Raw genomic sequence first — 54,832 nt, forward strand, 5'->3', positions numbered from 1 at the left:
GCGACCCGCTACGACAAGACCGCCGAGTCCTACCAAGCAGCCGTCACCCTCGCATCGCTGCTGATGTGGGCGTGACATTTGAAGACAACTCCTAGGTAGCGGAAAGGGCCCGCCAGTATGTTGGCGGGCCCTCGTACAAGAGCGGGGTCAGGCGTACAGCCTCACCGAGTTCGTCGGGGTGAGGTCCGTCCAAAGACCGCCCGCGCAGTTGTTTGCGTCGAGATCCCACGTCACGCTTCCTGTGCCGTTGTATCCCCTGAATCCCTTGACGCCTGCGCCGCCTGTCTGGCAGTTCAGCACGGTGTAGTCGCCGATGAGATTGTGCACGTTGTACGTGCCGTAGTAGTAGAAGTCGTACACCTTTGCGTGATTGGGGCTGTCGTCCCAGATGTCGCCCTTGTAGATGCAGACATGGCCCGAGTTGCAGGCGGCGGTCTGCACTGACAGGACCGGTGAGGCGGACGCGGCCGTGGATGCGGCGACGGTCACGGGCGCGGTCAGCCCCAGGCAGGCCAGTAGCACGACGAAGGCGCGGCGCATGGTGATCTCCTGACGGGAGCGTAGGTGGGGGGCGGGTGCTTGCTGCGCTGTTCTCACCGGCAGTGCGGTACGTGCGGCTGCCATTGGGAAGGCGATCCGGTCGTCACGTACCAGTCGTTGATGTATCCGCTGTCGCTGTCGAAGTCGAGTGCGAACCAGTAGTGGTCGCCGTGGCCGTCCGCGTCGCCGTCGCCCGTGGTCCAGCAGGCCAGCATCATCGTGTTGCCGTTGTAGTAGCGGTGCCCGGTCGTGCCCGAGCCGTAGGACGGCCCGTTGTGGGAGGCCAGGTAGGACCCGGCCGAGATGCCGGTCACCGACGCACACCACACCGTGTGCCCGTCGTGGTCGCAGGCCCAGCCCGCGGCCGATGCCGGCGAGGCGGACGCGCCCACCGCAACTCCGGCCAGCGCCAGTGCGCCGGCCAACGCAGCGGCGCGACGGCGCATTGGTCCCGCGTGACGGACGTGACTCTCCATGGTGTCCCCCTGTCGTCGATTCCCCGGCGCCTCAACGTAGGTGCGGCCCAGAGGCAGCCGCCAACACTTCGAAGACCGTCGAAAGATGCCGGGCCGGCTTGCTCCTCCACATCGTGGAGCGCAGGCGATCGGACGGGAACCTGAGAGTTCTCAGGGTGACTTGGTGGGCCTCGCGCTCAGCCCCGCTCGCGCAGCACCAGCACCGCCACCGCAGCCGACAGCGCCAGCCCCGCCGACACCAGCAGTGCGATGTTCGCGCCGTGGCCCAGGCCGCCGCTCGAGGACGTGACGGTGGCGATCGTCAGGGCGACTCCGGCGCAGGAGCCGATGTAGCGGAAGGTCTGCTGGGCGCCGGAGCCCATGGCGGCCCGGGCTGCCGGGACCGATTCGACCGAGAGGAGGGGGAGGGCGGCGTTCAGGAGACCGCTGCCGATGCCGCCCAGGATCAGGCCGGGGAGGAGGCGGTGCCAGGAGCCGGAGTCGATCGCGCCGAGCATCGTCAGGACGCCGGCCGCGTGGAGGGCGAAGCCGACGGCCAGTTGGTGGCGGGGCGGGACGCGGCCCGCCAGGCGCTTGGCCTGCAGGGCGACCGCGAAGGACAGGCCCGACCAGAGCAGGAACAGCCACGCCGTGTCCATGGGGGACAGGCCGAGCACCTGCTGGAACAGCACCGGCAGGAAGCTGAAGAGGCCGATCACCGCGAGGCCCGTGAACAGACCGCCCGCGGACGACGCCAGGAAGCCCGGGCGGCGCAGCAGGCTCAGGTCGATCATGGGGGTCGTGGTCCGGTGTTCCAGCAGTGCGAACACGGCCACCAGGACCGCGGCCGCGAGGAAGAGAAGGCCCACCTCCGCGCGCAGCCAGCCGTCCCGGCCGAGGGTGAGCGCGGCGACCAGGGACACCAGCGCCAGGCCGAAGGTCAGAGCGCCCAGGATGTCGGGGCGGCCGCCCCTCGGCGAGCGGGACTCCGTCAACGTACGCGTCCCCAGGACCGCCACGACCAGCGCCGTCGCGCCCAGGACGCCGTACGCCGCCCGCCAGTCGGGCATCGCACCCGCGAGCAGCGGGCCGACCGCGATGCCGCCGCTCACGAACGCTCCCCACACGCCCGTCGCGTGCAGTCGGCCGCGTGGGGTCGGGAAGGCGTGGACCAGCAGGCCCAGGCTGCTCGCCAGGATCGCCGCACTCGCCGCGCCCTGCGCGATGCGGGCCAGCGTGAACTGCAGGGTGGAGGAGGCAAGGGCGCCGAGGGCTGTCGTGATGCCCAAGGTCAGCGTGCCCGCCAGGAAGATGCGCCGGCGGCCGTAGTCGTCGGCCAGACTGCCGGCGACCAGGAGCAGGGCGGCGAGGCCCAGTGGGGTGCCGTTGATGAGCCAGGCCTGTGCGGAGAGCGGGGTGTGCAGGGCGGCCGCGGTGTCCCGGAGCGTGACCACCGGGGCGGTGTAGGTCATCAACGTCACGGCCGTCGCCGCGCTGGTCAGGGCGAGGGTGGCACGGGGATGCGGAGGTGCCTCCGCAAGGGGCGGTGTCTTTGTACTCGACGTACCCGTCGTGCTCGGCGCGTCGACCTCGGTGAGGGTTCGTTCATTGAACCTAGTCATGTCGTGAACCGTAACACCATAGGTTCGGTCATTGAACCAACTCCTCGAAAAATGGTTACAGTGGACGTCATGGCACTGGGCAAGGACTACGCGACACAGGAGTGCTCCATCGCCCGCGCGCTGGAGATCATCGGCGAGCGGTGGACGCTGCTCGTCGTGCGCGACGCGCTCTACGGCGTCCGGCGGTACAACGACTTCCTCGTCCACCTCGGCATCCCGCGCGCGGTCCTCGCCGCGCGCCTGCAGTCGCTGACCGCGGAGGGGATCCTCGAGAAGCGGCGGTACCAGGAGTCGCCGCCGCGCGACGAGTACGTCATCACCGAGCGCGGCATCGCGCTGTGGCCCACCCTGCGCTCGCTGGGCCGGTGGGGCCGCGAGCACTTCGACGAGAGCCAGCTGCGCTACTTCCGGCACGCCGACTGCGGCACCGAACTCGGGCCGTACGGCGAATGCGCCGCGTGCGGAACCGTCGTACCGGTCGAGGACGTTCTCATGGAGCCGGGGCCCGGGCTGAGTCCGGACCCGGCGGATCCGGTCAGCCGGGCGCTGCTGAAGCCGAAGCGGTTGCTGGAGCCCATCGTGCTGCCTGCCGAGGCCGGTCAGGTATAACGAACACGGACGAACACAGCGGTCGGCGTACGTACGAGAGGGGGCGCAGAGCATGATCCGTGACCGGGCGACCATGCGCCCCGCCGTCGTACTCCTCCTCCTGCTCGTCCAGGTCGCCCTGCTCGACACCGGCACCCTCACCGCCACCGTCGCGCTCGCCGCGACCGCCGCGGCCGGGTCCGCGCTCGCCGCCTGCGCCCTGGTCGCCGCGCGCTGCGCGCCCGCGGTGCCGCCGACGCGGGTGCGGACGGCGATCCGGGACCGCGCCCGCCGTACGGCCTTCCTGCCGCAACGCGACCCCGACGCCAAGGGGCGCACCCGCCCCCGAGCGCCCGGACTCGCCCTTCCGGCGACCGTCGCGTAGGGCACACACCACCGACCGCCCTCGCGAGGGTCGTCATGCCGTCACGACCACATTCCGGCATGACCCTCGGAGGGCTCACCCATGTCCGTTTTCTCAGTGTTCGCCGATCTCGTAGAGCAACTCGCCCATCTCGTCCAGCCGTTGTTCGGCGCCACCGCCGCGGCCGCCGCGATCGTCCTGTTCACGGCTCTCGTACGACTGCTCGTGCATCCCCTGTCCCGGGCCGCCGCGCGTGGCCAGAAGGCGCGCACCGCGCTGCAGCCGAAGATCACCGAGCTGCGCACCCGGCACAAGGACGACCCCAAGAAACTCCAGCAGGCCGTGCTGGAGCTGCACGCCGAGGAGAAGGTGTCGCCGGTCTCCGGGTGCCTGCCCGGGCTGCTGCAACTGCCGGCGTTCTTCCTGCTGTACCACCTGTTCTCGAGCGCGAGCATCGGCGGGGAAAGCAATGGTCTGCTCGCTCACCAGCTGTTCGCCGCGCCGCTGGGCGGGCGGTGGATGGACGCGCTCGGAGACGGTGGGGTGTTCGGGGGTGCGGGACTGGTGTACCTCGGGCTGTTCGTCGTGGTCGCGGTGGTTGCCGCCTTCAACTACCGGCGTACCAGGCGGATGATGGCCGACAACGCCGTCCCGGAACAGCCCAGTGGGGTGGGCGCGGTCAGCAAGGTCATGCCGTTCATGTCCTTCTTCACGCTCTTCACCGTGGCGGTGGTGCCGCTGGCCGCCGCGCTGTACGTGGTGACGAGCACCACCTGGAGTGCGGTCGAGCGAGCGGTGCTCTACTCCTGACCGGTCCAGTCCGTGAACCGGGTATTGCGGACTGGACGCCCAGCTTGGAGGATCGACCAGTCCTCCGATGGCTGCACCCGTCGGCGGGCACCCGCGATCGAGGGAGACTGTGATCATGAAGCTGCTGCGAGTCGGTACGCCGGGAGCGGAGGCGCCCGCGCTGCTCGACGCCGACGGGGTGCTGCGGGACCTCTCCGGGGTCGTCCCGGACATCGACGGGGCGCTGCTCGCCGACGACGCCGCGCTCGGCCGGGTCCGGGCCGCCGCGGACGCCGGAGAGCTGCCCGCGCTGGACGCCGCCGGGCTGCGGGTCGGGCCGCCCCTCGCGCGGATCGGCAAGATCGTGTGCATCGGGCTGAACTACCACGACCACGCGCGCGAGACCGGGGCCGAGCCGCCCGCCGAGCCGGTCATCTTCTTCAAGGCCGCGGACACGGTCGTCGGGCCGAACGACACGGTGCTGGTGCCTCGGGGGTCGGTGAAGACCGACTGGGAGGTCGAGCTGGCGGTCGTCATCGGGCGTACGGCTCGGTATGTGGAGTCGGCTCAGGCCGCGCTCGGGCATGTCGCGGGGTATGCGGTGGCGCACGACGTGTCCGAGCGGGAGTTCCAGATCGAGCGGGGCGGGACCTGGGACAAGGGGAAGAACTGCGAGACGTTCAATCCGCTGGGGCCGTGGCTGGTGACGGCCGATGAGGTCGCCGATCCGCAGGATCTGTCGCTGAAGCTCTGGGTCAACGGGGAGCTGAAGCAGGACGGGACGACTGCCGAGCAGATCTTTCCGGTGGGTGAAGTCGTGCGGTACGTCAGTCAGTTCATGACGCTGTATCCGGGTGATGTGATCAATACCGGTACGCCGGCGGGGGTTGCTCTTGGGCGGCCTGAGCCGAAGCCGTTTCTTCGGGCCGGGGACGTTGTGGAGCTGGAGATTTCTGGGCTTGGTCGGCAGCGGCAGGAGTTGAAGGACGCGTAGACGCTCCGCTGGGAGAGCCGGGGAACTGCGGTCGTTCGTCGGCTGCGGGCCGTCCGTGGCTGATCGCGCAGTTCCCCGCGCCCCTAAAAGCAAACGCCAGAGCCGAAGGGTCACGCCAGCAGAGCGGCCAGTCTGTGCCATGCCTCCCTCGGGAGGGTGTCGCGGGAGCCGTTGTCCAGTACCTGTAGGGCTACGTGGTCTGCGCCCGCTGTCAGGAAGTCCTCGATGCGGGAGCGGATCGTGGAGTCGTCGCCCCATGCGAACACCGCGTCCACCAGGCGGTCGCTGCCACCGTCCTTCAGGTCCTCCTCGGTGAAGCCGTTGCGGAGGAAGTTGTTGGTGTAGTTCGGGAGGGCGAGGTACATGGCCAGGGTGCCGCGGGCCACGGCGCGGGCGCGGGTCGGGTCCGTTTCCAGGATGACCTTCAACTCCGGTGCCAGAAGCGGGGATTCGCCCAGGATCTCGCGGGCCCTGGCCGTCTGTTCGGCGGTGACCAGATACGGGACCGAGCCTGCCGAGCGGTCGCGGGCCAGCTCCAGGCTCCTGGGGCCGAGCGCGGCCAGGACGCGGCGGTCGGCGGGGACGCCTGCCTCGTCGAGGGCGTCGAGGTAGGCGACCAGGGCCGAGTACGGGCGGCGGTACTGGTCCGCGATCTTGGCATGGCTGACGCCGAGGCCGAGGACGAAGCGGCCGGGGTGGGACGCCTCCAGGTCCGCGAAGCCCGCCGCGCTCTCGGCGGCCTCGTACTGCCAGATCGACTGGATGCTCGTGCCGACGGTGAGCCTCGAGGTCGCCTCGACCAGGGGGACGGCATGGCGGGCGGCGCTGCTGCCGCCCAGCCACACGGCCCCGAAGCCCAACTCCTCCAACTCGGCCGCCGAGTCGGCCAGTTCGCTGCGGAGGGACGGGTCCTCCGAGCGCAGGCCGACGCTCCAGATGCCGTAGCGGCCGACGGATTGCTTCAAGGCGTCACTCACGGATGCGGTCCCTCCGGTCGGTGTGCTCTACAGCGGTGCCAACCGGAGGGTGCCTCGCGTTAATCCCCGTTCGGCGATCCCGTCAGCGCTTGAGGAACTCCTCCAGCGCCTCCACCACGAACCGGTGGTCCTGCAGCTGCGGCAGCCCGCTCACCGTCACCGAGCCGATCACGCCCACGCCCAGGACGTTGATCGGGAAGGAGCCGCCGTGTGCCGCGTACTCGTCGGGGTCCAGGCGGGAGGAGTCCTCGAAGGTCGAGCCCTTGGCGCGGAAGCGGGCGCCGACCAGGTAGGAGGCCGAGCCGTAGCGCTCCACCACCCGGCGCTTGCGGGCGATCCAGGCGTCGTTGTCGGGGGTCGAGCCCGGCAGCGCGGCGTGGAAGAGCTGCTGGCCTCCGCGGTGGATGTCGATCGCGACCGGCGCCTGGCGCTCCCGGGCCAGCTCCACCAGCAGCGAACCCAGCGCCCACGCGTCCTCGTAGGTGAACTGGCTGAAGACCAGGCGGCGTTCCTGGGCCTCCAGTTCCTCCAGGGGCGGAGTGATCTCCGGGTGGAACTTCGGCGTGATCTCGGTGTTGTGCGTCACAGCGTCACCGCCACTCCGTCGCGGGCCGAACGGCGGGCCGCCTCGAGCACGTCGAGTGCGGCGGCCGCCTCCAGAGCGGTCACCGGGTTGGGACCGTCGTCGTTGAGGGCCCTGGTCACGGCCGCATAGTACGACGGGTAGTCGCCGGGGAGGGTGGATACGGGAGTGCCGCCGCCGGTCAGCGGGGACTCGCCCGCGCCGAGGCGGCCGTACAGGGACTCGGGCTCCCTGCCCCACTCCGGCCCGGGGCGGTCGCCCGCGCGCAGGGCCGCCTCCTGCGGGTCGAGGCCGTACTTGACGTAACCGGCCTGCGAGCCCAGCACCCGGAAGCGCGGGCCGAGTTGGGCCGTCGTCGCGGTGGCGTAGAGGTGGGAGCGGACGCCGTTCGCGTGCGTGAGCGCGATGAACGTGTCGTCGTCCGCCTCGGCGCCCGGGCGGCGGATGTCCGACTCGGCGTAGACGGTGGTGACCGGGCCGAAGAGGACCAGGGCCTGGTCGACGAGGTGGCTGCCCAGGTCGTAGAGCAGACCTCCGATCTCTGCCGGGTCGCCGGACTCGCGCCAGCCGCCCTTGGGCTGCGGACGCCACCGCTCGAAGCGGGACTCGAAGCGCCATACGTCACCCAACTCGCCCTCGGCCAGCAGCTGCTGGAGGGTCAGGAAGTCGTTGTCCCACCGGCGGTTCTGGAAGACGGAGAGGAGCAGGCCGCGCTCCTCGGCGAGGGCGGAGAGCTCGCGGGCCTCGGCGGCGGTACCGGCGATCGGCTTGTCGACGACCACGGGGAGGCCGGCCTTGAGGGCGGTGGTCGCGAGCGGGACGTGCGTCTTGTTCGGGGACGCCACGACGACCAGGTCCAGCTCGGCGGCGCGGTCGAACAGCTCGTCGGGGGTCGCCGCGACGCGCACGTCCGGGAACCCGGCGCGGGCCTGCTCCTGCCGCTCCGGGTTCGAGGTGACCACGGTGTCGAGGACGAGGCCCTCGGTGGCGGCGATCAGCGGGGCGTGGAAGACGGAGCCCGCGAGGCCGTAGCCGACGAGGCCCACGCGGAGAGGAGTACGAGTCATGCCTCCCACTTTGGCAACGCTGTTGCCAAAGTGCAAGCGCGGGGGAGAATGGCGGGCGTGGACAGGACGAACATGAGGACTGCGGGTGGGACGGGCGGCGGTGTGAACCTGCTCGCGCTGCGCAGCCACAACACGGCGCTGGTGCTCGACCTGCTGCGCACGGCGGGGGCGGAGGGCATCAGCCGGCTCGAGCTCGCCGAGCGGACCGGGCTGACCCCGCAGGCGGTCAGCAAGATCACTGGGCGGCTGCGGGAGGAGGGGCTCGCGGCGGAGGCGGGACGGCGGGCGTCCACGGGGGGCAAGCCGCGCACGGTGCTGCGGCTCGTGCCGGAGGCGGGGCAGGCGGTGGGGCTGCACCTGGACCGGGACGAGCTGACGTCGGTGCTCTGCGATCTGACGGGTGCCGTGGTGGCGCGGCGCGAGGCCGAGTTGGACCTGGGCGCGGGGTCGGAGGCGGTCGTCGGGCGGGCGGTCCGGGAGGTCGGGGAACTGCTGGAGGCGGTCTCCGGAGGGGGCGCGCTCGGTGTCGGGGTCGCGCTGCCCGGGCCGCTCGACCATGAGCGCGGGGTGCTGCACCGGGTGACCGGGCTGCCCGAGTGGGACGGCTTCCCGCTGCGGGACGTGCTCGCCGGGCGGCTGGGGCTGCCGGTCGTGGTCGACAAGGACACCAACGCCGCCGCGCTGGGCCTTGCGGTGCGGGGCGAGGCCGGGTCCTTCGCGTATCTGCACTTCGGGGCGGGGCTGGGCGGCGGGCTGGTGATCGGGGGAGCGGTGCACCGGGGGGCCAGGACCGGCGCCGGCGAGTTCGGCCATCAGGTCATCCAGCTCGACGGGCCGCCCTGCGAGTGCGGCAACCGCGGCTGCGTCGAGGCACTGTGCCTGGCGGCGGCGGCCCGGGGCGACACCCGGGAAGCGGCCCGCGTACTCGGCACCGGCGCGGGCAACCTGGTCGCCCTCCTCGACGTGGACCTGGTACTGCTCGGCGGCCGCACGATCGCCACCGACCCGGACACCTACGTACGAGGCGTCTCCACCGCCCTCGACAACCGCGCCCACCGCGCCGGCGAGCCCCCGATCCCGGCCCGCCTGGCCTCCGGCGGGGTGGCGGAGGGGGCGGCACAGCTGGTGCTGGCGCCGTTGTTCGGGCGGGGGGACGGGTGATCGGCGGCAAGGGCGGTTGTGCGGGTGGCCCGGGCGGGAGGGCGGCCGCGCGGCGCTGCCGGCGTGCGAGTGTGTGAGTGTGCGGGAGGGCCGGACGGCGACGGCGGGAAGCCATGTCCCGTCGCGACGGGCGCAGCCCCGTCGGTACGGCCGCCGCGGCACCCGGCACCCGGCGCCCATGTCCCCTTGCCCCGATCCGCGGTGCCCGCTCCACCGCCACGACCGGCCGGCAGGTGCTGTGGTGCGGGTGCGCCCGACGGGTCCGATCGGGCGGCATCATGCGGCCGTTCGAGCCCGTGCTCGGAATGGCGGCAGCCGATCCGTACTGCCGCCGGGCACAGTCACCTGTTCATGCGACTCTGCACGCCCTTGTCCCTCTGCCTCGCAGCAGCCGCGCTTCTGCCCGCGGCGGCCCCGGCTCACGCGACCTCCCGTCCCACCTGCGCGGCACCGGACGGCCGCGCCTTCCCCCTCACCACCCGCATCCACGGCGGCCCCGACGCCTACGAGGCCGGTGGCGGATTCGGCACCTGGTATCTGGACCTCACCAACACCACCGCCCGGACCTGCGCAGACATTCACCCCGTCGTCGTACTCGTCGACGACAAGCGCGCACTGAAGCCGTCCCAGCCGCGGCTGGAGTTCTACGACGGCTCCCGTCCCCGCGCCGTCCGCTTCGAGAAGACCGACGAGGACGAACTCGTGGGCGCCTTCGACGGGTTCCCCGGCTTCACCGTCGCCCCCAAGAAGACCGTCACGGTCAAACTCCGCCTCGCGCTCACCTCGGACGCCGTACCCAACCAGGTCACCGTCGACGCGGCCGTCGTCCAGCGGGAGAACCAGGACGGCGACTGGGTCGGCCAGTCCAACGACTACTCCTTCCGCATCCAGGACGACCCCACCCCGGAACCCACCACCGGCAACGGCAACGGCACCGGCACCACCCCGCCCAGCCGTGCCCCGCGCCTCCCGTTCGCCGACGAACTCGCCCGCACCGGCCTCGGCACCCCCGGCGGCGCCGTCGCCACCGCCGCCGTCCTCGTCACCGGCGGCGCGCTGCTGCTGGCCCGAAGGCAGCGCAGACGCCGCTGAGACGCCCATTCCGCAAGATCCGGCCAGTGTTTACCCTGGGGGCGCACGCAGCACCGCGTACATGCGTACGGCAGGAGATCCCGCACATGGCAGACCGCAGGCCCATCGAGTCGTGGCTCACCGACATGGACGGTGTGCTCATCCACGAGGGCGTACCGATCCCCGGCGCCGACGCCTTCCTGAAGAAGCTGCGCGAGTCCGGCAAGCCCTTCCTCGTGCTCACCAACAACTCGATCTACACCCCGCGCGACCTGCACGCCCGGCTGCGCCGCATGGGCCTGGACGTGCCCGTCGAGTCCATCTGGACCTCGGCGCTGGCCACCGCCCAGTTCCTGGACGACCAGCGGCCGGGCGGCAGCGCCTATGTCATCGGCGAGGCGGGGCTCACGACCGCGCTGCACGACATCGGCTACATCCTCACCGACCACGAGCCCGACTACGTCGTCCTCGGCGAGACCCGGACGTACTCCTTCGAGGCCATGACCAAGGCCGTACGGCTCATCCAGGGCGGCGCCCGTTTCATCGCCACCAACCCCGACGAGACCGGCCCCTCCACCGAGGGGCCGCTGCCCGCGACCGGTGCCGTCGCCGCGCTGATCACCAAGGCGACGGGCAAGAAGCCGTACTTCGCGGGCAAGCCGAACCCGCTGATGATGCGGACCGGTCTCAACGCGATCGGCGCCCACTCCGAGACCAGCGCGATGATCGGCGACCGCATGGACACCGACGTGCTGGCCGGCATGGAGGCCGGGATGCAGACGTTCCTGGTGCTCACGGGGCTGACCCGGCCCGAGCAGGTCGAGGACTTCCCGTACCGGCCGTCCAAGGTCGTCGACTCGATCGCGGACCTCGTCGACCGGGTCTGAGGCGGCGGCTCGTGGATGACCCGTTCGGAGTAGTGGGCCGCCGCTGAGGATGCGGGGCGCGGGCCCGAGGAGGAGCCTCCAGTGTGTCTGGAGGTTTTCACGATGGGCTCACTACGTCTCACTCTCTGTACGGGTCTCCTGGCCGCCTGTGCGCTCACCCCGGTGGCGCACGCGGCGGACGGGGACGGACGCGACGTCTCGGTGACCCCGTCCACGCCAACCGCCGGCGCCGACGTCGCCCTCAGCGTGAGCGGCTGCTCCGGGAGGACGGCCACCGCGGTGTCGGCGGCGTTCGTCGCGGACGCGCGTCTCGCGGGCGCCGACGGGGCCCTCGCCGGGGAGACCCGCATCCGCACCTCGGTCGAGCCCGGCCCCTACGACGTGAAGATCACCTGCGCCGACTTCGTGATCAAGGGCAGGATCACCGTCGTATCGCAGTCGCAGTCGCAGTCGCCGTCCCACTCCAAGCCGCGCTCCCACTCCCAGGCGGAGCCCGAGCCGCAGTCGGCGGTCCCGTCCACTGTCCACGCCTCGCCCGTCGCCCCCGTCGACGCGGGCGGCGGTGGTGCCGCGCACTTCGCCACCGTGGACGCCCGCGCGACCGGGCCCAACACATGGCACGCGGTGACCGGGCTGGTTCTCGCGGGCGTCGCCGCGGCGGCCGTGGGGCTGCTGAGGGCCCGCCGGAGTCGCGGAACGGGCTGACCCGATGTCCGACGACCATGAGCATTTCTCCGGCACCGGACGTCTCCTGACGGGCGTGGCCTGGGCCGTGCTGCTGCTCGGGCTGTGGCTGTGGGGCCGGCAGGTGACCGACGTACGGCAGGGCATGGCCGCCCCGACCACCGGCGACATGGCCGCGGTCGGACGGCCTCCCGATGCGGAACTGCCGCCCGCGGCACGCCCGTTGAGGGACGCGCTGCCGCAGCGCATCGACATCCCCGGCCTGGGCGTCCAGGCACCCGTGGTGACCCGCGGCCTGGACGCGCAGGGGGCGGTCGATCCGCCGCCCTTCGACCAGGCGGGCGTCGTCGGCTGGTACGGGGCCGGGGTGAAACCGGGGGCCGCCGGAGCCGCGCTCATGGTCGGGCACGTCGACACCGAGACCCGGCCCGCCGTCTTCTACAAGCTCAGCGTCCTGCGCCCCGGCGAGACGATCCGGGTGGCCCGCGACGACGGCAAGGTCGCCGACTTCACCGTGGACGACGTCCAGGTCCTCACCCGCGACCGCTTCGACGCCCGCCGGGCCTACGCCCAGCGCGAGTCGGGCCGCGCCGAGCTGCGGCTGATCACCTGCGGTGGCACCTTCGACCGGGCGAGCCGCACCTACACGGCGAACGTGATCGTCTCGGCGTACCTCACCGGAACCGGAACCGGTCTGTGAGCGCACCCGACCCCTACCTGGCCCGGTCGGCGGCCCGCTCCCCCCGAGGCCGCCGACCGGGCTGGTCCTCAACCGCGCGCGCACGGGCTGCGGGAGTAACCCGGCGACCGGCGCGGGAGGTTCAGGGGCCACAGTGGCTGTTCTGGCCGGGGACTGGGGCCATCTGAGAAGACTCTAGAACGGATGAGCGTCAGAGCCTAGGGGGTGATTAACGCCAGGTTCCGCTACGGTGGCTCTCCGTCATTCACGCTGGTGATTCAGGGTTCTACGACCGGCTTCCGGCCCCTTCCGCCCCGTGGGACGCAACTCGGCGTCGTACGCCACCCGTTGGGCACGACCCCCGGTGCTGTAACAGCTCGCCGACAAGGCCCGGGCGATCTCGTGGGCGCGGCGAGGCGTATGTCAGGATTGAGACTTCGACCAGTGCACCCAAGGGGGAGTTGGATGTACGGCATGAGGGGGGCCGGAATGCGGGCTTCCGCGGCGGTGCTGGGGGCGGCACTGCTCGCCGCGGGGTGTTCCTCCGGAGGCGACGGCGACGAGGACGCCGGCGCGAAGATCACCCAACAGCCCAAGAGCAGCGATCCGTTCTGGGTCAACCCGGACGGCAACGCGGCGAAGCAGGTCGCCGCCTACGAGAAGTCCGGCAAGGACGACGCCGCCGAGCAGATCCGCAAGATCGCCGAGCAGCCGACCGGCGAGTGGATCGGCCCGGAGAACCCCGAGCAGGAGGCCAAGGGCTTCACGGAGGCCGCCGAGAAGGCCGACCGCACGGCCCTGCTCGTCCTCTACAACATCCCGCACCGCGACTGCGGCCAGTACTCGCAGGGCGGCGCGGCCGACGGCAACGCCTACCGCACCTGGATCGACGGCGTCGCGGCGGGCATCGGCGACCGCCCCGCCACGGTCATCCTCGAACCGGACGCCGTACTGCACCTGGTGGACGGCTGCACCCCGGACGAGTTCCACGAGGAGCGCTACGACCTCCTCAAGGGCGCGATCACCAAGCTCAAGTCCCTGAAGAACACCAAGGTCTACCTGGACGCGGGCAATGCCGGCTGGGGTCACCCCGACCAGATCTTCGAGCCCCTCCAGTGGGCCGGCATCGCCCAGGCCGACGGCTTCGCGGTCAACGTCTCCAACTTCTACTCGACGAAGGATTCCATCGCCTACGGCAAGCAGCTCTCCGCCAAGGTGGGCAACAAGCACTTCGTCATCGACACCAGCCGCAACGGCAACGGCCCGTACACGGCCGGAAAGGCCGACGAGAACTGGTGCAACCCCCCGGGCCGCAAACTGGGCGAGTCCCCGACGACGAAGACGTCGGACCCGCTGGTGGACGCCTATGTGTGGGTCAAGCGCCCCGGGGAGTCGGACGGCACGTGCAAGGGCGGGCCCAAGGCGGGCCAGTGGTGGGCGAGTTATGCACTCGCCCTTGCCAAGGCCAGTCAGTAGCCGCCGAAGCTACTGACCGGCTACGGGACCTTGACCCACTGCGCCTTGCTCGGTGTTCCCTGGTCGTCGTCGACGAACAGCATGTACCACCCGGACTGCACCAGGTTCTTGTTCTTCGGCACGGTCACCGTGATCTTGTTGCCGGACGTCTTGAAGTCCAGTGCGATCGACCGCTGATCGACATCCGTGACGTGGGTCGACGCACTGGGCCGGATCAGCCGCACCTTCTTGATGGCGGAGGCCTGTGGTGAGGTGAACGTCCCCGTCCCGCCCCGGGCGATCGTCTGCGGACCGCCCGAGAGTGACGGCCGGGAATCCCGGTACAGATACGGCGGCGTGTAGATCTCGATCCGCTGCTCGAACTTCCCCGGCTTCGTGTTCGCCTTGTCGCCGTACAGCGAGTCCGACCCGAAGAACATCACCCGCCCGTCGGGCAGCAGGATCGACCCGGAGTGGTAGTTCCGACCCACCAGCGGATCAGCCACCCGCTCGAAGGAATTGGTGTCCGTGTTGTACAGCCGCGCCTGCAGGATGTTGGAGTCGCCGCGACCCCGGTAGTCCTCCGAACCGCCCGAGACCAGCACCGAGTCGTCCGGCAGGATCGAGGACTGCGGATACCGCGTGCCCTTCTCCAGCGTCGGCCCGTCCGTGAACTTCGGGTTCTTGTCCTTCAGATCGATCAGCCGCGTCCTGTTGCTGGACTTCGCGGACTCGCCGACGCCACCGCCGCCGATCACCATGTACTTCTCGTCCTGCGCCGGAGGCAGCAGCACCGTCCCGGACGTCTCCATCTCGTTCGCGTCGCTGAGCCCGGGCAGTTTCGTGAACTTGTTGGTGTCGACATCCCAAATACCCGGAATGCGACCGACGTTGTCCGGCCCGTACCCCGCATTCGACCCCGAGTAGAAGATCTTGCCGTTCTGCAGGAGGAACAGCGCCGGGTACGTCGGGAACTGCCGGATCTTCTTCGTGTACGTCCACTTCTTGGTCGCCGGGTCGAAGATCTCGTTCTTGCCCGGCACCAACTGCCCGATGTCGTCGAGCCCGGAGACGCTGAGGATCTTGCCGTCGCTCAGCGTCGTGAGCGTCGGGTACCAGCGGGCCTCGTTCATCGGGTCGACCTTGATGTACTTCTCGGCGACCGGATCGAACTCGAAGGCGTCCCGGATCCCCTGGAAGTCCTTCTTGTCGAGCGCGAGCTTCTGCGCGATGCCGTACGTGTTGCGCGCCTCGGTGCCGGTCAGGCCCTGGATGCGGTAGTTGTCCTGGGTACCCGTCTCGTACTTGGTGCCGCTCTTCTTCGCCTCGACGTAAATCCGCCCCAGACCGGGGTCGTTGCGCAGGAACTTCCCGGTCGCCTTGTCGAAGACCTTCTTCGCGCGCGGCACGAGCACCGGGTCCTTGGACACGAAGGTCTTGCCGTTCTCCTTGCCCGTGAACTTCGTTCCCGCGGGCAGGGTGATCGGCTTGTCCGGGTTCTCGTTGTGCACCACCATCAGGCCGCCGGCCTTGGTGACATCGCCCTTCAGCTTCTCGTACCGCTTGGTGCCGCCCGCGATCAGCAGATTGCCGTTCGCCAACTGCGTGTGGCCGGTGCAGAAGAGGTCCTTCGGCGTCGGGATCTTCTTGATCGTGCCCTTGACCGGGTCCCAGATCCGGGTGTCGAACTTCTTCGCGTCGAAGTTGTCCTGGTTGTTGCCCGAACCCGCGATCAGCAGCACCTTTCCGGTGCGCAGAAGCGCCGCGTGGATGGTGTCCTGGCGGTACTCGGGCGGGAACTCGACGATGTCCCAGTGCCCGTTGTCCGCCTTGTACTCGGGTCTGTTGATCTTGTACTCGTGGTACTTCTCGGTCCCGACGCGGTAGAGCCAAGGCCCGTTCATCCCGGCCAGCGCGAGCACCACCGCCGTGCCGATCGCGAGCCGACGGGCGCGGCGGCGGCCTGCTCGGTCGTTCATTCCTTACGTCCCCCAAATCCACCAAGGGCGATCTGCATCGTCTGGTCGTTGCCCGCGTCCGAGCCTGTGCCGGAGGCGGCCCAGGTGGGCTTGTGCCCGGAGCCGTGCGGCGGCTGCCGGGCCGGCAGCGGCTGCGGCTGGTAGGCCGTCGCGGGCGGCGCCGCCGGGTCCTGCGCCGGCGGCTGGACCGGTGCGGGCGGCTGTTTCTTCGCCTGCCGCAGTCCGTACCGCCAGGCGAAGATCGGCGACGCGGTGATCAGCAGGGCGAAGGTCGCCCAGATGATCATCGCCGGGTGCGAGTGCCCCAGCGTGAAGCCGGCGCCGATGGAGGCGCCGAAGACCAGGATGAAGAACAGGTGGATCCGGAAGGTCCCGAACAGGGTGTCCGGGCTCGCCGAGTCGCCCTTGGGCGTCACCACGAACTTGCTCTTGCGGCGCAGCACGGCGTCCATCAGCGAGCGGGCGTAGATCGGCGCGGAGAGCGCCGACATCACCATGCCCGCCACACCGCCGGAGCCCTCGGGCTCGTGCGGGGAGACGTTGTGCCGGCGGTTCCAGATGTAGAGGCCGATCTGCAGCGCGGATGCGTTGCCGTACAGCATCAGCCAGACCGTCGGGTCGATGTTCACACCCGAGGCGCCCAGGCCCAGGAACAGCGCACAACTCAGCGCCGCCAGGATCCAGTTGAGGGCCGACATCGGGTAGAAGATGATCATCATCGTGTAGTTGAAGAGCTTGCCCGGAGGCAGCGAGAACCAGCCCTTCCAGTACTGCTTCAGGATCGTCTCGTACGTCCCCCGGGACCACCGCAGCTGCTGTGTGAAGAAGTCCGTCCAGGCACCCGGGCCCTCACCGACCGCCAGCACGTCCGGCGTGTACACCGACCGCCACTTCCTGCCCGTCGCCGGGTTCTTGTGCCGGTGGATCTCGAAGCCGGTCGCCATGTCCTCGGTGATCGAGTCGTACAGACCGCCGATCTGCTTGAGCGCCTTGATCCGTACGGCGTTCGACGTGCCCACGAACATCGGGGCGCCGTAGAAATTACCCGCGCGCTGGATGAGCGCGTGGAAGAGGAACTGCTGAGACTCGGCGGCCTTGGTGATCGGGTTGTCGTAGTTGCCGTACACCTGCGGGCCGATGACGAAGCCGACGTCCGGGTCGCGGAAGAAGCCGAGCATCCGCTCCAGGTAGTTGGGCAGCGGGACGTGGTCGGTGTCGACCGAGGCGAAGTAGTCGTACTCGTCGCCGTGCGCCTGCAGCCAGGAGTTGTAGTTGCCGTGCTTGGTCTTGGCGCGGAACGGGCCCTTCTTCTGGTTCCACTGCTCAACTCCCTTGCGGGAGAAGTGGTGTACGCCGAGCCGCGCGCAGACCGCCTTGACCTCGTCGTCGTCGCCCTCGTCGAGGAGCCATACATGCAGAAGGCCCCGGTGCCGCAGCCGCACGGCCGCTTCCAGGGTCTTCGTGACCATCTCCAGGGGTTCCTTGCCGGGCACGTACGTCGTGATGAAGGCGACTCTGGTGCCGGTCTCCGGCACCACCGGGACCGGGTCGCGGGCGACCAGCGTGGCGTGCGCGTTCGACAGCACGTTCATGCAGCGGAAGAACTCGATCAGACCGATCGAGACGAGCATCACGACGTCGAGCGCCGGCAGGAAGTCGAAGGCGGGGTAGTCGCGTTCGGTCCAGTGCTCCGGCTGCAGCAGCCAGCCGAGCAGGACCAGCGACAGCAGCGGCGCGGCGCCCAGCATCAGCGCGGCGCGCAGCCGGTGCGGCTCCTGCGAGAGCAGCGAGCGGTACTGCACCTTGTACGGCTTGTCCGGGTCGGGCTGGGTGAGGGGACCGGCCAGCCGGCTGTAGTGCTCGTAGTCGTATCTCGGCAGGTTCTTCTTGATCCTGCGGAACTGGCCCGTCGTGCTGTTCCGGTGCGAAGGCACCCTGAGCTGGGTGGTTTCAGACGGGTCGAAGTCTTGCCGGGCGCCCGTCGGCGTCGACGTCATGAGTCATCCCCCCACACGCAGGTCACCGCGTGTTGTGTCGGTTCCTTCCGTCCGCTGTCGAGTCCCCCTCGACTCTTCACAGACGTATCAGTGACCGGCCGCAGTCACCACACTTTCCACACCCATAGACATGGAACCGCGACCTTCCGGTTGCATGATGCCCCCCTCGGCATCCGTTCGTGAACGGGGCCCCCTATCCCCGCGAACCCGGCAACCGCTTACTTGCCCCCCAACTGCCGCGTATCCGCAGCATCTTGAAAAACAGGGTTCTACGGCGTTCATCATGATCGCAAGATGCGAAACGCGGTGTTTACCGGTCATACGCGTTCATTGTGGCGCCTGTGGGGGTCTTGTGGACCAGTTGTGGACAGTCGGGCACGGATGTTGCCGAAGTGCTCTCTTATGGCCTCCTCCGCCCGGACGGAATCGCCGGACCGCACCGCGTCCAGGATGTCCCGGTGCTGGCTGCAGGTCACTTTCGGATCCTGCGGCGCACCCCCGAGGTCGGTCTGCACCCGGTGGAAGGCGTCCCAGAACGCCTCCAGGACCTCACCCAGCAGCACGTTGTCCAGCCCCCGGTAGAGGGTGGCGTGAAAGGCCCGGTCGGTCTCGGCGAGGCCGGCGCCTCCTTGCGCGGCCTGTTGTTCCATACGTCCCACGAGCCCGTCGAGTTCAAGGAGGTCCCGTTCGGGAATCCGTCCTGCGAGCCGCGAGACGAGGCCCGTCTCCACCGCCTCGCGCAGCTCCAGCAGCTGGAGCAGGGAGTCCTCTCCCCTGTAGTGCCCGGCGACCGTGCGGAAGGCGAGGCCCTCGATCATCGGAGCCAGGGACATGGGCCCGACGTAGGTCCCGAAGCCGTGCCGGATCTCGACGATGCCCATCGCCTGCAGCGCCTTCAGCGCCTCGCGCACCGAGTTCCGGCTCGCCCCCAGGAACTCCATCAGCTCGGGCTCGGTCGGCAGCGGCGCCCCGGAGGGAAGCCTGCGGTCGATGATGAGCTTCTTGATCCGCTCTTGAAGGTCACGGGCTGCCATGGCCAGAGAGTATCCGGCCAATCAAGGGGCGTTCCCCGTTCCGGACAGTCTCCGTTCCGGGCATGCGGAAGGCCCCTCGCTCTCGCGAGGGGCCTTCCGGTCGGTGCGCCGCCAGGGACTCGAACCCCGGACCCGCTGATTAAGAGTCAGCTGCTCTAACCAACTGAGCTAGCGGCGCCTGCTGACGTGGCAACTCTACCGGACGCCCGGGGGTGCTCCGGACCACCGGGCGCCCGGGCGGACCCGGCCGCTGCGGGGCGCCGTACATCATTCGGACCGTCAACATGCGCGTCGGGAAGAGCGTTGGGAAACTGATCACCGTGCACAGAGGCGGTCATTTCCATCTGGAGTGTGAGGGGAATCGCATGGCGAGTCCGGTATTCGAGGAATTCGATCCGGCAGGCGACTGCGATTGCCCCGGATGCGCGCACTGGCGTCGCGTCCTTCCCTATTCGCGGTCGGGCCGGCACCCGGCCGCCCACCGGACCGTGATCGTGGCGGCCGCCGCGTCCGCGATGCTCGGTGCGGGGCACGTGGCACCGGCGATCGCGGCCCCGTACGCACCCCTCGGACCAGGCGTTCCCGCAGGTGACGAGGTAGAGAACCCGCAGGGCCCCAGGGCTCCGCTGTACGGCCCGGCCGGCAAGCCGGCCAAGCCCAAGGGTGCGGTCAAGGCGCCCCTGACCACCCGCGCGGAGATCATCGACCGGGCCAAGAAATGGGTCGCCGCACAGGTGCCGTACGACATGGCCGCGTACTGGTCCGACGGTTACCGGCAGGACTGCTCGGGCTACGTCTCGATGGCCTGGAGCCTGCCGCAGAACGAATGGACCGGCAGCCTCGACCAGTTCGCGGAGCGCATTTCCAAGGAGGAACTCCAGCCGGGCGACATTCTGCTGTTCCACAATCCGGCGAACCCACAGAAGGGCTCGCACGTCGTCATTTTCGGCGGCTGGACGGACTACACGCACACCTACTACACCGCCTACGAACAGACGCCGCCGCACGCCCGTCGGCAGGCCACCCCGTACGGCTACTGGAGCCACTCGGAGAGTTATCTCCCCTACCGGTACAAGGGGCTCTCGGCCGACGCGTCGGGGCCGAAGCCGAATCCGCCGGCCACCGCCCCGACGCCGTACCCGGGAGCCGCGTATTTCGGTCCCGGCGCGAACAACAAGTACGTCACCCAGCTCGGTCAGATGCTCGTCAAGCGCGGTGGCAAGCGCTTCTACACCTCGGGCCCGGGCCCGCGCTGGTCCGGCGCGGACCGCAAGGCCACCCAGGCCTTCCAGACGGCCCAGGGCTGGAAGGGCACGGCCGCCGACGGGCTGCCGGGTCCGAAGACCTGGGAGCTGCTGGTGTCCGGGAAGGGCAAGGACATCCCGGCGACCGGGGACGCCGGTCAGGGGGTGCCCGCTCCGGCGACGGGGGAAGCGGGCCAGGGGGTGCCCGCTCCGGCGACGGGGGAAGCGGGTCAGGCGGTGCCCGCTCCGGCGACCGGGGAGGCGGGTCAGGGGGTGCCCGCTCCGGCGACGGGGGAAGCGGGCCAGGTGGTGCCCGCCCCGGCGGCCGGGGCGGCGGGGCGGGCGGTGCCGGCCTCGCACGGGGTGCAGGGCTATCCGGGGCGGGCGTTGTTCCGGCCCGGTGCGGACAACGAGTACATCACCCGGCTGGGGGCGCAGCTGGTGAAGAAAGGGTTCGGCAAGTACTACACGACCGGGCCGGGACCGCGCTGGAGCGAGGCGGACCGGCGCAACGTCGAGGCCTTCCAGCGCGCCCAGGGCTGGCGGGGCGGTGCGGCGGACGGCCATCCGGGGCCGGAGACGTGGCGGCGGCTGTTCTCCTGAGCGGTCGGTTCCCCGTCCAGCGGTTCTTTTCTCACCCATCTGTTGTGACGCATCTGGCGCGGAGGCTGGAGGCACGCATGAGTACGACGACCACTTCACACACGCCCGAGTCCGAGGGGCCGGGCGGCAGGCCCGGTCGCCTCATTCAGAACGAGGCGACCACCGAGATCCCCGTCCACCTGCTGTTCCGCGACGACCCGGACCCGGTGTCGGTGCCGCTCAGGCCCGCGGTCGTGGCCCGTCGCCAGGGGACCGGGGAGCAGCCGCGGTTCCGGCGCCCGCTCCCGGCGAAGTCGCGGCCCGTGCCCGAGGTCGACCCCGAACTGGCCGAACGCCCGGCCCGGGTGCTGCCCGGCACGGCGGGCGTGCTCGCCGGTGCCTGCGGAGCGGCCGGGTGCGTGGCCGCCTCGTGGTGGGCCGGCGTCCTGCCGCCGCTCGCGACGGCGGCACTGCGGCTGCCGGCGTACGCGGGGGCCGGACTCGGTCCCGCGCAGTGGGCGGCGTACGCGGGTGCCGGGGCCCTCGGGCTGTTCGGCTTCGGCGGGCTGGCCCGCGGGCGGACCGGGCGGGCCTGGGTGCTCGGGCTGTTCGGCGGCTACCGGGGGACCGTCCGGCGCACCGGCCTGATGTGGGTCAACCCGCTGCTGCTGCGCCGCCGGGTCGACGTACGGCTGCGGCACTGGCGCAGCGAGCCGATGCCGGCGGCCGACGGCAACGGGGTCGCGCTCCGGGCCGTCGTCCTGGTGGTGTGGCGGGTGCGGGACACCGCACGGGCGACGCTCGGCGTCGAGGACCACGAGGCGTATCTGCGCGAGTGTGTCGAGGCGGCCCTCGCGCGGGTGCCGGTGGAGATGCCCGGCGGGACGCGAAGTTCGGTGGAGGCGACCGTCGACGCACTGACCCGCCTGGTCGTGGCGGACACGGCACCGGTCGGCCTCGAGGTGTTCTCCGTCCGGCCGGTCCGGGTCGAGTACGCGCCCGAGGTGGCCGCCGCGATGCACCGCCGCCGTATCGCCGCGCTGGACGCGCAGCAGCGGGCGAGCGTGCTCACGTCGGTCGTGGACTCGGTGGAGGACACGGTGACGCGGCTGACCATGCGGGGTCTGGTGGAGCTGGACGACTACGAACGCAAGGCGTTGGTGAAGGACTTGACGGTGGCGTTCTGCGCGGGGCGCGGCGAGCAAGGTCCCTGAGCCGGCCGGGAATTGACCCCCGCGATTGGTATGGACATGTTCAACGAACGGCAATAATCTGAAGCTTGGTCTAGACCTGCACGCCTCAGGAACCTCCCCCACGTTCTCCAGGGAGCGGCAGCATGCGCAAAAAGACCAAGTGGTACGCCGCCGTGGTGGGTCTCGCCACCACCGGAGCCTTCGTGCTCTCGGCCGGCGGTGCGAGCAGCCACGGCTACACCGACCTCCCCATCAGCAGGCAGAAGCTCTGTCAGAACGGCACCGTGACGAACTGCGGCGACATCCAGTGGGAGCCGCAGAGCGTCGAGGGCCCCAAGGGCTTCCCCGCCGCCGGACCGGCCGACGGTCAGATATGCAACGGCGGTGTCAGCAGGTTCAGTCAGCTCAGCTCGCCGAAGACGCCGTCCGGCGGTGCCTGGCCCACCATCAAGGTGACGGGCGGTCAGAGCTACACGTTCCGCTGGCAGTTCACCGCCATGCACGCCACGACCGACTTCAAGTACTACGTCACCAAGCCGGGCTGGAACCAGAACCACAACCTGGCCCGCTCCGACCTCAACACCACACCGTTCCTCACGGTGCCGTACAACGGTCAGCGTCCCCCGGCCACCCTCTCCCACAGCGGCACCCTGCCGTCCGGGCTGAGCGGCCACCACGTGATCCTCGCGGTGTGGACGATCGCGGACACGGGCAACGCGTTCTACGCCTGCTCCGATGTGACCTTCTGAGCATTGCTTGAGGCAAACGGGCTTTCCCCGGGGGTAGGTTCACCGCACCAAGCAGTACCTGACCTCGGGGGAAGCCATGGATGTGCTGTTCTACCTCGTGCCCAGCCTGATGCTGGCCGCGGCACTCTTCATGATCTACCGCGTGGTGCGCCGCGGTCTGCAGGTGCGAGCGGCCTGGAACAGCGGGCTCACCGCGCAGGGCCGCTGTCTGCGGATGTTCACCACGACCCATGGCGGCGGCGAGCACAGCCGGGTCCGGACCACTCTCCACCACGTCTACGAGTTCACGACCCACGGCGGCCGCCTGATCCGTTTCGAGGAGGAGGACGGCCCCGCGACCCGCCTCGAGGGCGACCTCGTCACGGTCTACTACACGGACGGCAAGGGGGACGTGGTCGCCACGGCCCACGCGCCGGCCCGCGTCAAGCAGGCGGCGTCGACCCTCGGGATCCTGGCCTTCCTCGGGGTGTTCGTGGCGTTCTGCATCGGCTTCATGGTCACGTTCCACACGGAGAATTCCGGCTCGGACGGCTCCGGGTACTCGTCGACGATGCCGTAGCAATCTGACGGTACGTCAACTACCGTGCGCCCCCATGGAGTCCAGGGAGGCCAAGCGGCGCACGGTCGCGGAACTCGTGGCGGAGCGGTGGGGCGACCACCGTGCGGGGCTGTGGTGCGGGGAGCGTGTGTTCACCCACCACGAGGTGGCCGCGGGCGCCGCGGCCCGGGCGGCACTGCTGGCCGACCTCCTGCCGCCCGGCGCCGAGCCCCACGTGGGGGTGCTGCTCGACAACACCCCTGAATATCCACTGTGGTTGGGCGCGGCAGCCCTGGCCGGAGCAGCCGTCGCCGGTATCAACCCCACCCGCCGCGGCGCCGAACTCGCCCGCGACATCCTGCACACCGAGTGCCGCATCGTCATCACCGAGCGCGCCCACCTCCCGCTCCTCGCCGGCCTCGAACTCCCCGGCGTACGGCTGCTGTTGACCGACGGCGAGGGGTACGAGGACCTCCTCGCGCCGTATACGACCGCCGAGCCGGACGCCTCCCGTGCCGCTCCCGGGGACCGGTTCCTGCTGTACTTCACCTCGGGCTCGACCGGCGCCCCCAAGGCCGCGATCTGCACCCAGGGCCGGCTCGCGGCCGCCGGTGCCTCGCTGGTCGGGCAGTTCGGGGTGCGGCGCGAGGACGTGCACTACGTCTGCATGCCGATGTTCCACGGCAACGCGGTGATCGCCGACTGGGCGCCCGCGCTGGCGGCCGGGGCGGGCGTGGCGCTCAGGCGGCGCTTCTCGGCCTCCGGATTCCTGACGGACGTACGGAAGTTCGGGGCGACGTACTTCACCTATGTCGGGCGGGCCGTGCAGTACATCCTCGCCACCGAGGAGCGCGACGACGACCGCGACAACCCCCTCCGGCTCGGCTTCGGGACCGAGGCGGGGGCGGTGGACGCGGCGGCCTTCGAGCGGCGGTTCGGGGTACGGCTGGTGGAGGGGTACGGGTCCTCGGAGGGCGGGGCGGCCGTGCAGTGGTCGCCGGGGACGCCGGCCGGGGCGGTGGGGCGGGCGGCGCCCGGTCTCGTCGTACTCGATCCGGAGACCCGCGCAGAGTGCCCGACCGCCCGCTTCGATGCGGCCGGGCGGCTGCTCAACGGGGAAGCGGCCATAGGGGAGTTGGTGAACCAGGGGCCCAACCCCTTCGAGGGGTACTGGCGCAACCCGGAGGCGGAGGCCGAGCGGCGGCACGGGGGCTGGTACTGGACCGGCGACCTGTTCTGCCGCGACGCCGACGGCTACCTCTACTTCGCCGGCCGCACCGACGACCGCATCCGCGTCGACGGCGAGAACCTGGCCGCCGCGATGATCGAGAACATCCTCGCGCGGTACGAGGGTGCCGACGCCGTCGCCGTGTACGCGGTGCCGGATCCGGTCACCGGGGACCAGGTGATGGCGACGGTCGCGGGGAGCTTCGAGCCGGTGGCCTTCGCCGGGTTCCTGGCCGCCCAGCCCGATCTCGGGACGAAGATGGCGCCCCGGTTCGTACGGGTCGTGGAGCGGATGCCGGTCACGGCGACGAACAAGATCCACCGGGGGCGGCTCAGGCGCGAGGGGGTGCGCTGCGCGGATCCGGTGTGGTGGCGGCCGCCGGGGGAGCGGGCGTACCGGAGGCTGGCCCGCGCTGAAGACGCCGAAGGGCCTCTCGCTCCCACGAGAGGCCCTTCACCGGTGCGCCGCCAGGGACTCGACCCCCGGACCCGCTGATGCTGCATTCCCCGGGGGCTGTGTTGATGTGCGGCTCCGCCGCGCGGCCCCCGGACCCCCAGCCGCTCGTGCAGGACCCGGGAAATATCTGTCCCAATGGCGAAGGCCTCTCGCTCCCACGAGAGGCCTTCACTGTCGGTGCGCCGCCAGGGACTCGAACCCCGGACCCGCTGATTAAGAGTCAGCTGCTCTAACCAACTGAGCTAGCGGCGCATGACTCGCGCCGACCGCTTGATCTGTGTCTCGCGGACGGCGACGAAGAAAATAGTACCTGGTCCGAAGGGGTGCTTCCGACCACCGGCCGGGGCGGTCGGAACGTCTAGATCGCCAGGGACAGCAGCACCGGCGCCGCGTTCCGGTTCAGGGCGTCCGCGGCCTGGCGCAGACGGTGGGCGTCCTCCACCGGGAGGGACAGGGCCAGGCAGCCGACCGAGGAGCCGGCGCTGATCGGGACGGCCGCGCAGACCGTGCCGACCGCGTACTCCTGGAGGTCGAGGTGGGGCACGGTCGGCGGCTGGGACTCCAGGCGGGAGAGCAGGAGCCGGTCGCTGGTGATCGTGCGCGAGGTGAGACGCGCCAGCTTGTGGCGGGAGAGATGGTCGCGGCGGCTGTTGTGGTCGAGCTGGCCGAGGAGGCTCTTGCCTATCGCGGTGGCGTGGGCCGAGTAGCGGAAGTCCACCCACTCGTTGACCACCGGGGTGGTGGGTCCGTCGGCGTACTGGGCGACCCTGACCTCGCCGTCGACGTACGAGCTCAGGTACACGGCCGCGCCCACGGAGTCGCGCAGCCGGTCCAGGGTGCGCTGGAGCTTCTCGCGCAGCGCCTGTTCCCTGCCCTGGGCGGAGCCGAGGCGGGTGAGCGCGTCCCCGGTGACATACGCGCCGTCGGTGATCTGCTCGACGTAGCCCTCGCGGCGCAGCATCCTCAGGAGGGTGGTCAGCCGCTCCGGTGTGAGGCCGGTGAGCCGGGCGAGCTCGGTGTCGGTGATTCCGGCGGTGTGCCGCGCCACGGTCTCCAGGACGCGCAGGGCGTCCTGGGCCGAGTGGTACGGCGCGGTCGGCTCGTGCTTCAGCGCCACGGTGTTCCCCCTGCGCTCGCTCACTACTGGGCCGTAATCCGGACAGCGAATCTCTTCCACGATAACGGTCAAGAGGCTTGTTGTGAGCGGCTGTTGACGAGATTCCGACCCCGCCGTACCGCTCTCAACAGGGACTCAGGCACTCTGGCATATGCCGATGACATGACCCGGCGTCGGGACCTCGGAGGTTGAACCACGTTCAACCTCTGAAGCCTTCCCGACGTCAGAGCACCGCGCTGAGAAATTCCCGGGTCCGGTCGTTCTCGGGCTCGCTGAAGATCTTCTCCGGCGGCCCCGACTCGATGACCCGGCCCGAGTCGAACATCAGCACCTGGTCCGAGATGTCCCGCGCGAAGTTCATCTCGTGGGTCACGCAGAGCATCGTGATGTCGGTGGTGCGGGCGATGTCGCGCAGGACGTCCAGGACACCCGCGACCAGCTCCGGGTCGAGCGCCGAGGTCACCTCGTCCAGCAGCAGCACCTGCGGCCGCATCGCCAGCGCCCGGGCGATCGCCACCCGCTGCTGCTGGCCGCCGGACAGCTGGGTCGGGCGGGCGTCGCACTTGTCGGCGAGACCCACCAGCTCCAGCAGCTCACGGGCGCGCGCCTCCGCCTCGTCCTTGGACAGGCCGAGGACGGTGACCGGGGCCTCGGTGATGTTGCGCAGCACCGACATGTTCGGGAACAGGTTGAACTGCTGGAACACCATCCCGATCTTCTTGCGGACCTCGCGGATCTGCTTCTCCGGGGCCGGGAAGAGCTGGTCCCCGGCGACCGTGATCGTGCCCTCCTCCGGCTTGGTGAGGGTCATCAGCAGCCGCAGGATCGTCGTCTTGCCGGAGCCGGACGGGCCGATCAGCGTGACGTGCTTGCCGGACTCGACGGAGAAGTCGAGCCGGTCCAGCACCGTGTTGGACCCGAAGCGCTTGGTGACGTTCTCGAAGCGGATCAGTTCGCTGCCGTCCACCGGCGGGTTGGCGCTCGCGTCGGGATCTTTCATCAGAGGGGTGTCAGCGGACAAGGCGTCGCTCCAGGGCTCGTACGAGAAGGGAAGCCGGGTAGGCGATGACGATGAAGGCCACACCGATGACCGTCAGGGGCTCGGTGAACTGGAAGTGCTCCTGGGAGAACAGCCGTGCCTGGCCGAGCATCTCCAGAACGGTGATCGTCATCAGGATCGGTGTGTCCTTGAGCATCGCGATGACGTAGTTGCCGAGGGCCGGGACGACCCGGCGGATCGCCTGCGGCAGGATCACCACGGTCCAGGTGCGGCGCACCGGCAGGTTCAGCGCGGTCGCGGCCTCCCACTGGCCGGCCGGGACCGCCTCGATGCCGGCCCGGTAGACCTGCATCGTGTACGTCGAGTAGTGCAGGCCGATCGCGCAGATGCCCGTGGTCAGCGCGGACCACGTCAGACCCCACTCGGGCAGCACGTAGAAGAAGAAGAAAAGCTGCACCAGCAGCGGGGTGTCGCGGATGAACTCCGTGACCACCCCGACCGGCCAGCGCACCCAGCGCGTCGGCGTCCGCATCAGCAGTGCCCACACCAGGCCCAGCGCGAAGGAGATCAGCGAGCCGAGGGCGAGGATCTGCAGGGTGACCAGCAGTCCGTCCCAGAACTTCGGCATGAAGTCGGAGACCGCGCTCCAGTCCCAGGTCATCCGAGAGCACCTCCCGCGCCCACGCCGGTCGTCTCAGGACGGCGCAGCTCCTGTTCGGGCGTGCGCCCGACCTGCTTGCCGAGCCCTGCCTTGAGCTTGCGTTCCAGTCCGCGCATCCCCCGTGTGAGCAGGAAGGCGATGACGAAGTAGATCAGCAGGACGTACGTGTAGATCTCCGCGCTCTCCTGCAGTGCCAGGCGCACCAGGTTGGCGCTGAAGGCCAGGTCGCCCATGCCCATGACGGACACCAGCGCGGTGCCCTTCAGCAGTTCGATGAGCAGGTTGGAGAAGGAGGGGATCATCTCCGGCACCGCCTGTGGCAGCAGGACCAGCCGCATCCGCTGCCAGGGCGTGAAGCTGAGGGCGATCCCGCCCTCGCGCTGCGCCGGGTCGACGGAGTTCAGCGCGCCGCGCACGATCTCGGCGCCGTACGCCCCGTAGGTCAGGCCGAGCGCGAGCGTGCCGGCCCACAGGGGCACCAGCTGCCAGCCGAAGGCGACCGGCAGCACGAAGAACACCCAGAAGATCATGATCAGGGCGGAGGTCCCGCGGAACACCTCGGTGTAGACGCCCGCGAGGAAGCGGACGATCCACAGCCGGTGGGTGCGGGCCATGCCGACGCCGAAGGCGACCGCCGCGGCCACCAGTCCGCTGAGGACCAGCAGCTGGACGGTGACCCAGATTCCGTGGAGTACGAGGTCCCAGAGTCCCGAGGTCATCCGCTCTTCCCTCCGCACAGCTCCTTGGCCGTGAGATCGGTCATCTCGGCCTTGGTGAAGCCGAAGGGCTGCAGAATCCGGAACAGCTCGCCGCTCTCCTTCAGCTTGTGCAGCTCGACGTTGAAGGCGTCCCGCAGCTTCGTCTCGGTCGGCCGGAAGGCGAAGGCGCCCCCGTCGACATGGGGCTTGCCCTTGACGAGCGGTGCGAAGGCCTTGGTCGCCTCGGTCTTGGAGGACTTCTTGACGACCTCCCGGGTGGTGAGCGCCGTACCGGCGAAGACGTCGACGCGCCCCGCCTCCACGGCGTTCATCCCGGCGACCTGGTCCGGCACGATCAGGATGTCGCTCTCCTTGTACCCCGCCTCGACGGCGTACTGGATCTCCGCATAGCCGGTGCCGGTCGCGAACTTGGCCTTCTTCGCGACGACGTCCTTGTAGTCGTGCAGGCCCTTCGGGTTCCCCTTGCGCACGATGAAGGAGTCGAGCATCTGGTAATCGGGGTCGGCGAATATGACCTGCTGGCAGCGCTCGGGATTGACGTACATCCCGGCCGCGACGACGTCGAACTGCTGCGAGTTCAGGCCCGGAATCAGCGAGCCGAACTCCGTCGGCACGGCCTGCACCTTGTCGACGCCGAGCCGTTTGAAGACGACCTTGGCCAATTCCGGCGCCTCGCCGGTCAGTTCGCCGTTCTTGTCGATGTACCCGAAGGGGATCTCACCCGCTATTCCCAGCCGTACGACACCTGCCGCCTTCAGCCGGTCGAGCAGTTCACCGCCTTCCGTCGTCGACGCGGTCGCCACGCGACTGCAACCCGCGGCGCCCAGCGCACCGAGCGCCGCCACCCCCGCGAGCAGCGACCGGCGTGTGGGTCCGGGTGTGTATCTGTCGTTCCCAAAAGGTGGAGCCATGGCGGCGCGGCTACCCGAGAGCATGCGATGTATGCACCATGGGATGCATGGCTGACCGCTACATCGAAGTCTCGCTGGTCAAGCGTGGAATCACCTGCACGGCAAAACTGCTGGACGACCGCGCCCCGCTCACCTGCGCGGCCGTGTGGGACGCCCTTCCACTGGGCAGCGACGTCTATCATGCGAAATACGCCCGTAACGAGATCTACGCCCTTTTCCCGCCGTTCGCGGCATCGGAACCACCCCTGGAAAATCCGACAGTTACCCCGATTCCCGGAGATCTCTGCTATTTCTCCTTCGCGGGAACGGAGCTGGGAACGAAGGCGTACGGCTACGACCGAGAGGTCCGCGCCGGTACGACGGTGGTGGACCTGGCCCTGTTCTACGAACGCAACAACCTGCTGCTGAACGCCGACGTCGGCTGGGTGCCGGGCATCGTCTGGGGCCAGGTCGTCGAGGGCCTGGCGGAGATGGCCGAGGGCTGCAACGACCTTTGGCGGTCGGGGGCGGCGGGGGAGACGCTGAGGTTCCGGCGCGCGGGATAGAAACAGCCTGCCCTCGTGCAGACTTGGGCCATGTCGAACACGATCGCCGGGTTGCTCGGTGGTGTCATCGGAGCGCTGATCTCGGCCCTCGCCATGTTCCTCGGACCGTTGGCCCATCAGCGACAGGCGGCTCGGCACGAGAGGGACCGGGCCGGTCGTGAGGAGATCCGGATCCAGCTGCAGCGGATTGCCCGGGTGCGTACGGCGATGCGCGACTGGCACGACTTCCTCAACAACGTCCTCGCCGACCTCGAAGCCGGCCGCTCCGTGGACCCGGAGCGGTTCGTCTCGGAGTCCAGAGCCTTGAAGAAGGAGGCGAGGGCGGCTTCCGACGAGCTGCTCGGCGGCGGACTCTGGGTCGGATCACAGCAGTTCGGCGCCTTCGACCAGGTGACGGGGGTACTGCACACGCTCGCCGGCGGGATCGTCGGCAGGGACGGTCGCACGCTGCGTGCCGACGAGATGCCGCGTGATCGGGTGCGCCGTTGGCGGGAGGACCTGTACGGCTCGAGGGCGGAGCTGAACGAAAGACTCCTGGCCTATGTCGACCGGCTGCAGGGCACGCCGGTCGACATGATCGACACGGGAGGGCCGGTCAGGCGATCGGGGGTGTGATCCCGGCCTCGTACAGGGCGTGCGCCGCCCGCAGCACCAGATCGTCGCGGTGCCGGGCGGCCACCAGTTGCAGGCCGATCGGCAGGCCGTCCCCGTCGGTGCCGACCGGGACGGTCGCCGCCGGCTGCTGCGTCATGTTGAACGGGTACGTGAACGGGGTCCATCCCGTCCAGCGCCGGTGCCCCGAGCCCTTCGGCACCTCGGCGCCCGCCTCGAAGGCGGTGATCGGCAGCGTCGGCGTGACCAGGAGGTCGTGGGACTCGTGGAAGTGGCCCATGCGGCGGCCGAGTTCCATGCGGACGTCCACCGCCGCGAGGTAGTCCAGTGCGGAGAGGCGGGCACCGGCAGCGCAGATCTCCCGCAGCCCGGGGTCGAGCAACTCCCGCTGGTGCGGCCCGAGTTGCTGGGTCACCCGGGCCGCCCCCGAGAACCACAGGGCGTGGAAGGCGTCCACCGGGTCGGTGAAGTCGGGGTCGGTCTCGCTGACGTACGCGCCGAGTTCCGCCAGCCGCTCCACCGCCCGCCGCACCGCCGCCGCGACCGCGGGCTGCACCGCCACCTGGCCGCCGAGCGAGGGCGAGTACGCGACCCGCAGGCCCTTCACCCCGCCCGGCAGTGCGGCGACGAAGGAGCCGGGCGCGGCGGACAGCGCCGACCAGTCGCGGTTGTCCGGCACTCCGATCACGTCGAGGAGCAGCGCCGCGTCCGCCGCGTCCCGGGTCATCGGGCCCACATGGGCAAGCGTGCCGAAGGCGCTCGCCGGGTAGAGCGCAACCCTGCCGTACGTCGGCTTCAGGGCGAAGACGCCGCAGAAGGCCGCCGGGATACGGACACTGCCCCCGCCGTCCGTGCCCAGCGCCAGCGGTCCCGCGCCGAGCGCCACGGCCGCCGCCGCGCCGCCGCTCGAACCGCCGGCGGTGCGGGTCGGGTCGTACGGATTGCGGGTGATCCCGGACTGCGGCGAGTCCGTCACGCCCTTCCAGCCGAACTCGGGTGTCGTCGTCTTGCCGATGAACACCGCGCCCTGCTCCCGCAGTCGGGCGACGGAAGGGGCGTCCTCGTCCCAACTGCCCTGCTCCGAGATGGTGTTGGAACCCTTCAGGGTCGGGGCGCCGCGCAGCAGCAGGATGTCCTTCACGGTCGTCGGGACCCCGTCCACCAGCCCCTTCGGCTCACCGCGCCGCCAGCGCTCCGTCGACTCCCGGGCCTGTGCGAGCGCCTCGTCGGCCAGCAGCCGTACGAACGCGTTCACCTCCGGCTGGATCCGCTCGGCCCGTTCCAGCGCGGCCCTCGTGGCCTCCTGCGGACTGAACTCCCCTTTGCGATACCCCTCGACGAGTCGTGCGGCGGTCAGCTCGGTGAGCTCGGGGTCCGTCATCTGCCCTCCATCGCTAGGACCTGTCCGGCGGTTCAGCGTCCTGGTACGTACCCGCGTTTCTTGTCGACCACGTTCAGCAGCGGCCTGCCCGCTTCCCAGCGCTCGTACAACTCCACGAACTGCGAGCCGAGTTCGTCCCGCCAGCCGACCGTGTCACCGCTCATGTGCGGGGACACGATCAGGCCCGGGACCTCCCACAACGGGCTGTCGGGGGTGAGGGGTTCGTGCTCGAAGACGTCCAGCGCCGCACCCGCGATCCACCGCTTGGCGAGCGCCTCCGCGAGCGCGTCCTCCACGACCAGACCGCCCCGCCCGATGTTGATGAACCGGGCTCCGGGCTGCATCACGCCGAAGCGGCGCGCGTCGAACATGCCGTACGTCTGCTCGGTGAGCGGCGCGGCCGCGATCACCCAGTCGGCGCGGGCGATCAGCCGGTCGAGATCGTCGGGGCCGTGGATGCCGGTGTGCGGGGTGCGCCCGACGAGCGCGGTGGTGATGTCCAGCGCCTTGAGCGTGCGGGCGATCGTACGGCCGATGGGCCCGGACCCGACCACGCACGCGCGCGTGCCGGCCACTCGCTGTGTCTCCCGGTGCCGCCAGGTCCGCTCCCGCTGCAGCTCCCAGGTCCGCGGCAGATCCTTGGCCATGGTCAGGACCAGGGCCGCGACATACTCGGCGATCGGCTGGTCGAAGACGCCGCGCGCGTTGGTCACCACCGTGTCGGACGCGGCGAGTTCCGGACACATCAGGTGGTCCACGCCCGCGCTCGCCGTGTGCACCCAGCGCGGCCGCGGGCCCCCGCCCGGCCAGGCGGTGCGCACGGCCCGGGACGCGAAGTCCCAGACCAGGAGCACGTCGGCGTGCGGCAGCCGCTCGGCGAGGGTCGACTCGTCGGCGTGCTCGATACGGGCGCGACCGGTGAGTCTGCCGAGGCGGGGAAGGGGTTCGGCGTCCAGGACGAGCAGGGTGGGGGTGGTCATGCGAGAGCCGTTTCTCGGGGCGGTTGCGGCCGTCTGACATGCGAGGTTTGACCACGCTCGCACCCGAACCTACCTTCGTCAACACGGGCGCTTTGGGGGGTCCGTTGCTCCGCTGTTTCTCACGGTGAGGCGGTGCGTGCCATGGGCATCATGGACGTTTCATTTCTCGGTGGACCCCGCCCGCAGCGCGGTGTTGGCGTGGTCGCCCCTTTTGACTTCGCGCTGGACCGCGAGCTGTGGCGCTGGGTCCCGGACGACGTCTCGCTGCATCTGACACGGACACCGTATGTGCCGGTCGAGGTGAGCCTCGACCTCGCGCGGCTGGTCAGCGAGCACGAGACGCTCGACGACGCGGTCCGCACCCTGACCGCGATCACACCCGAGGTCGTCGCCTACGCCTGCACCTCGGGCAGCTTCGTCGGCGGGATCGCCGGTGAGCGCGCGATGTGCGCGGCGATGACCCGGGCCGGCGCGGTCCCCTCGATCACCACCTCGGGCGCGCTCCTGGAGGCACTGGCGGCGCTCGGTGCGCGCCGGGTTGCGCTCGTGACTCCGTACACCGTGTCGGTCACACGCGCGCTGGAGGAGTACGTCGCCGAGGCGGGCGTCAAGGTCACCGGCTGTGTGTACATGGGCCTGACCAGGCACATCTGGAAGGTCCCGTACCGCGATGTGGTCGCCATGGCCCACAAGGCGGTACGGCGCTCCGCCGACGTCCTGTTCATCAGCTGTACCAACCTGCCGACCTACGACGTCATCCCGCAGCTGGAGGCCGAACTGCGCATCCCGGTGATCTCGGCCAACCAGGTGACGATGTGGGCTGCGCTGTCCCGGCTGGGTACCCGGGCGGTGGGGCCGTACCAGGCGCTGATCGATCCGGCGGCGCGTTCCGGTCCCGTACTGCCGGAACTCCCGGACGGTGAACAGCAGCAGGAAGGCAGGTCATGACGGCACTCGGATTCCTCTATCCCGGCCATTCCGCCGAGGACGACTACCCGCGCATCGAGCAGCTGCTCGGCAGCGACATCCGCCTCGACGTCGTCCACACCGACATCGGCGAGGACGCACACCGGGTCGACGCGCTGCTCAACATGGGCTCGGCCGAGCGGCTCGCGGCGGGAGTCGAGGAACTGCGCATGGCGGGCGCGGAGTCGGTCGTCTGGGCATGCACCAGCGGAAGCTTCGTCTACGGCTGGGAGGGCGCCCACGACCAGGTGCGCGCCCTCGCCCGTACGGCCGGAATGCCCGCCTCCTCGACGTCCTTCGCCTTCGTCCACGCGCTGCAGGAGGTCGGGGCACGGCGGGTGGCGATCGGCGCGACGTATCCCGAGGACGTGGCGGCGCTCTTCGCGGAGTTCCTGCGGGCGGCCGACGTGGAGGTGACATCGGTCCGCGGTGCCGGAATCATCACCGCGGCGGAGGTCGGCACCTGGGGCGAGGCGGAGGTGTTCCTGCTGGCGCGCGACGCCGACCGGGACGACGCGGACGCCCTCCTCCTCCCGGACACGGCCCTGCACACGGCGGCCCACATCCCGGCCCTGGAGAAGGAACTGGGCAAACCGGTCCTCACGGCGAACCAGGTCACGGTGTGGGAGGCGCTACGGCTTGCGGACCGCCGGGTGAACGCGCCGACGCTGGGTTCGCTGTTCACGCGGGAGCCGATCGTCCAGGTGTGACCTTGGCTCTCAAAAGCCGGAGGGGCTGATCTTCCAGCGCCGGTCGGCGCAGGTCAGCCCGTCCGGCGTTTGAGGACGAGGCCCCTTCAGGGCCGACGGGAGTCTGGGGGGCGGAGCCCCAAGGGAATAAAGCGGAGAGTGCCTCCTGTTAGCGCCGGACGACAGCACACGGCGACACCGACGGAGGCAGAACGTGGCGGCAGAAGACGAGATCCGGGGTACGACACACGGCACCGCCCCCGTACCGCTCTCCGTACTGGACCTGGTCACCGTCGGAGCCGGCCGTACCGCCACCGACGCCCTGCGCACCAGCGTCGCCCTGTCCCGCCTCGCGGAGAGCCGCGGGTTCCACCGGTACTGGGTCGCCGAGCACCACTCCATGCCCGGCGTGGCCTCCTCCTCGCCCGCCGTGATCCTGGCCCACCTCGCCGCCCACACCGACCGCATCCGGCTCGGCTCCGGCGGCGTCATGCTGCCCAACCACGCACCCCTCGTCATCGCCGAGCAGTTCGGCACACTCGAGGCCATGGCCCCCGGCCGCGTCGACCTCGGGCTCGGCCGCGCCCCGGGCACCGACGGCGCCACCGCAGCCGCCCTGCGCCGCACCGACCGGCTCAACGAGGGCGCCGACGACTTCCCCGAGCAGCTGGCCGAGCTCACCCGCTTCCTGGACGACGACTTCCCGGACGGCCACCCCTACCGCCGTATCCACGCCGTCCCCGGCCCGGTCCAGGCGACCTCCCCCGGCGGCGTCCAGTCCCCGCACCGCCCGCCGATCTGGCTGCTCGGCTCCTCCGGCTTCAGCGCCCGCCTGGCCGGCGTCCTGGGCCTGCCCTTCGCCTTCGCGCACCACTTCTCCGCGCAGAACACCATCCCGGCCCTGGACCTCTACCGCGAGTCCTTCCGGCCGAGCGAGGTGCTGGCCGCCCCGTACGCCCTCATCGGCGTCTCCGCCCTCGCCACGGACGACGAGCGGGAGGCCCGCCGCCAGGTCCTGGCCGCCGCGCTCAACATGGTCCGCCTGCGCACCGGCCGCCCCGGGCTCGTCCCCACCCCGGAGGAGGCCGAGGCCTACGAATTCAGCCCGATGGAGCGGGAGTTCGTCGACTCCTGGAACTCCAACGTCATCCACGGCACCGCGGACGAGGTCCGCTCCGGCCTGGACGACCTCCAGAAGCGCACCGGCGCCGACGAGTTGATGATCACGGGCAACGCCCACAGCGGGGACGTACGCCTGCGCTCGTACGAACTCATCGCCGACGCCTACGGGTTGCCGACCACCTGATCACCGACGTGCGCGGCGGGCTCGACGGGCGCGAGCAGCTCGGAGATACGATCCGGCGACACCGGCCGTGAGTACAGCCACCCCTGGCCGGTGTCGCAGCCGATCCGCCGCAGCCGGGTCGCCTGCGCCGACGTCTCCACGCACTCCGCGGTGACCGTCAGACCGAGCCGGTGGGCGAGCTGGATCATCGCCTCCACGACGACCTCGTCGGCCGGGTTCGGCGGTACGGCCCCGTCCTTGTCGCTCTCGTACTGGAAGCCCCGTACGAACGAGCCGTCCAGCTTCAGCACCGACACCGGCAGCCGGCTGAGGTAGGCCAGGTTCGAGTAGCCCGTGCCGAAGTCGTCGATCGCGATGCGCACCCCCATGTCGCTGAGTGCCTGCAGCGCCTGCAGGGGGCGGCCCGCCGAGCCCATCACCGCCGATTCGGTGAGCTCCAGCTGGAGCAGGTGCGGAGCGAGGCCCGTCTCCGCCAGGGTCTCCGCGACGTCCGCGACCAGATCCGAGTCCCAGACCTGACGCACCGCCACATTGACGCTCACGAACAGCGGCGGCTCGTCCGGGTGGTCCAACTGCCACTGCCGCGCCTGGCGGCAGGCCGTGACGAGGACCCAGCGGCCCAGCGGCACGATCGAGCCGTCTTCCTCCGCCAGTCCGATGAACCGATTCGGCGTCAGCACACCGAACTGCGGATGGTTCCAGCGCACCAGCGCCTCGACGCCGTTCAGCCGGCCGTCCTCCATGCCCACCAACGGCTGGTATTCGAGGACGAATTCACCGCGCTCGATGGCGGGACGCAGCGTGGAGGCCAGCGCCTGGCGGGTCATGCGGTGGGCGTTGCGCTCCGGGTCGAACAGCGTCCAGCGGGCCTTTCCGTCGGCCTTCGCCCAGTAGAGGGTGGTGTCGGCCGCCTGCATCAGGGCAGTTGGGGTCGTCCCGACCGCACGGCGCTCCACGACGCCGATCGACGCCGACACCGACAGCCGCCGGCCGTCGAGGTCGAAGGGTGCCTGCACCGCCTCCAGCACCGACTCCGCCAGCTCGGCCAGTTGGTCCGTGCCCGTCGAGTCCTCCACCAGCAGCGCGAACTCGTCGCCGCCGAGTCTGGCCACCAGCGGCACGCTCGCTCTGGCGTAACCCGCCTCGTCCGCACAGCGCGTGAGGCGTTCGGCGACGGCGGCCAGCAGCCGGTCGCCGACGCGGTGGCCGAGTGTGTCGTTGATGGCCTTGAACCCGTCGAGGTCCAGATAGCACAGCCCGATCCGGCCGGTGCCGCTCTCCGCGTACGACTCCGCCTCCAGTGCGGCCGTCAGCCGCTCGAAGAACAGCGTGCGGTTGGGCAGCCGGGTCACCGGGTCGTGCATCTCCAAGTGCCGCAGCCGGCCCTGGAGTTCACGGTGCGCGCTGATGTCGCTGAGAGACATCAGCAGGCAGCCGTCCTGACCGAGGGGGGTGACGGTGACCTGCACCCACACCGACTGTCCGTCGGGATGCTTCAGCCGGCGCGTGCAGCGCAGCAGGGCCTCGCGGCCGCGCAGCATCTCGCGGTAGGCGTGCCAGTTCCGCGCGTCGGACGCCAGGTCCACCAGGTCGGCGGCGATGCGGCCGGTCAACGCGTCGGTGGCGCTGCCGAACAGGGCACCGAAGCCGTCGTTGGCGCCGACCACCAGACCCTCGCGGTCGACGACCGCCATGGCCAGGGGCGCAGCCCTGAAGACCGAGTGGTACGCCGACGGCTCCGTACGAGTCGCCTGCGGCTCGGTACGAGGAGACGCGTAGGTGTCACTCTCTGTAACGGCGGACCGGTCGAGGTCTGCCGCGGGCGCCGGCCCTTCGGACGTTCCGCTCACCGCTCGCTCCCGCAGTGCACTCGATCTCTGTCCGTGCAGGAAAGTGTGCCGATCATAGAGGCAGACCCAAGGGCCTTCCAGCCACACTCCAGTGTCCCGGATCGAGCGGCACTTCTGACAGATCGTTTCTGCCCGCAGCTGGACGGGTTCTTGGGGCCCCCGACCACTTGTGACGTTCCGTGAGCGATTCGGGGGTGTCGGACCTGACGGTTTCCCGGCCGGCTCACTCGTCTGGGGCAGACAAACAGGGCGCAGTACGACAAATAAACACAAGCTGGGTGCGGTGTCCCGTGTACCGCTCCCGGAGGTCCCTGTGCCGCGTCAGTTCCCCCTCAAGGGATTCAGGGGCCCCCGACTGCGCAGCACCGCCGCCGTGTTCACCACTCTGTCCGCCCTCGCGGCGACCTCGCTGGTGACCGGGCCGTCGGTCGCCGAGCCGTTCTCGGCGGTGCCGTGCGCCCTGCAGCGCACGGACGCCCACCACTCCGAGGGTCTCGACACCTGGAACGCCGCCTATCCGCGCCCGACCCGCGCCCTGGACGCGGTGATGGTCTTCCTGTCCTTCCCGGACTCGGTCCCGCGGACCACGCCCGCCGAGCTGACCGCCGACCACTTCCCGGCCACCAGCCGCTTCTTCGAGCAGGCCTCCTACGGCAGGTTCACCCTCCGCCCGCATCCGCTGAACCACTGGATCCGGATGCCGCGGGCGTCGACGTCGTACGCCATACAGCGCGACTGGAACGCCGAGCACCGTGACGCCTACCTGCGCGACGCGCTGGCCGCCGCCGATCCCCAGGTCGACTTCTCCCGCTACGACATCGTGTACTTCGTCGCCGACCCGGACGCGCCCGGCGTGGACTCGGACGCCACGAAGGTCGTCAACCTCGACAGTCCGCTGCATGCCGACGGCAAGGACATCCGGCGGGTCGTGACGGTCTTCGAGCGGCATCCGCCCGACCGGCTCGTCCTCGCGCACGAGACCGGGCACGTCTTTGATCTGCCGGACCTGTACCACCGGCCGGACGACGGCAAGGGCGACTGGGACACGTATGTCGGCGACTGGGACCTGATGGGCAGCCAGTTCGGCCTGGCTCCCGATCTGTTCGGCTGGCACAAGTGGAAGCTGGGATGGCTGGATCCGCGACAGGTGGTGTGTGTGCGGGAGGCCGGTGTCACACGGCTGACCCTGGAGCCGCTGGGTGCGGGGCCGGGCGTCCCGGCGACGGGTGCGGCGGGACCGCCGGCCTTCGGGGTCGGGCACGGCACCAAGCTCGCGGTGGTGCGGACGGGGCCCGACAGTGTGCTCGCCTTCGAGGCGCGCGGCCCGGTCGGCAACGACACGGCGGTCTGCCGGGCGGGCATCCTCGTCTACCGGGTGCGCAGCGGCATCGAGTCCGGCACGGGCCCGATCGAGGTCGTCGACGCCCATCCGCACACCGAGGCCTGCTGGGAGAACTCCGTCTACCCACCCCTCGCGGACGCCCCGGTCGGCCTGGGCGAGAGCTTCACCGTGCCGGGCACGCGTGTGCGGGTGGAGGTGGAGGGGCGGACGGTTTCGGGGGCGTGGACGGTGAAGATCACGTCCGGGTGATGCGGGTACGCAAAAGGCCCCTCGCTTCCGCGAGGGGCCTTGCTGTCTGTGCGCCGCCAGGGACTCGAACCCCGGACCCGCTGATTAAGAGTCAGCTGCTCTAACCAACTGAGCTAGCGGCGCCTGCTGACGTCGTAGACCTTAGCATCCTGATCGGCGGGAGGAAAAATCGATATCCGCACCGCCGCGCGGGCCGCCCGCACGGCCGCCCAGAGCAGGATCTCCGGGCCCGGCAGCCAGGGGTGACGCGTGTCCGGGGCGACGAGCCAGCGGGAGTCGCCCGAGGTCGGGGCGGCGGGTGCCCGCAGGGCCGGGACGGTCACCGCGTCGCCGTTGCCGTGGCACAGCAGCGGCGGGATCGCTCCGGTACGGCCGATCTCCTCCCAGCCGAGCAGCGAGGGCAGCCGCTGGGCGGTGCCGGGGGCGGCGAACAGCAGCATGCGGCCCCGTAAGGCCGCCACCGGTCCCGAGCCCGGCCCCTCCTCCCACAGCCGGTCGACCATCCGGCGCCCGAAGACCGCGGGCGCGCTGACGACGTCGAAGGCGGAGCCGCACGGCAGCACGACCGGGGCGGTGGGCCGTTCCTCCCACAGGGCGAGCGTGCTGCGCGGATACGTTCCGGCCGAGGCGAGCCAGGCGGCGCCGTCCGAGGTGACCCCGCAGACGTCGAAGCGGTCGGGGAACGGATCGTTGCGTTCACTGCTCATGGCATCTACATCTACCGGCCGTGAGCGCGCGGTTCCTGAGGGTTGCCGGAAACCGGGACAGGAAGGGGTGGTGAGGAGTATCTTGCCCGCCTGGCATATGCCAGTCCGAAGTGAGCCGTGTTCACACCGCTCACACGGGGTCCGCGGAGCCCCGTCCCTCGGCGCCGCGCATCAGGTCCCGGCCGAACTCGACCATCTTCTTGGCATAGTCCTCGGTCCACTCGGCGCGTTCCGCGATGTCCGCCGGCGTCAGCCGGTCGAATCGCCGTGGGTCCGCGAGTTGCGCGGCCGCCATCGCCTGGTACTCCACCGCCCGGTCCGCGGCCGCGCGAAACGCCTGGGCCAGCTCCGTCGAGCGGGCCAGCAGCGCCCGCGGGTCGTCGATCGACTCCAGGTCGAAGAAGTGCTCAGGGTCGGAGGCCGCCTCCGCGGGCTCGAAGAGCAGGGGCGCGGGGCGTAGCCGCGGTTCGTTCCGACGCGGCGTGGGCTCCGCCATGTCTTCTCCTCCTCGTACGTCGCGGACGACCCGTGCGTGGGCGGGCCACCGTCCATTGTCCCGCTTCCGCACAAGAGGGCCGAGTGCCTCCGGCGGTATCAAGCTGTGTGGGTCGCGTGATGTTCCCGGCAACGAATGCGCCGACCGTCACGCTGCGGCCAGCACCGCGTGGTTCGCCTCCCAGCCATCGGGGCTGTGTTTGATGGCCGCCTCCGGCGGTGTGCGGGATTGCGTCCCGTGGATTGGTCGGCATGGTGCTCGGTGTCGACGGTTCGGCCGTTCGAGGCGCGGTCACGGTTTCCAGGTGACCCGGTGCTCCGCCAGCCGCGCGAGCACCGCGTGGTTCGCCTCCCAGCCATCGGGAAACTTGATCAGCGTGCCCAGCTGGACCGGCTCCGTCGACGGGTAGTCGTCCAGCAGTTCGCTCACCCCCGCGCGGCAGACCACGATGCAGGCGTGGCGGTGGCGGGAGGCGAGGACGCACAGGCGGCCCGTCTCCAGGTGGAAGGCGGTGGCGTCGGGGCGGCCGGAGAGGGGGTGGAGGACGACCGTGACGTCGTACTCGCGGCCCTGGAGGCGGTTCGCCGTGTCGACGGTGACCTCCGTGACGCCCAGCTCCGCCAGTGCCGCCCGTACCGCCGCCGCCTGGTCGCGGTGGGCCGTGCCGACGGCGATCCGGGCGGGGGTCAGCGGCGCGGGCTCCTCGGGTGCGCGCTCCGACGTCGCAGCGCCGCCCCGGTCCAGCAGCCGCCGTACGACCGTCGCCACGGCCCGCACCGCCTCGGGGTCGGTGCGCGGCGTGTGCCGGGCGGGCAGCTCCAGCAGGCCCCAGCCGGACTCCGCGGCCTCGTCGATCACCTCGTCGGGGCCGGAGCCGTCCGAGGGGACGGCGAAGGTCAGGCTGCGGTCGCCGTGGTCCGTGCCGCTGCGGAACGGGGTGTACGGGTAGAAGGCGTCGGAGACCAGCGGTGCGGCCGACGCGGGGAGGCGCCAGGAGACGGGCAGGCGGTGCTGCGGCAGCTCGGGGTTGTGGGCCAGCAGGGTGGTCACCGCGGAGGCCGAGGGGTCGTACGACAGGCCCGCCCACTGCTCGCTGCCGACGATGGAGAAGGGGTCCAGCTGGCCCGGGTCGCCCACGAACAGCGCCCGCTCGAACAGGCCGGCCACGGCCAGCAGCGAGTCCGAGCGCATCTGGTAGGCCTCGTCGACGATCGCGTGCCGCCACGGCTCGTCGACCTTCACATGCGCCCACTTGGCCGCCGTGGAGATCACGACCGCGAGCCCGGTCAGCTCGCCCGCCTTCGCCGACTTGCGTACGTTCGGCAGGTCGTCGAGCGCCTTGTCGTACGGGTCGGAGTCACTGCTGTGCAGCCGGCCGACCGGCAGCTCCGGGCTCTTCTCCGCGAGGCGCAGCACCAGGTCGTCCACCTGCGCGTTCGTCTGGGCGACGATCATCAACGGGCGCCCGGCGTCGGCCAGTTCGAGCGCCGCGCGCACGACCAGCGTGGACTTGCCGGCGCCGGGCGGGGAGTCGACGACCACGCCCCGGTCGGTGCCGTGCAGGGTGTCGTGGAGGATGTCGGCGGTGGCGCGGGCGGCCTCGGCGCCGGGGTCGAAGGCGGCGTCGGGGGTCACAGGACGTCCTCCTGGGTCACGGGATCGGCGGCCTCACCGGGCGGGCCGCCGTGCGTCCACGGGGTCTCCTCCGGGTCGGGCAGCTTCGGGCCGCCCCGCTGCTCGTGCTCGAAGAGCGTGAAGCAGAGCCGGTCGCCCTTCTCCGGCACGGACCCGGCCTCGGGCTCCTTGCCGCGGCCCATCTTGTCGAGGATGCGGAGGACCAGCACCGATTCCCCGTCGGCGAGGTCGTCGGGGGATTCGTACCCGACGAACTCCGCCGTCTGCGGCTTGCCGCCCAGGGAGCGGTACGCCTTGGCGCGCTCGCCCAGGTGCGGCCGGTCGTCCGTACGGACGGTGACCAGCGGTCGCGGGCTGGGGCGCTTGCTCTCGCTGTACGCCATCACGACGTCCGTGACCTCGCCCGCGAACGCCTCCCCGGACAGCCGCCGCCCCGCCATCACCAGCGGGTCGTCGAGCGCCTCCTGGGCCTCGAGGCGGGCCTGTTCGCGCTCGCGCGAGGCCAGCTTGTTCGCGGCGGTGACGGCGTCGTCGCGGCGCGGCTGCGGGGGCTCGCCCGCGGTGACGCGGTCGCGGTGGGCGGTGAACGACCAGCGGTCGCGGGTCCACCGCTCCTCCACATGCGCGCCGACGGGCAGTGTCCGCACCAGGTCGAGGCCCTGCCAGACCTTCTCCCAGGTGGGCAGCGTGCGGCTGAGCACCAGGTCGCGGATCTCCCGCTCGGCGGCGGTGAGTTCACCGAGCCGGTCGTCGGCCTCCAGACCGTCCTCGGCGGCGGCGAGGGCGGTACGCGCGCGGTCGTAGCGCTCGATGGCCGGGGCGAGGAGCTTGTTGTCGAACGCCGGGTCGGTGGCCGGTCCGGCGGGCGGGCACAGCAGCTGGTCCTTGGGGCCGCGGGCGAGTTCGGCCTGCAGCGCCGCCTCCGCGCCCGTGCTGCCCTCCGGCGGGGCGATCCAGGCGAGCAGCGCACCCAGGTGCTGGTCCTCCAGGGTGGACTGGCCGGTCGCCCAGTGCCGGGCCAGGCCGTCCGTCGTCGCGAGCAGGAGCGAGGAGCCGGGGACCCGGGCGCGCTCCCCGAAGTGGGTCAGCCAGCGGCCGAGCAGCGGCACGCGCGGGGGCGCGGGATGCGGGGTCTCCGGGTCCTGTTCCGCCGTACGCCTGAAGCGCATGGAGCGGCCGAGCAGCCGTACGAAGTCGACACCGGCGCGGCTCGGGACGATCAACTGGGGCGCGTCCGCGCACAGTTCGACCTCGACCTTGACCCGCTTGCCGGTCTCCGGATCGGTCTCGTTGCGCTCGGCGGCCTCCACGGCCTCGGCGTACGAGTCGATGTACGGCAGGACGACGTCCGCCAGCTCGGCGAGGAACGCGAACCTCAGGTCGCGGTCGCGCGGCTGCGGTACGACGAGCAGGCGCGGTGCGTCCCGGTCGGTGCCGACGAGTGCGCCGAGCGGGGCCCCGGCCTCACCGGCGGTGGTGAGCGGCACGAAGACCAGCGGCCGCTCGGACAGGTGCCGGTGCCGGACCGTGGCGGCGGGCTGTGCGCGGCCGGTGCGGACGGCCTCGAGGCGGGCGAGAGTGGAGATCAGCGACACGGGGTGACCTCCTGACCGAGGGCTTCGGCACGCAGCTGCGCCGCCCTCCGCAGCGCGGCCACCGTCGGGTCGTCCGGGTCGCCGGACTCGCCGCGGGCCGCGGACAGCACGTCGTCGACGGTCGTCAGGCCGCCGAGTTCGGCGCGGACCGAGCGGCCCAGCGAGGTCACCGCGCCGGCCGCGCGCGAGCGGTCGCGGCAGTGGAAGGCGAGCTCGCAGGAGGACAGGCACTCGGGCGCGTACGTCGCCGGGACCGACTCCACGGCGGTCGTCAGCTCGTCGGCGGACAGCTCGGGGGAGAAGCAGGTGCCCTCGGGCAGCGTGTCGGCGATGTCCTCGATGCGGGTGAGGCGGGCCAGCTGGCGGCGGGTGACCGCACGCTGCTTGCGGATGTCGACGGCCGAGGCGGTGGGGAGGTTGGAGAAGTCCTTCGGGCAGACGAGGAGGACCCGGTGCCGCACCTCGGGGGCCGGATCGAGGCGGGCGGCGACCTCCTCCAGTGCCAGCACGTACACCGCCGCCTGGCGAGCCGCCGCGCCCACCTTCGCGGCGTCGGCCGAACCGTCCAGCATCGGGAAGGACTTGATCTCCACGACCGTCCAGCTGCCGTCCGGGTGCACCACCACCGCGTCCGGCTCCAGGAACGCGGGGGAGCCCGCCACGTCGAGCGCCAGCATCGGGTGGTCCAGGAGCGTCCAGGTGCCGGGGGTGTCGGAGGCCTCGCGGAGTGCGAGTGCCGTACGGGCCGTGCGCCCCTCGGGGCCGACTGCCGCGAGGTCGGGCACGCGCGCGTCGGCCGGCGGCTGCGCGTGCCGGTCCAGCTTCTCGTGCACCAGCCGCAGCAGCTCGGCGCCGCCGTCCGCCTTGACCTTCGCCTCGAACGCGTTGCCCCGCGTGAACGCGAACTGCGACTGCCCGAAGACCGACGGGGAGCCCAGAGAGCTCGCCAGCGTCGCCTTGTTCACCCCGGCGCCGTCGAGGATCGCGCGCCGCTTGCAGCCGGGGTTGGCGGCGAGGGCGGCCAGGGCGCGCGCGTCCAGCGCCTTGGCGGGTACGTCGGGACCGCGCAGCTCAGCGAGCCGCTGCCGCAGCGCCTTCCCCGGCGTCCGTGGGAGAGGCACCGGGCTCGGCTCCGGATCCGATCCGGGAATCGCGCTGCCGTGGAATTCGCTCACCCGCGGAAGTCTGGCATCCGGCACTGACAATTGAGGAACCCGCGACCTGAGAGGTGCCTGCGCCGAGGGGCAGCAGCTCCTTGATCCGGTCGGCGCCCTGCATGACGAACGGAGTCAGGAACAGCCCGACGCCCATCACGGCCGCGCCCGCGACCGCGTCGAGGAAGTAGTGGTTCGCGGTGCCCATGACCACGATCGTGGTCAGCAGCGGGTAGGCGACGGCGGCGACCTTCGTCGCGGGCGTCCTGCCGTAGCGCCACAGCATGACGCCGCACCACAGCGCCCAGCCCACGTGCAGGCTCGGCATGGCCGCGTACTGGTTCGTCATGCCCCCGAGGCCGCGCGGGGCGCTGGCCTCGCCACCCCACCAGCCGTACGAGCTGTACTGGGCCATCGTGTCGACGAAGCCGTGGCCCGCCGACAGGAGACGGGGCGGGCAGGTCGGCAGCAGGGTGAAGCCGATCAGGCCGAAGAAGGTCGACGTCATCAGCCAGGTGCGGGCCGCGCGGTAGTGCACGGCGCGCGATCGGAACAGCCAGACCAGGATCGCGGGCGTGACCAGGTAGTGCAGCGACGCATACCAGAAGTCGGCCGGGACGCCGAGCCAGGCCTCGCGCGTGAAGAGCCGGTTGAGCGGGTGCTCGGCGTTGATGTGCAGGAACTTCTCGATGCGCAGGATGTCCAGGCCGTGGTCGACGGCACCGGAGGTGTTGCCGCGGGCGAGGAGGCGGCCGGCCGAGTAGCAGGCGTACACCAGCAGGATCAGCGGGAGCTCCGTCCACCAGCGCAGGCGCGTGCGCGGGGCAGCCGCCTCGATGCCCGGTGTCTCGGTCTGCGGCATCCGATCGCCTCCCCCTTCGTTCTCGCCCGGCGTCCGGTGGTCCGGTCGTGCCACTTTACGGCGTATGTGCGCGCCCTCGTCGGGCGCCCCCGGCCCTCAAAGACGCGAGGATCGCCCACCGGGTTGCCCTCACACAGCGTGCGCGATGATGGAGGTGTTCCGCCTGTGGTTTCTTTCGAAAGGGTCCCTCTCCTCATGGCACCGCGCATCCTGCTGGCCCGGCACGGACAGACCGAGTGGTCGCTGTCCGGCAAGCACACCGGGAGGACCGACGTGCCGCTTCTGGAGGAGGGCCGACGCGGGGCCAAGCTGCTCGGGGAGCGGCTGCACCGGGCGCCGTTCGAGGGGCTGCCCGGGGTCGAGGTGCGCACCAGCCCGCTGGCACGCGCGCGTGAGACGTGCGAGCTCGCCGGGTTCGGGGAGCGGGCGGTCGTCTGGGACAAGCTGATGGAATGGGACTACGGCGCCTACGAAGGCATGACACCGGACGACATACAGGCCGTGCGGCCCGGCTGGCTCATTTGGCGTGACGGCGTCCCGGAGGGCGAGTCGCTTGCCGAGGTGACCGCGCGGGCCGACGAGGTGGTGGCGTGGGCGCGGGAGGCCGACCGGGACGTGCTGGTCTTCGCGCACGGGCACATCCTGCGGTCGATCGGTGCGCGGTGGTTGGGGCTGCCGATCGATTTCGCGGCCCGGATCAGGCTGAACCCGACGTCGCTCTCGGTGCTGGGGTGGGCTTACGGGGAGCCGGCCATCGAGAGCTGGAACGACCTGGGGCACCTGGTCTAGGACCCCTCTGACCGCCGCCACGCACGCGTGGCGCACGCCGTCACGTACGCGTGCGTGCCTCAAACCGTGCGCGGCACCGATGCGTGGCGTTCCAGGAAGTCCGAGACGCCCGACGCCCGACGGTGTGGCAGCAGCACCCTCGCCGTGCCCGCCAGCATCGTCTGGATGCGGGACGACTGGACCTGGTCCAGGAGGTCCAGTACGCGCATCCCAGCCGCCGCGGCCTCGTCCGGGCGGCCGCCCCTGGCGAGGTCGTCCGCCAGTTCCGCCGTGTACAGGGCGATGTTGCGGGTGAAGTGCGGGTTCTGCAGATGGGCCGCACGGCGCGCGTGGCGGGCGGCGCGGGGCCAGTCGCCCAGCATGGACCAGCACTGCGCCTCCAGGCCCTCCAGTTCGGCCTCCCCGTAGAAGCTCATCCACTCGGGGTCGGCCTCCGTGGGGCCCCGCTCGTAGAGGGCCTGCGCGCGGGCGAGTGCCTGTTCGCAGCCGGTGCGGTCGGCGAGCCCCGCCCAGCCGCCCGCCTCGCGCAGCGCGAGCAGCGACATCAGGCGGGGCGAGCCCAGCGGGCGCGCGACGCGTTGCGCGGCCTGCGCGGCCCGGACCGCCTCGCGCGGGCGCCCGGCGTCGCGGGCGAGGAACGCCGTGTTGCAGAAGGCGTGCGCCTCCAGGGCGTCGTCGCCGGTCATCCGGGCGGTCGCGAGCGCCTCCGCGTAGTGCGAGCGCGCGTCGTCGAACCGCCCCGAGTCGTGCGCCAACCAGCCCACGGAAATGGCGAGTTCACCCGCGCCCGAGTGCAGCCGGTCGGCGGTCGTCTGCCGGGTCGCCCCGGCGTCCAGCAGCGCATAGGCGGCGCGCAACGGTTCCGACGCGCGCCGGTAGAGCCCGTCCGCGCCGTGCCGGTCGTCGAGCAGCCGGATTCTGCGTACGGCCTCCTCGAGCGCGAAGGCGTCGCCTGTCCCGGCGCGGCGCACGGGGCGTCCCGCCGCCGCGGCGTCGAAGGCGAGCCCGATCTGGCCCAGCGAGGCGGCGGCCACGGTGGCGCCCCCGCCGGTCATGAATGCGCGACGCAGCACGTCGCTCTCCTCGTCGTTCTCGGCGTGGTTCTCGTGCAGCGCATGGCCGTCGTGCTGCCCATGCGGATCGTGCGGGTCTTGCTGGTCGTACGGGTTCAGCGGGTTGTGCGCGTGCTGAACGTCCTGTGTGTCATACGGCTCGTACGCCCCTGCCGTCTCACCGGAGGCGTGCGCCCGGCGTCCGCGGACGGACGAGCGGGGCGCGAAGCCCAGGTCGGTGAGCGTGCGGCCGGGGAACATGTGCAGGAACACCCGTTCATAGGCGTAGTTGGGGCAGCGGATCTCGCCCGCCTCGACCCGGCCGACGTAACGCGCGTCGCAGCTGACCCGCTCCCCGATCTCGCGCGCGGCCCGCCGCACCGCCGCGGCGAACTCGGCCGGCGAGCGCTGGCCGCGCAACTGCCGGAAGACGAGGTTCGGCCGCGGTGGCCGGGTGGGCTGGGGCTGAGACGAGGTCACCCTTGACGACGTCATGGCCGGGTCCTCTCGTGCGAACCGTCGAACCATGCCGGATTCGGGGGGAGTTGTCCGTGAAGCACCCGTGTCCGGCGGGCAAGAACGTACCTGCTGTGTCCGACCCGCCACGCAGTGTTTGGCTACAAACCGGATATCTCATCCAGGATCTGCCATGAACTGCCATCCTTTGCGGCGGACTTCCGCCGTAGCCGTTGACGCGGTGAAGCGTTTACCCCAGTGGACCGGGAGCCACCCGACTCCCGAGCCGCTTCGTTCAAGGAGGGGTTCCGTGGTGGAGGCCGGGATGGAGACCAGCCAGAGCGTTGTTCCTCGCCGTCCGTCGACGGCGGCGGGGCACGCACCGACCCCGGAGCACAGCGAGCCACCCCTCCCCGCGGGCGCGTGCGACCTGGTCACCGTGCCGTCGCGCCAGGGACTGGAGGCGGTGGACATCCTGCGGCGCGGAGCCTGCGAAGCGGTCGGTCCCGTCCTGCACGACGACGGCGGCCGCACCCTCGGTTTCGTGGTGCCGCCCGGCACGGCCGCCGCCTGGGACGTCCCCGGCAGCACCTGTACGGAGACCAATGGCCGAGGCCTCAGCCTGAACCCCCGGCCGCCCGTCGAGGGCTCCGACTGGCTGCTCCCGCCCGGCGACGCCGACCTCGCCACCGACCCGGCGGTGCTGCGCGCCGCACTGGGCGAGGCCGCACGGATCATCGCGGCGGCCGACAACTGCCGCTGACGCCCGGATCCGGTCGGACCCTGCGCAGGCGTGGCCCCACGCGGCTGCCGATAATGGCGCAATGGGGAAGTCCAGGAACGCCCGGCGGGCGAGCGGGTCCGCCGAGGCCGTCGTCGAGCCCGTCGACGGCGGGCTCGCCGAGCTGATACCCGACCGGGACCGGTCGCGGGCCTGGACACTGCTGATCGACGGGGCACCGCAGTCGTACGTCGATCTCGACGACCCCTCCCACCTCTCCTTCGAGTACCAGCGGCGGCTCGGGCACGTCATCGACCTCGTCGCGCCGGCCGGGAAACCGGTCCACGCCGTGCACCTCGGCGGCGGTGCCTTCACCCTTGCCCGCTATGTCGCCGCCACCCGCCCCCGCTCCACCCAGCAGGTCGTGGAGCGCGACGCGGCGCTGGTCCAACTGGTGCGCCGGGAGCTGCCGTTGGAGGCGAACACGCGGATCCGGGTGCGGTCCCTCGACGCCCGCGAAGGGCTCGCCAAGGTGCACGACGGCTGGGCCGACCTCGTCATCGCCGACGTCTTCAGCGGCGCCCGCACCCCCGCCCACCTCACCTCGACCGAGTTCCTCGACGAGGTCCGCCGGGCCCTGAAGCCGGGCGGCTGCTACGCCGCCAACCTCGCCGACGGCCCGCCGCTCGCCCACCTACGCGGCCAGATCGCCACCGCGGCCGCCCGGTTCCCCGAACTCGCCCTGGTCGCCGACCCCACGGTGCTGCGCGGCAAGCGCTTCGGCAACGCGGTCCTCGTCGCCTCCGACACCCCGCTGCCGACCGCGGAACTCACCCGCCGCGCCGCCTCCGACCCGCACCCCGGCCGCGTCGAACACGGCCGCGCACTCCTGGACTTCACCGGCGGGGCGCAGCCGGTCACGGACGAGGCGGCGGTCGCCTCGCCCGCGCCGCCGCCCTCGGTGTTCCGCTGACGGAGAGCCCCGAACTAGTAGTTCCCGATCTCCACATGCGGCGGACCGTCGTGCCAGGTGCAGATCACCGACACCTTGTCCGTGCCCGAGGTGAACTCCACGCGGATCCAGGTGTCCGTCTTCCACGTCTGCATCGCCCAGCCGGTGGCCGGGGTCGCCATCACCAGCGACGCCGAGGCCTTGCCCAGGTCGAAGACCGCGCGCCCGCCGTCGGTGTCGTAGCTCTTGACCTGGCCGGATGCCGAGGGGGAAGTGGACGGGGTGGGGCTCTTCGACGCGTCCCTCGACGGGGTGGGGGTCGGCGTCGGGGACGGCTTGACCGACGGGCTCTTCGACGCGGAGGGCCGTGCGGTCGACGACGCCAGAGGCTTCGACTCCTGCGTGGTCGCGTCCGCCGCCGTGATCGGCAGGGCGCGGGGCGGGTCGTAAGCCGTGCCCGCCATCACCGTGTGGACACCCCACCACGACAGCGTGACCGCCGCGCCCGTGGCGAGCGACCAAGCCAGTACGTGTACGAGTCCTCTGCGCATCGCGGGCCATACTGCCTCACGCGTCCCACGAGCCGCACACGGTCGGAGTTATCCACAGGCCCCGATGAGGGCCGCCCGCATGGCGTACGGTGCCGCGCATGGCAAGTGTGCTCGTGGTCGAGGACGACCAGTTCGTACGCTCTGCGCTGATCCGGCACCTGACCGATGCCGCGCACACCGTGCGCAGTGTCGGGACGGCGCTGGAGGCGCTGCGCGAGGTCGCCCATTTCCGTTTCGACGTGGTGATCCTGGACCTCGGTCTGCCCGATCTGGACGGGTCCGAGGCCCTGAAGATGCTGCGCGGGATCACCGACGTGCCTGTGATCATCGCCACCGCACGGGACGACGAGACGGAGATCGTCCGGCTGCTGAACGCCGGCGCGGACGACTACCTGACCAAGCCGTTCTCGGTGGAGCATCTGTCGGCGAGGATGGCGGCCGTGCTGCGCCGGGCCCGTGCCGCCCTCGGGGACGCCCCGCCCTCCAGCGTCATCCGCGTCGGCGGCCTCACCGTCGACCCGCTGCGCCGCCAGGCCGAGTTGGACGGCGTACGGCTCGACCTCACCCGCCGCGAGTTCGACCTGCTGGCCTTCCTCGCCGGCCGGCCCGGCGTCGTCGTACCCCGCAAGGAACTGCTGGCAGAGGTGTGGCAGCAGTCGTACGGCGACGACCAGACCATCGACGTCCATCTCTCCTGGCTGCGGCGGAAGTTGGGCGAGACGGCGGCGCAGCCGCGCTATCTGCACACCCTGCGGGGCGTCGGCGTGAAGCTGGAGCCACCCGGTGGATCGGAGCCGCCGCGATGAGATGGGCACTGGTCAAGGTCTGTCTGGCGGTCACCGCCATGGTCGTGGTCGCCTTCGCGGTGCCGCTCGGGCTCGTCATCAAGGAGATGGCCCGGGACCGCGCGTTCTCCAACGCCGAGCGGGAGGCCGCCGCGGTCGCGCCCGCGCTGTCCATCACCACCGAGCGCGATCAGCTGGAGCGGGTCGTCGCCTCGGCGGGCTCGGACTCCGGGATGGCCGTGCACATACCGGCGGCCGGCGACCAGGCGGCCCTCGACATCGGCCGGCAGCGCGCCGCCGACGGGGACATCGCGACCGTACGGAAGCTGGGCCGTGCCTCCACCACCGAGGTCTCCGGCGGCTCCACGCTGCTCTCACCGGTCGCGCTGAGCTCCGGCGCGATCGCCGTCGTCGAGGTGTACGTCCCCGAGGCCGAGGTCAGCAATGGCGTGAGCACGGCGTGGGCGGTGCTCGCCGGTGTCGGTGTCGCGCTGATCGTCGGGTCCGTCGCGGTCGCCGACCGGCTGGGTGTGCGGATGGTGCAGCCCGCCCAGCGGCTGGTCGAGGCGGCGCATGAGCTGGGGGAGGGGAAGCTGGGGTCGAGGGTGCCGGAGGACGGGCCGACCGAACTGCGGCTGGCCGCGGTCGCGTTCAACTCCATGGCCGACCAGGTCGTACAACTCCTCGCGAACGAGCGGGAGCTGGCGGCCGATCTGTCCCACCGGCTGCGGACGCCGCTGACCGTGCTGCGGCTGAACGCGGCCTCGCTCGGGGACGGGCCCGCCGCCGAGCAGACCCGGGCCGCCGTCGCCCAGCTGGAGCGAGAGGTCGACACCATCATCCGCACGGCCAGGGACGCCAAGCCGCAGACCGCGGCGGCCGGGCCCGGCGCCGGGTGCGACGCGGCCGAGGTCGTCCGGGAGCGGATGGGGTTCTGGTCGGCGCTCGCCGAGGACGAGGGCCGCAAGTGGCGGGTGGCCGGCGCCGACCGGCCGGTGCGCATACCCGTGGCCCGGGCCGACCTCGCGGCCGCGCTGGACGCCCTGCTCGGCAACGTCTTCCGGCACACCGCCGAGGGCACTGCCTTCGCGGTCGACCTGCACAACGGCGAGGACGCGGTGATCGTGCTCGTGTCCGACGCGGGCCCGGGCATCACCGACCCCGAGGCGGCGATGGCCCGCGGGCGCGGGTCTGGCAGCGACGGCTCGACCGGGCTCGGCCTGGACATCGTGCGACGGCTCGCGGAGGCGACCGGCGGTGACGTCCGGATCGGCTCGTCGGTTCTCGGCGGCACCGAGGTGCGGATCTGGATCCAGCTGGACGGGCGGGAGCGGACGCCGGGCGGGCGGGGGCACCGGTCGGTGCGGCGCCGTAGGAAGGCGGTCGCGAAGTGACGGCGGGAGCCGGGGGGCCGAGTGACCACGAGGGCCAAATTGGTCTCTACCTTTAACCGTCCCCGATCCCTTCCTTAAGCGCACCCTAAGATCCCCAACCCTCGTCCGGATCAGGCGCTTTGCCCGATTCCGGATCGCTAGCGTGCTGCCGCACCCGACCCCCGAACAGTGAAGGCAGACACGTGATGAGCACGCACCGGCGCAAGGTGAGCGGGAGAAACAAGGTGATCGGCGGGGCGGTCGCCGCGGCCGTGATCGGTGGCGGTGCGATTCTGCTCACCGGCACCGCGCAGGCGGCCGGCATCGGTGCCGCGTACACCAAGACCAGTGACTGGTCGACGGGCTACACCGCGCAGTACGTCGTCACGAACAACAGCGGACAGACGGAGAAGGCCTGGAAGCTGGAGTTCGACCTGCCCTCCGGCTCGAAGCTCAGCTCGCTGTGGAACGCGGAGTCCAGTGTCAGCGGTCAGCACGTCACCGTGACGCCGGCCAAGTGGGACACCGACGGTCTCGCGCCCGGCAAGTCCGTCACCGTCGGCTTCGTCGTCAACGGCACCGCCGATCCGAAGAGTTGTCTCATCGACGGCGCCAAGTGTTCCGCGGACGACGGCCCGACGCCGGAGCCGAGCGGCCGCCCGACGCAGTCCGCGACGCCGACCCCGACCTCCACTCCCACGGCCACGCCGACGAAGACCGCGACCCCCACCCCGACGCCGACCCCGTCCCAGAGCTCCGGCTCCGGCACCACCGCGGGCGCCGGCTTCGCCCCCTACGTCGACACCTCCCTCTACCCGGCCTTCGACCTGCTCGCGAGCGCCGAGGCGACCGGCGTCAAGAACTACAACCTCGCCTTCATCACCGACGGCGGCGGCTGCACACCCAAGTGGGGCGGGGTGAGCGACCTCGGCAGCGACGGCGTGGCCTCGCAGATCGGCGCGCTGCGTACCAAGGGCGGTGACGTCCGTGTCTCCTTCGGCGGCGCGTCCGGCTCCGAACTGGCGACGACGTGCTCCTCGGCGGACGCGCTGGCGACGGCGTACGGCAAGGTCGTGGACGCGTACAAGCTGACCAAGGTCGACTTCGACGTGGAGGGCGGCGCGCTGCCCAACACGGCCGCGAACACCCGGCGGGCGCAGGCGATAGCGAAGCTCCAGGCCCAACACCCCGGTCTGGACGTCTCGTTCACCCTTCCGGTCATGCCGGAGGGCCTCACCCAGGACGGTGTGAACCTCCTGTCCAACGCCAAGTCCAACGGCGTGAAGATCGACGCCGTCAACATCATGGCGATGGACTACGGCGCCTCGTACAGCGGCGACATGGGCACGTACGCCGAGCAGGCCGCCACCGCCACGCAGGCTCAGGTCAAGAGCGTGCTCGGGCTCTCCGACAGCGCGGCCTGGAAGGCGGTCGCCGTCACGCCGATGATCGGCGTCAACGACGTCTCGTCCGAGATCTTCAAGGTCGACGACGCCACCCAGCTGGTGAACTTCGCCAAGTCCAAGGGCCTGGGCTGGCTGTCCATGTGGTCCGCCACCCGCGACAAGCAGTGCGACGGCGGCACCAAGCCGACCGCCGACGCCACCTGCAGCTCGATCACCCAGGACAAGTTCGCCTTCTCGAAGGCGTTCGGCACGTTCAACTGACCACCGCGCGCCTTCAACCGACCACTGTGCAACGGGGGTGGACGCGCCCCGGCCGGTCTTCCCCCCATCCGGCCGGGGCGCGCACCGCTGTCAGAAGGGGCCCGGCCCCCCGAAGCCCCCGCCCCCGAACCCGCCCGGCCCGCCGGGACCGGGCCCGTGGTGGTGAAACCCGTCGAAGATCGCGTCCGCCAGCAGCATCCCGCCGACCCCCGCCGCACCTGCCACCAGCGCGGTCTTCCACCACGGCGTGCTGTACCAACCACCCGGCACCGTACGGCCGCCGACCACACCGCCCGGGTGGTAGTACGGATTCGCCGCACCCGGCTGCACGGCGGCGGTGTACGTCTGGCCGCCGACCGTGACCTGGCCACCGCTCAGCCCCGACGTCGGCAGCGCAGGACCCGGGTCCAGGCCCAACGCGGTCCGTGCCGTGCGGATGTGGTGGAGGCCCTCGACGGCGGTCTGGGTGACCAGGGCGTACTGGGCGGGGGAGTAGGCGGTGGCCAGCTGGCCCTGGGCCGCGCGGTGCCGTTCGGTCGCGTCCGCCAGCGCCTGCTGCGCGGCCTTGTTGCCGCCCGCGTCCAGCGTGGACAGGCTCCCGCCGAGCAGCTCCACCCAGCGGTGCGCCTCGGCACCGGCGTCCGCGGCCGCGTCGTACGACTGTTGTCCCGGACCGCCGGGGCCCGAACTCACCCCGCCCGACTGCCGCTTGCTGAAGCGCGCGACCACTGCACCGATGACCAGCGCCGGCATGACCAGCGCAATGAACCCCATGACGTCCTCCCGAGACCCG

At 71.0% G+C, this 54,832-nt stretch carries 53 protein-coding genes and 3 tRNA genes; 27 read left to right on the plus strand and 29 right to left on the minus strand.

Annotated features, from left to right (window positions below):
- Window positions 1-147 precede the first annotated feature (147 nt).
- The 3 genes from ABZ880_RS05185 to ABZ880_RS05195 all read right to left on the minus strand — a co-directional run bounded on the left by ABZ880_RS05185 (window position 148) and on the right by ABZ880_RS05195 (window position 2,617).
- Window positions 148-540 (minus strand): hypothetical protein, encoded by a 393-nt coding sequence (locus ABZ880_RS05185; protein ID WP_361257119.1) that lies wholly within the window; start codon window positions 538-540, stop codon window positions 148-150.
- 53 nt (window positions 541-593) lie between these two features.
- Complete coding sequence (locus tag ABZ880_RS05190; protein ID WP_361257122.1) at window positions 594-986, minus strand: hypothetical protein; 393 nt, start codon at window positions 984-986, stop codon at window positions 594-596.
- 206 nt (window positions 987-1,192) lie between these two features.
- Window positions 1,193-2,617 carry an MFS transporter gene (locus ABZ880_RS05195; RefSeq protein ID WP_361257124.1) on the minus strand — a complete coding sequence of 475 codons (1,425 nt, stop codon included), beginning with the start codon at window positions 2,615-2,617 and terminating at the stop codon, window positions 1,193-1,195.
- A 69-nt stretch (window positions 2,618-2,686) separates the two neighbouring features.
- Here ABZ880_RS05195 and ABZ880_RS05200 point away from each other — a divergent pair, with 69 nt between their 5' ends.
- The 4 genes from ABZ880_RS05200 to ABZ880_RS05215 all read left to right on the plus strand — a co-directional run bounded on the left by ABZ880_RS05200 (window position 2,687) and on the right by ABZ880_RS05215 (window position 5,352).
- Window positions 2,687-3,226 carry a helix-turn-helix domain-containing protein gene (locus ABZ880_RS05200; RefSeq protein WP_361257127.1) on the plus strand — a complete coding sequence of 180 codons (540 nt, stop codon included), beginning with the start codon at window positions 2,687-2,689 and terminating at the stop codon, window positions 3,224-3,226.
- Window positions 3,227-3,278: 52 nt separating this feature from the next.
- Complete coding sequence (locus ABZ880_RS05205) at window positions 3,279-3,590, plus strand: DUF6412 domain-containing protein (protein ID WP_361257131.1); 312 nt, start codon at window positions 3,279-3,281, stop codon at window positions 3,588-3,590.
- 81 nt (window positions 3,591-3,671) lie between these two features.
- The gene (yidC, locus tag ABZ880_RS05210) at window positions 3,672-4,379 is read left to right on the plus strand and encodes a membrane protein insertase YidC (protein ID WP_361257134.1); all 708 of its coding nucleotides are present in this window, start codon (window positions 3,672-3,674) and stop codon (window positions 4,377-4,379) included.
- 115 nt (window positions 4,380-4,494) lie between these two features.
- A complete protein-coding gene (locus ABZ880_RS05215; protein WP_361257137.1) occupies window positions 4,495-5,352 on the plus strand; it encodes a fumarylacetoacetate hydrolase family protein in 858 nt (285 codons plus the stop codon).
- Window positions 5,353-5,462: 110 nt separating this feature from the next.
- Here the strand turns inward: ABZ880_RS05215 and ABZ880_RS05220 are convergent, their stop codons facing one another.
- From ABZ880_RS05220 to ABZ880_RS05230, 3 genes are all read right to left on the minus strand, one after another.
- Window positions 5,463-6,329, minus strand: coding sequence for an LLM class F420-dependent oxidoreductase (locus ABZ880_RS05220; RefSeq protein WP_361257140.1), 867 nt, complete (start codon window positions 6,327-6,329; stop codon window positions 5,463-5,465).
- Between the two features lie 82 nt (window positions 6,330-6,411).
- Entirely contained in the window at window positions 6,412-6,915 is a 504-nt protein-coding gene (locus ABZ880_RS05225) for a heme-degrading domain-containing protein (RefSeq protein WP_361257143.1), read from the minus strand.
- Window positions 6,912-7,979 (minus strand): Gfo/Idh/MocA family oxidoreductase, encoded by a 1,068-nt coding sequence (locus tag ABZ880_RS05230; protein ID WP_361257146.1) that lies wholly within the window; start codon window positions 7,977-7,979, stop codon window positions 6,912-6,914. The genes ABZ880_RS05225 and ABZ880_RS05230 overlap by 4 nt, the downstream gene beginning before the upstream one ends.
- A gap of 72 nt (window positions 7,980-8,051) precedes the next feature.
- On the opposite strand from ABZ880_RS05230, the gene ABZ880_RS05235 reads away from it, so the two are divergent.
- The 6 genes from ABZ880_RS05235 to ABZ880_RS05260 all read left to right on the plus strand — a co-directional run bounded on the left by ABZ880_RS05235 (window position 8,052) and on the right by ABZ880_RS05260 (window position 13,937).
- Window positions 8,052-9,140, plus strand: coding sequence for an ROK family transcriptional regulator (locus ABZ880_RS05235; protein WP_361257148.1), 1,089 nt, complete (start codon window positions 8,052-8,054; stop codon window positions 9,138-9,140).
- 345 nt (window positions 9,141-9,485) lie between these two features.
- Window positions 9,486-10,232 (plus strand): hypothetical protein, encoded by a 747-nt coding sequence (locus ABZ880_RS05240; protein ID WP_361258152.1) that lies wholly within the window; start codon window positions 9,486-9,488, stop codon window positions 10,230-10,232.
- Window positions 10,233-10,318: 86 nt separating this feature from the next.
- Window positions 10,319-11,098, plus strand: a complete 780-nt coding sequence (locus ABZ880_RS05245; RefSeq protein ID WP_361257151.1) for an HAD-IIA family hydrolase — start codon at window positions 10,319-10,321, stop codon at window positions 11,096-11,098.
- 102 nt (window positions 11,099-11,200) lie between these two features.
- Window positions 11,201-11,803 carry a hypothetical protein gene (locus ABZ880_RS05250; RefSeq protein WP_361258155.1) on the plus strand — a complete coding sequence of 201 codons (603 nt, stop codon included), beginning with the start codon at window positions 11,201-11,203 and terminating at the stop codon, window positions 11,801-11,803.
- 4 nt (window positions 11,804-11,807) lie between these two features.
- Window positions 11,808-12,482, plus strand: coding sequence for a class F sortase (locus ABZ880_RS05255; RefSeq protein ID WP_361257154.1), 675 nt, complete (start codon window positions 11,808-11,810; stop codon window positions 12,480-12,482).
- Window positions 12,483-12,926: 444 nt separating this feature from the next.
- Window positions 12,927-13,937, plus strand: a complete 1,011-nt coding sequence (locus tag ABZ880_RS05260; RefSeq protein WP_361257157.1) for a glycoside hydrolase family 6 protein — start codon at window positions 12,927-12,929, stop codon at window positions 13,935-13,937.
- A gap of 20 nt (window positions 13,938-13,957) precedes the next feature.
- Here ABZ880_RS05260 and ABZ880_RS05265 read toward each other — a convergent pair whose 3' ends face one another.
- The 4 genes from ABZ880_RS05265 to ABZ880_RS05280 form a co-directional block, all read right to left on the minus strand.
- Window positions 13,958-15,895 (minus strand): kelch motif-containing protein, encoded by a 1,938-nt coding sequence (locus ABZ880_RS05265; protein WP_361257160.1) that lies wholly within the window; start codon window positions 15,893-15,895, stop codon window positions 13,958-13,960.
- A complete protein-coding gene (locus ABZ880_RS05270) occupies window positions 15,892-17,892 on the minus strand; it encodes a glycosyltransferase family 2 protein (protein ID WP_361257163.1) in 2,001 nt (666 codons plus the stop codon). Before ABZ880_RS05270 ends, ABZ880_RS05265 begins: the two co-directional genes overlap by 4 nt.
- Window positions 17,893-18,209: 317 nt before the next feature.
- Complete coding sequence (locus ABZ880_RS05275) at window positions 18,210-18,926, minus strand: FadR/GntR family transcriptional regulator (protein WP_361257166.1); 717 nt, start codon at window positions 18,924-18,926, stop codon at window positions 18,210-18,212.
- A 104-nt stretch (window positions 18,927-19,030) separates the two neighbouring features.
- A tRNA-Lys gene (locus ABZ880_RS05280) sits at window positions 19,031-19,104 on the minus strand.
- Between the two features lie 187 nt (window positions 19,105-19,291).
- On the opposite strand from ABZ880_RS05280, the gene ABZ880_RS05285 reads away from it, so the two are divergent.
- From ABZ880_RS05285 to ABZ880_RS05305, 5 genes are all read left to right on the plus strand, one after another.
- On the plus strand, window positions 19,292-20,773 hold the full coding sequence (locus tag ABZ880_RS05285; protein ID WP_361257169.1) for a peptidoglycan-binding protein: 1,482 nt from the start codon (window positions 19,292-19,294) through the stop codon (window positions 20,771-20,773).
- A gap of 77 nt (window positions 20,774-20,850) precedes the next feature.
- Window positions 20,851-21,966: an SPFH domain-containing protein gene (locus tag ABZ880_RS05290; RefSeq protein WP_361257172.1), complete on the plus strand. Its 1,116-nt coding sequence runs from the start codon at window positions 20,851-20,853 to the stop codon at window positions 21,964-21,966.
- A 122-nt stretch (window positions 21,967-22,088) separates the two neighbouring features.
- Window positions 22,089-22,694, plus strand: a complete 606-nt coding sequence (locus ABZ880_RS05295; RefSeq protein ID WP_361257175.1) for a lytic polysaccharide monooxygenase — start codon at window positions 22,089-22,091, stop codon at window positions 22,692-22,694.
- A gap of 76 nt (window positions 22,695-22,770) precedes the next feature.
- Window positions 22,771-23,253 carry a DUF3592 domain-containing protein gene (locus tag ABZ880_RS05300; protein ID WP_361257178.1) on the plus strand — a complete coding sequence of 161 codons (483 nt, stop codon included), beginning with the start codon at window positions 22,771-22,773 and terminating at the stop codon, window positions 23,251-23,253.
- 34 nt (window positions 23,254-23,287) lie between these two features.
- The gene (locus tag ABZ880_RS05305) at window positions 23,288-24,955 is read left to right on the plus strand and encodes an AMP-binding protein (RefSeq protein ID WP_361257181.1); all 1,668 of its coding nucleotides are present in this window, start codon (window positions 23,288-23,290) and stop codon (window positions 24,953-24,955) included.
- A 139-nt stretch (window positions 24,956-25,094) separates the two neighbouring features.
- Here ABZ880_RS05305 and ABZ880_RS05310 read toward each other — a convergent pair.
- The 6 genes from ABZ880_RS05310 to ehuB all read right to left on the minus strand — a co-directional run bounded on the left by ABZ880_RS05310 (window position 25,095) and on the right by ehuB (window position 29,324).
- Window positions 25,095-25,168: transfer RNA gene (locus ABZ880_RS05310), tRNA-Lys, on the minus strand.
- Between the two features lie 106 nt (window positions 25,169-25,274).
- A complete protein-coding gene (locus tag ABZ880_RS05315; protein WP_361258158.1) occupies window positions 25,275-26,033 on the minus strand; it encodes an IclR family transcriptional regulator C-terminal domain-containing protein in 759 nt (252 codons plus the stop codon).
- 223 nt (window positions 26,034-26,256) lie between these two features.
- Window positions 26,257-27,033 (minus strand): ectoine/hydroxyectoine ABC transporter ATP-binding protein EhuA, encoded by a 777-nt coding sequence (gene ehuA, locus ABZ880_RS05320; protein ID WP_361257184.1) that lies wholly within the window; start codon window positions 27,031-27,033, stop codon window positions 26,257-26,259.
- Window positions 27,034-27,043: 10 nt separating this feature from the next.
- Window positions 27,044-27,694, minus strand: a complete 651-nt coding sequence (gene ehuD / locus ABZ880_RS05325) for an ectoine/hydroxyectoine ABC transporter permease subunit EhuD (RefSeq protein WP_361257187.1) — start codon at window positions 27,692-27,694, stop codon at window positions 27,044-27,046.
- Entirely contained in the window at window positions 27,691-28,413 is a 723-nt protein-coding gene (gene ehuC / locus ABZ880_RS05330; RefSeq protein WP_361257190.1) for an ectoine/hydroxyectoine ABC transporter permease subunit EhuC, read from the minus strand. Before ehuC ends, ehuD begins: the two co-directional genes overlap by 4 nt.
- On the minus strand, window positions 28,410-29,324 hold the full coding sequence (gene ehuB / locus ABZ880_RS05335; RefSeq protein WP_361257193.1) for an ectoine/hydroxyectoine ABC transporter substrate-binding protein EhuB: 915 nt from the start codon (window positions 29,322-29,324) through the stop codon (window positions 28,410-28,412). The genes ehuC and ehuB overlap by 4 nt, the downstream gene beginning before the upstream one ends.
- A gap of 47 nt (window positions 29,325-29,371) precedes the next feature.
- Here ehuB and ABZ880_RS05340 point away from each other — a divergent pair, with 47 nt between their 5' ends.
- Together ABZ880_RS05340 and ABZ880_RS05345 are read left to right on the plus strand one after the other, a co-directional pair.
- Complete coding sequence (locus tag ABZ880_RS05340) at window positions 29,372-29,869, plus strand: DUF3830 family protein (RefSeq protein WP_361257196.1); 498 nt, start codon at window positions 29,372-29,374, stop codon at window positions 29,867-29,869.
- Window positions 29,870-29,899: 30 nt separating this feature from the next.
- The gene (locus tag ABZ880_RS05345) at window positions 29,900-30,484 is read left to right on the plus strand and encodes a hypothetical protein (RefSeq protein WP_361257199.1); all 585 of its coding nucleotides are present in this window, start codon (window positions 29,900-29,902) and stop codon (window positions 30,482-30,484) included.
- Here the strand turns inward: ABZ880_RS05345 and ABZ880_RS05350 are convergent.
- Window positions 30,465-31,862, minus strand: a complete 1,398-nt coding sequence (locus ABZ880_RS05350; protein WP_361257202.1) for an amidase — start codon at window positions 31,860-31,862, stop codon at window positions 30,465-30,467. The genes ABZ880_RS05345 and ABZ880_RS05350 overlap by 20 nt on opposite strands.
- Window positions 31,863-31,894: 32 nt before the next feature.
- Entirely contained in the window at window positions 31,895-32,842 is a 948-nt protein-coding gene (locus tag ABZ880_RS05355) for a D-2-hydroxyacid dehydrogenase (protein ID WP_361257204.1), read from the minus strand.
- 150 nt (window positions 32,843-32,992) lie between these two features.
- Here ABZ880_RS05355 and ABZ880_RS05360 point away from each other — a divergent pair, with 150 nt between their 5' ends.
- The 3 genes from ABZ880_RS05360 to ABZ880_RS05370 all read left to right on the plus strand — a co-directional run bounded on the left by ABZ880_RS05360 (window position 32,993) and on the right by ABZ880_RS05370 (window position 35,803).
- The gene (locus tag ABZ880_RS05360) at window positions 32,993-33,790 is read left to right on the plus strand and encodes an aspartate/glutamate racemase family protein (protein WP_361257208.1); all 798 of its coding nucleotides are present in this window, start codon (window positions 32,993-32,995) and stop codon (window positions 33,788-33,790) included.
- The gene (locus tag ABZ880_RS05365) at window positions 33,787-34,518 is read left to right on the plus strand and encodes a decarboxylase (RefSeq protein WP_361257211.1); all 732 of its coding nucleotides are present in this window, start codon (window positions 33,787-33,789) and stop codon (window positions 34,516-34,518) included. Before ABZ880_RS05360 ends, ABZ880_RS05365 begins: the two co-directional genes overlap by 4 nt.
- 193 nt (window positions 34,519-34,711) lie before the next feature.
- Entirely contained in the window at window positions 34,712-35,803 is a 1,092-nt protein-coding gene (locus tag ABZ880_RS05370; RefSeq protein ID WP_361257213.1) for an LLM class flavin-dependent oxidoreductase, read from the plus strand.
- Here ABZ880_RS05370 and ABZ880_RS05375 read toward each other — a convergent pair.
- Window positions 35,782-37,653 (minus strand): EAL domain-containing protein, encoded by a 1,872-nt coding sequence (locus tag ABZ880_RS05375; protein ID WP_361257216.1) that lies wholly within the window; start codon window positions 37,651-37,653, stop codon window positions 35,782-35,784. The two genes, ABZ880_RS05370 and ABZ880_RS05375, sit on opposite strands and share 22 nt — an antisense overlap.
- 313 nt (window positions 37,654-37,966) lie before the next feature.
- On the opposite strand from ABZ880_RS05375, the gene ABZ880_RS05380 reads away from it, so the two are divergent.
- Window positions 37,967-39,244 carry a M6 family metalloprotease domain-containing protein gene (locus ABZ880_RS05380; protein WP_361257219.1) on the plus strand — a complete coding sequence of 426 codons (1,278 nt, stop codon included), beginning with the start codon at window positions 37,967-37,969 and terminating at the stop codon, window positions 39,242-39,244.
- 49 nt (window positions 39,245-39,293) lie between these two features.
- Here ABZ880_RS05380 and ABZ880_RS05385 read toward each other — a convergent pair.
- From ABZ880_RS05385 to ABZ880_RS05415, 7 genes are all read right to left on the minus strand, one after another.
- Window positions 39,294-39,367 (minus strand) — tRNA-Lys (locus tag ABZ880_RS05385).
- The gene (locus tag ABZ880_RS05390; protein WP_361257222.1) at window positions 39,358-39,951 is read right to left on the minus strand and encodes a bifunctional DNA primase/polymerase; all 594 of its coding nucleotides are present in this window, start codon (window positions 39,949-39,951) and stop codon (window positions 39,358-39,360) included. The genes ABZ880_RS05385 and ABZ880_RS05390 overlap by 10 nt, the downstream gene beginning before the upstream one ends.
- A 130-nt stretch (window positions 39,952-40,081) precedes the next feature.
- Window positions 40,082-40,447, minus strand: coding sequence for a hypothetical protein (locus tag ABZ880_RS05395; protein ID WP_361257225.1), 366 nt, complete (start codon window positions 40,445-40,447; stop codon window positions 40,082-40,084).
- 291 nt (window positions 40,448-40,738) lie between these two features.
- Window positions 40,739-42,082 (minus strand): AAA domain-containing protein, encoded by a 1,344-nt coding sequence (locus ABZ880_RS05400; RefSeq protein ID WP_361257228.1) that lies wholly within the window; start codon window positions 42,080-42,082, stop codon window positions 40,739-40,741.
- Window positions 42,079-43,677, minus strand: coding sequence for a hypothetical protein (locus tag ABZ880_RS05405; protein ID WP_361257231.1), 1,599 nt, complete (start codon window positions 43,675-43,677; stop codon window positions 42,079-42,081). Before ABZ880_RS05405 ends, ABZ880_RS05400 begins: the two co-directional genes overlap by 4 nt.
- Window positions 43,668-44,798 carry a hypothetical protein gene (locus ABZ880_RS05410; RefSeq protein ID WP_361257234.1) on the minus strand — a complete coding sequence of 377 codons (1,131 nt, stop codon included), beginning with the start codon at window positions 44,796-44,798 and terminating at the stop codon, window positions 43,668-43,670. Before ABZ880_RS05410 ends, ABZ880_RS05405 begins: the two co-directional genes overlap by 10 nt.
- A complete protein-coding gene (locus ABZ880_RS05415; RefSeq protein ID WP_361257237.1) occupies window positions 44,749-45,693 on the minus strand; it encodes a phosphatase PAP2 family protein in 945 nt (314 codons plus the stop codon). The genes ABZ880_RS05410 and ABZ880_RS05415 overlap by 50 nt, the downstream gene beginning before the upstream one ends.
- Before the next feature lie 195 nt (window positions 45,694-45,888).
- Between ABZ880_RS05415 and ABZ880_RS05420 the strand changes: the two genes are divergently transcribed.
- Complete coding sequence (locus ABZ880_RS05420; protein WP_361257239.1) at window positions 45,889-46,482, plus strand: histidine phosphatase family protein; 594 nt, start codon at window positions 45,889-45,891, stop codon at window positions 46,480-46,482.
- A gap of 59 nt (window positions 46,483-46,541) precedes the next feature.
- On the opposite strand, the gene ABZ880_RS05425 is transcribed toward ABZ880_RS05420, so the two are convergent.
- Window positions 46,542-48,029: a hypothetical protein gene (locus tag ABZ880_RS05425; protein ID WP_361257242.1), complete on the minus strand. Its 1,488-nt coding sequence runs from the start codon at window positions 48,027-48,029 to the stop codon at window positions 46,542-46,544.
- A gap of 271 nt (window positions 48,030-48,300) precedes the next feature.
- Between ABZ880_RS05425 and ABZ880_RS05430 the strand changes: the two genes are divergently transcribed.
- Together ABZ880_RS05430 and ABZ880_RS05435 are read left to right on the plus strand one after the other, a co-directional pair.
- A complete protein-coding gene (locus tag ABZ880_RS05430) occupies window positions 48,301-48,753 on the plus strand; it encodes a hypothetical protein (RefSeq protein WP_361257245.1) in 453 nt (150 codons plus the stop codon).
- A 61-nt stretch (window positions 48,754-48,814) separates the two neighbouring features.
- Window positions 48,815-49,684 (plus strand): fused MFS/spermidine synthase, encoded by an 870-nt coding sequence (locus ABZ880_RS05435; protein WP_361257248.1) that lies wholly within the window; start codon window positions 48,815-48,817, stop codon window positions 49,682-49,684.
- 14 nt (window positions 49,685-49,698) lie between these two features.
- Here the strand turns inward: ABZ880_RS05435 and ABZ880_RS05440 are convergent, their stop codons facing one another.
- Entirely contained in the window at window positions 49,699-50,214 is a 516-nt protein-coding gene (locus ABZ880_RS05440) for a hypothetical protein (RefSeq protein ID WP_361257251.1), read from the minus strand.
- Between the two features lie 98 nt (window positions 50,215-50,312).
- Between ABZ880_RS05440 and ABZ880_RS05445 the strand changes: the two genes are divergently transcribed.
- The 3 genes from ABZ880_RS05445 (at window position 50,313) to ABZ880_RS05455 (ending at window position 54,039) form a co-directional block, all read left to right on the plus strand.
- Window positions 50,313-51,020 carry a response regulator transcription factor gene (locus ABZ880_RS05445; RefSeq protein WP_361257254.1) on the plus strand — a complete coding sequence of 236 codons (708 nt, stop codon included), beginning with the start codon at window positions 50,313-50,315 and terminating at the stop codon, window positions 51,018-51,020.
- Window positions 51,017-52,393: a HAMP domain-containing sensor histidine kinase gene (locus ABZ880_RS05450; protein WP_361257257.1), complete on the plus strand. Its 1,377-nt coding sequence runs from the start codon at window positions 51,017-51,019 to the stop codon at window positions 52,391-52,393. The genes ABZ880_RS05445 and ABZ880_RS05450 overlap by 4 nt, the downstream gene beginning before the upstream one ends.
- A gap of 185 nt (window positions 52,394-52,578) precedes the next feature.
- Window positions 52,579-54,039 (plus strand): cellulose binding domain-containing protein, encoded by a 1,461-nt coding sequence (locus ABZ880_RS05455; protein WP_361257260.1) that lies wholly within the window; start codon window positions 52,579-52,581, stop codon window positions 54,037-54,039.
- A gap of 90 nt (window positions 54,040-54,129) precedes the next feature.
- Here ABZ880_RS05455 and ABZ880_RS05460 read toward each other — a convergent pair whose 3' ends face one another.
- Entirely contained in the window at window positions 54,130-54,813 is a 684-nt protein-coding gene (locus tag ABZ880_RS05460; RefSeq protein WP_361257263.1) for a hypothetical protein, read from the minus strand.
- Window positions 54,814-54,832 lie beyond the last annotated feature (19 nt).

The organism is Streptomyces sp. NPDC047043 (genome assembly GCF_040644055.1).
Classification (GTDB): Bacteria; Actinomycetota; Actinomycetes; order Streptomycetales; family Streptomycetaceae; genus Streptomyces.

Excerpts from the sequence above, each read along its gene's own strand:
- ABZ880_RS05185 (WP_361257119.1), bottom strand. The coding sequence starts at position 540 with ATGCGCCGCGCCTTCGTCGTGCTACTGGCCTGCCTGGGGCTGACCGCG.
- ABZ880_RS05190 (WP_361257122.1), bottom strand. The coding sequence starts at position 986 with ATGCGCCGTCGCGCCGCTGCGTTGGCCGGCGCACTGGCGCTGGCCGGA.
- ABZ880_RS05195 (WP_361257124.1), bottom strand. The coding sequence starts at position 2,617 with ATGACTAGGTTCAATGAACGAACCCTCACCGAGGTCGACGCGCCGAGC.
- ABZ880_RS05200 (WP_361257127.1), top strand. The coding sequence starts at position 2,687 with ATGGCACTGGGCAAGGACTACGCGACACAGGAGTGCTCCATCGCCCGC.
- ABZ880_RS05205 (WP_361257131.1), top strand. The coding sequence starts at position 3,279 with ATGATCCGTGACCGGGCGACCATGCGCCCCGCCGTCGTACTCCTCCTC.
- yidC (WP_361257134.1), top strand. The coding sequence starts at position 3,672 with ATGTCCGTTTTCTCAGTGTTCGCCGATCTCGTAGAGCAACTCGCCCAT.
- ABZ880_RS05215 (WP_361257137.1), top strand. The coding sequence starts at position 4,495 with ATGAAGCTGCTGCGAGTCGGTACGCCGGGAGCGGAGGCGCCCGCGCTG.
- ABZ880_RS05230 (WP_361257146.1), bottom strand. The coding sequence starts at position 7,979 with ATGACTCGTACTCCTCTCCGCGTGGGCCTCGTCGGCTACGGCCTCGCG.
- ABZ880_RS05235 (WP_361257148.1), top strand. The coding sequence starts at position 8,052 with ATGAGGACTGCGGGTGGGACGGGCGGCGGTGTGAACCTGCTCGCGCTG.
- ABZ880_RS05245 (WP_361257151.1), top strand. The coding sequence starts at position 10,319 with ATGGCAGACCGCAGGCCCATCGAGTCGTGGCTCACCGACATGGACGGT.
- ABZ880_RS05250 (WP_361258155.1), top strand. The coding sequence starts at position 11,201 with ATGGGCTCACTACGTCTCACTCTCTGTACGGGTCTCCTGGCCGCCTGT.
- ABZ880_RS05255 (WP_361257154.1), top strand. The coding sequence starts at position 11,808 with ATGTCCGACGACCATGAGCATTTCTCCGGCACCGGACGTCTCCTGACG.
- ABZ880_RS05260 (WP_361257157.1), top strand. The coding sequence starts at position 12,927 with ATGTACGGCATGAGGGGGGCCGGAATGCGGGCTTCCGCGGCGGTGCTG.
- ABZ880_RS05265 (WP_361257160.1), bottom strand. The coding sequence starts at position 15,895 with ATGAACGACCGAGCAGGCCGCCGCCGCGCCCGTCGGCTCGCGATCGGC.
- ABZ880_RS05270 (WP_361257163.1), bottom strand. The coding sequence starts at position 17,892 with ATGACGTCGACGCCGACGGGCGCCCGGCAAGACTTCGACCCGTCTGAA.
- ABZ880_RS05275 (WP_361257166.1), bottom strand. The coding sequence starts at position 18,926 with ATGGCAGCCCGTGACCTTCAAGAGCGGATCAAGAAGCTCATCATCGAC.
- ABZ880_RS05285 (WP_361257169.1), top strand. The coding sequence starts at position 19,292 with ATGGCGAGTCCGGTATTCGAGGAATTCGATCCGGCAGGCGACTGCGAT.
- ABZ880_RS05290 (WP_361257172.1), top strand. The coding sequence starts at position 20,851 with ATGAGTACGACGACCACTTCACACACGCCCGAGTCCGAGGGGCCGGGC.
- ABZ880_RS05295 (WP_361257175.1), top strand. The coding sequence starts at position 22,089 with ATGCGCAAAAAGACCAAGTGGTACGCCGCCGTGGTGGGTCTCGCCACC.
- ABZ880_RS05300 (WP_361257178.1), top strand. The coding sequence starts at position 22,771 with ATGGATGTGCTGTTCTACCTCGTGCCCAGCCTGATGCTGGCCGCGGCA.
- ABZ880_RS05305 (WP_361257181.1), top strand. The coding sequence starts at position 23,288 with ATGGAGTCCAGGGAGGCCAAGCGGCGCACGGTCGCGGAACTCGTGGCG.
- ehuA (WP_361257184.1), bottom strand. The coding sequence starts at position 27,033 with ATGAAAGATCCCGACGCGAGCGCCAACCCGCCGGTGGACGGCAGCGAA.
- ehuD (WP_361257187.1), bottom strand. The coding sequence starts at position 27,694 with ATGACCTGGGACTGGAGCGCGGTCTCCGACTTCATGCCGAAGTTCTGG.
- ehuC (WP_361257190.1), bottom strand. The coding sequence starts at position 28,413 with ATGACCTCGGGACTCTGGGACCTCGTACTCCACGGAATCTGGGTCACC.
- ehuB (WP_361257193.1), bottom strand. The coding sequence starts at position 29,324 with ATGGCTCCACCTTTTGGGAACGACAGATACACACCCGGACCCACACGC.
- ABZ880_RS05340 (WP_361257196.1), top strand. The coding sequence starts at position 29,372 with ATGGCTGACCGCTACATCGAAGTCTCGCTGGTCAAGCGTGGAATCACC.
- ABZ880_RS05345 (WP_361257199.1), top strand. The coding sequence starts at position 29,900 with ATGTCGAACACGATCGCCGGGTTGCTCGGTGGTGTCATCGGAGCGCTG.
- ABZ880_RS05350 (WP_361257202.1), bottom strand. The coding sequence starts at position 31,862 with ATGACGGACCCCGAGCTCACCGAGCTGACCGCCGCACGACTCGTCGAG.
- ABZ880_RS05355 (WP_361257204.1), bottom strand. The coding sequence starts at position 32,842 with ATGACCACCCCCACCCTGCTCGTCCTGGACGCCGAACCCCTTCCCCGC.
- ABZ880_RS05360 (WP_361257208.1), top strand. The coding sequence starts at position 32,993 with ATGGACGTTTCATTTCTCGGTGGACCCCGCCCGCAGCGCGGTGTTGGC.
- ABZ880_RS05365 (WP_361257211.1), top strand. The coding sequence starts at position 33,787 with ATGACGGCACTCGGATTCCTCTATCCCGGCCATTCCGCCGAGGACGAC.
- ABZ880_RS05390 (WP_361257222.1), bottom strand. The coding sequence starts at position 39,951 with ATGAGCAGTGAACGCAACGATCCGTTCCCCGACCGCTTCGACGTCTGC.
- ABZ880_RS05395 (WP_361257225.1), bottom strand. The coding sequence starts at position 40,447 with ATGGCGGAGCCCACGCCGCGTCGGAACGAACCGCGGCTACGCCCCGCG.
- ABZ880_RS05415 (WP_361257237.1), bottom strand. The coding sequence starts at position 45,693 with ATGCCGCAGACCGAGACACCGGGCATCGAGGCGGCTGCCCCGCGCACG.
- ABZ880_RS05420 (WP_361257239.1), top strand. The coding sequence starts at position 45,889 with ATGGCACCGCGCATCCTGCTGGCCCGGCACGGACAGACCGAGTGGTCG.
- ABZ880_RS05425 (WP_361257242.1), bottom strand. The coding sequence starts at position 48,029 with ATGACGTCGTCAAGGGTGACCTCGTCTCAGCCCCAGCCCACCCGGCCA.
- ABZ880_RS05435 (WP_361257248.1), top strand. The coding sequence starts at position 48,815 with ATGGGGAAGTCCAGGAACGCCCGGCGGGCGAGCGGGTCCGCCGAGGCC.
- ABZ880_RS05440 (WP_361257251.1), bottom strand. The coding sequence starts at position 50,214 with ATGCGCAGAGGACTCGTACACGTACTGGCTTGGTCGCTCGCCACGGGC.
- ABZ880_RS05445 (WP_361257254.1), top strand. The coding sequence starts at position 50,313 with ATGGCAAGTGTGCTCGTGGTCGAGGACGACCAGTTCGTACGCTCTGCG.
- ABZ880_RS05450 (WP_361257257.1), top strand. The coding sequence starts at position 51,017 with ATGAGATGGGCACTGGTCAAGGTCTGTCTGGCGGTCACCGCCATGGTC.
- ABZ880_RS05455 (WP_361257260.1), top strand. The coding sequence starts at position 52,579 with ATGAGCACGCACCGGCGCAAGGTGAGCGGGAGAAACAAGGTGATCGGC.
- ABZ880_RS05460 (WP_361257263.1), bottom strand. The coding sequence starts at position 54,813 with ATGGGGTTCATTGCGCTGGTCATGCCGGCGCTGGTCATCGGTGCAGTG.